This is a genomic window from Phreatobacter sp. (assembly GCF_051860605.1).
Lineage (GTDB): Bacteria > Pseudomonadota > Alphaproteobacteria > Rhizobiales > Phreatobacteraceae > Phreatobacter.
In genome coordinates this window covers 1-55,941 of record NZ_JBHYDR010000015.1, presented here as the reverse complement: position 1 = coordinate 55,941, position 55,941 = coordinate 1, and the positions used below count along the sequence as shown (strand labels likewise).

53 protein-coding genes (1 of these 53 only partly in view) are annotated in these 55,941 nt (G+C 66.6%); 29 read left to right on the top strand and 24 right to left on the bottom strand.

What is annotated here, in order from left to right; all coding sequences use genetic code 11:
• The 4 genes from ACTIFS_RS20575 to ACTIFS_RS20560 all read left to right on the top strand — a co-directional run.
• On the top strand, positions 1–186 hold the 3' portion of the coding sequence (locus ACTIFS_RS20575; RefSeq protein ID WP_439575997.1) for an ABC transporter ATP-binding protein. The gene continues 648 nt to the left of window position 1, outside the view; only the last 186 of its 834 coding nucleotides appear in the window; its start codon lies off the left edge, out of view; it ends in the stop codon at positions 184–186.
• Positions 187–191: 5 nt separating this feature from the next.
• A complete protein-coding gene (locus tag ACTIFS_RS20570; RefSeq protein ID WP_439576012.1) occupies positions 192–905 on the top strand; it encodes an ABC transporter ATP-binding protein in 714 nt (237 codons plus the stop codon).
• On the top strand, positions 905–1,282 hold the full coding sequence (locus ACTIFS_RS20565) for a DUF6867 family protein (RefSeq protein WP_439575996.1): 378 nt from the start codon (positions 905–907) through the stop codon (positions 1,280–1,282). Before ACTIFS_RS20570 ends, ACTIFS_RS20565 begins: the two co-directional genes overlap by 1 nt.
• Positions 1,283–1,415: 133 nt before the next feature.
• Positions 1,416–2,546 (top strand): branched-chain amino acid ABC transporter substrate-binding protein, encoded by a 1,131-nt coding sequence (locus ACTIFS_RS20560; RefSeq protein ID WP_439575995.1) that lies wholly within the window; start codon positions 1,416–1,418, stop codon positions 2,544–2,546.
• Positions 2,547–2,639: 93 nt separating this feature from the next.
• On the opposite strand, the gene ACTIFS_RS20555 is transcribed toward ACTIFS_RS20560, so the two are convergent.
• A complete protein-coding gene (locus ACTIFS_RS20555; protein WP_439575994.1) occupies positions 2,640–3,371 on the bottom strand; it encodes a cytochrome c biogenesis CcdA family protein in 732 nt (243 codons plus the stop codon).
• Positions 3,372–3,891: 520 nt separating this feature from the next.
• Between ACTIFS_RS20555 and ACTIFS_RS20550 the strand changes: the two genes are divergently transcribed.
• The gene (locus tag ACTIFS_RS20550) at positions 3,892–4,149 is read left to right on the top strand and encodes a hypothetical protein (protein ID WP_439575993.1); all 258 of its coding nucleotides are present in this window, start codon (positions 3,892–3,894) and stop codon (positions 4,147–4,149) included.
• Between the two features lie 13 nt (positions 4,150–4,162).
• On the opposite strand, the gene ACTIFS_RS20545 is transcribed toward ACTIFS_RS20550, so the two are convergent.
• Complete coding sequence (locus ACTIFS_RS20545) at positions 4,163–5,410, bottom strand: NAD(P)/FAD-dependent oxidoreductase (protein WP_439575992.1); 1,248 nt, start codon at positions 5,408–5,410, stop codon at positions 4,163–4,165.
• A 240-nt stretch (positions 5,411–5,650) separates the two neighbouring features.
• Between ACTIFS_RS20545 and rpe the strand changes: the two genes are divergently transcribed.
• Positions 5,651–6,334, top strand: coding sequence for a ribulose-phosphate 3-epimerase (gene rpe / locus ACTIFS_RS20540; RefSeq protein ID WP_439575991.1), 684 nt, complete (start codon positions 5,651–5,653; stop codon positions 6,332–6,334).
• Between the two features lie 105 nt (positions 6,335–6,439).
• Here the strand turns inward: rpe and ACTIFS_RS20535 are convergent, their stop codons facing one another.
• A complete protein-coding gene (locus tag ACTIFS_RS20535; RefSeq protein ID WP_439575990.1) occupies positions 6,440–7,117 on the bottom strand; it encodes an N-acetylmuramoyl-L-alanine amidase in 678 nt (225 codons plus the stop codon).
• Positions 7,118–7,264: 147 nt separating this feature from the next.
• Between ACTIFS_RS20535 and ACTIFS_RS20530 the strand changes: the two genes are divergently transcribed.
• The 5 genes from ACTIFS_RS20530 (at position 7,265) to ACTIFS_RS20510 (ending at position 10,519) form a co-directional block, all read left to right on the top strand.
• The gene (locus tag ACTIFS_RS20530) at positions 7,265–7,867 is read left to right on the top strand and encodes a hypothetical protein (protein ID WP_439575989.1); all 603 of its coding nucleotides are present in this window, start codon (positions 7,265–7,267) and stop codon (positions 7,865–7,867) included.
• A gap of 70 nt (positions 7,868–7,937) precedes the next feature.
• Positions 7,938–9,245, top strand: a complete 1,308-nt coding sequence (purB, locus tag ACTIFS_RS20525) for an adenylosuccinate lyase (protein WP_439575988.1) — start codon at positions 7,938–7,940, stop codon at positions 9,243–9,245.
• Between the two features lie 51 nt (positions 9,246–9,296).
• Entirely contained in the window at positions 9,297–9,554 is a 258-nt protein-coding gene (locus ACTIFS_RS20520) for a type II toxin-antitoxin system Phd/YefM family antitoxin (protein WP_439575987.1), read from the top strand.
• Entirely contained in the window at positions 9,551–9,961 is a 411-nt protein-coding gene (locus ACTIFS_RS20515; RefSeq protein ID WP_439575986.1) for a type II toxin-antitoxin system VapC family toxin, read from the top strand. The genes ACTIFS_RS20520 and ACTIFS_RS20515 overlap by 4 nt, the downstream gene beginning before the upstream one ends.
• A gap of 3 nt (positions 9,962–9,964) precedes the next feature.
• Complete coding sequence (locus ACTIFS_RS20510; RefSeq protein ID WP_439575985.1) at positions 9,965–10,519, top strand: RBBP9/YdeN family alpha/beta hydrolase; 555 nt, start codon at positions 9,965–9,967, stop codon at positions 10,517–10,519.
• Between the two features lie 115 nt (positions 10,520–10,634).
• Here ACTIFS_RS20510 and ACTIFS_RS20505 read toward each other — a convergent pair whose 3' ends face one another.
• Positions 10,635–11,414 (bottom strand): HpcH/HpaI aldolase family protein, encoded by a 780-nt coding sequence (locus tag ACTIFS_RS20505; RefSeq protein ID WP_439575984.1) that lies wholly within the window; start codon positions 11,412–11,414, stop codon positions 10,635–10,637.
• Positions 11,415–11,687: 273 nt separating this feature from the next.
• Here ACTIFS_RS20505 and murI point away from each other — a divergent pair, with 273 nt between their 5' ends.
• Entirely contained in the window at positions 11,688–12,530 is an 843-nt protein-coding gene (gene murI, locus ACTIFS_RS20500) for a glutamate racemase (protein WP_439576011.1), read from the top strand.
• A gap of 170 nt (positions 12,531–12,700) precedes the next feature.
• Positions 12,701–13,318: a 30S ribosomal protein S4 gene (gene rpsD, locus ACTIFS_RS20495; RefSeq protein WP_439575983.1), complete on the top strand. Its 618-nt coding sequence runs from the start codon at positions 12,701–12,703 to the stop codon at positions 13,316–13,318.
• A 98-nt stretch (positions 13,319–13,416) separates the two neighbouring features.
• Here rpsD and ACTIFS_RS20490 read toward each other — a convergent pair whose 3' ends face one another.
• Positions 13,417–14,625, bottom strand: coding sequence for a vWA domain-containing protein (locus tag ACTIFS_RS20490; protein WP_439575982.1), 1,209 nt, complete (start codon positions 14,623–14,625; stop codon positions 13,417–13,419).
• Between the two features lie 184 nt (positions 14,626–14,809).
• On the opposite strand from ACTIFS_RS20490, the gene purL reads away from it, so the two are divergent.
• The 5 genes from purL to ACTIFS_RS20465 all read left to right on the top strand — a co-directional run bounded on the left by purL (position 14,810) and on the right by ACTIFS_RS20465 (position 19,744).
• Complete coding sequence (gene purL, locus ACTIFS_RS20485; RefSeq protein WP_439575981.1) at positions 14,810–17,020, top strand: phosphoribosylformylglycinamidine synthase subunit PurL; 2,211 nt, start codon at positions 14,810–14,812, stop codon at positions 17,018–17,020.
• Between the two features lie 17 nt (positions 17,021–17,037).
• On the top strand, positions 17,038–17,271 hold the full coding sequence (locus tag ACTIFS_RS20480; protein WP_439575980.1) for a BolA family protein: 234 nt from the start codon (positions 17,038–17,040) through the stop codon (positions 17,269–17,271).
• 39 nt (positions 17,272–17,310) lie between these two features.
• Positions 17,311–17,652: a Grx4 family monothiol glutaredoxin gene (gene grxD / locus ACTIFS_RS20475; RefSeq protein ID WP_439575979.1), complete on the top strand. Its 342-nt coding sequence runs from the start codon at positions 17,311–17,313 to the stop codon at positions 17,650–17,652.
• Between the two features lie 210 nt (positions 17,653–17,862).
• Entirely contained in the window at positions 17,863–19,032 is a 1,170-nt protein-coding gene (locus tag ACTIFS_RS20470) for a hypothetical protein (RefSeq protein WP_439575978.1), read from the top strand.
• 97 nt (positions 19,033–19,129) lie between these two features.
• Positions 19,130–19,744 (top strand): glutathione S-transferase, encoded by a 615-nt coding sequence (locus ACTIFS_RS20465; RefSeq protein WP_439575977.1) that lies wholly within the window; start codon positions 19,130–19,132, stop codon positions 19,742–19,744.
• A gap of 155 nt (positions 19,745–19,899) precedes the next feature.
• Here the strand turns inward: ACTIFS_RS20465 and purQ are convergent, their stop codons facing one another.
• The 5 genes from purQ to purC form a co-directional block, all read right to left on the bottom strand.
• Complete coding sequence (purQ, locus tag ACTIFS_RS20460; RefSeq protein WP_439575976.1) at positions 19,900–20,598, bottom strand: phosphoribosylformylglycinamidine synthase subunit PurQ; 699 nt, start codon at positions 20,596–20,598, stop codon at positions 19,900–19,902.
• 16 nt (positions 20,599–20,614) lie between these two features.
• Positions 20,615–20,854 (bottom strand): phosphoribosylformylglycinamidine synthase subunit PurS, encoded by a 240-nt coding sequence (purS, locus tag ACTIFS_RS20455; protein WP_439575975.1) that lies wholly within the window; start codon positions 20,852–20,854, stop codon positions 20,615–20,617.
• A gap of 108 nt (positions 20,855–20,962) precedes the next feature.
• Positions 20,963–21,502, bottom strand: a complete 540-nt coding sequence (locus ACTIFS_RS20450; RefSeq protein ID WP_439575974.1) for a hypothetical protein — start codon at positions 21,500–21,502, stop codon at positions 20,963–20,965.
• Positions 21,503–21,583: 81 nt separating this feature from the next.
• Positions 21,584–22,207, bottom strand: a complete 624-nt coding sequence (locus ACTIFS_RS20445) for a hypothetical protein (RefSeq protein ID WP_439575973.1) — start codon at positions 22,205–22,207, stop codon at positions 21,584–21,586.
• Positions 22,208–22,263: 56 nt separating this feature from the next.
• The gene (purC, locus tag ACTIFS_RS20440; protein WP_439575972.1) at positions 22,264–23,052 is read right to left on the bottom strand and encodes a phosphoribosylaminoimidazolesuccinocarboxamide synthase; all 789 of its coding nucleotides are present in this window, start codon (positions 23,050–23,052) and stop codon (positions 22,264–22,266) included.
• A 309-nt stretch (positions 23,053–23,361) separates the two neighbouring features.
• On the opposite strand from purC, the gene ACTIFS_RS20435 reads away from it, so the two are divergent.
• Entirely contained in the window at positions 23,362–23,682 is a 321-nt protein-coding gene (locus ACTIFS_RS20435) for a DUF1476 domain-containing protein (protein ID WP_439575971.1), read from the top strand.
• 64 nt (positions 23,683–23,746) lie between these two features.
• Here the strand turns inward: ACTIFS_RS20435 and ACTIFS_RS20430 are convergent, their stop codons facing one another.
• The gene (locus tag ACTIFS_RS20430; RefSeq protein WP_439575970.1) at positions 23,747–24,820 is read right to left on the bottom strand and encodes a citrate synthase; all 1,074 of its coding nucleotides are present in this window, start codon (positions 24,818–24,820) and stop codon (positions 23,747–23,749) included.
• Between the two features lie 93 nt (positions 24,821–24,913).
• Here ACTIFS_RS20430 and ACTIFS_RS20425 point away from each other — a divergent pair, with 93 nt between their 5' ends.
• A complete protein-coding gene (locus ACTIFS_RS20425; protein ID WP_439575969.1) occupies positions 24,914–26,104 on the top strand; it encodes a citrate/2-methylcitrate synthase in 1,191 nt (396 codons plus the stop codon).
• On the opposite strand, the gene ACTIFS_RS20420 is transcribed toward ACTIFS_RS20425, so the two are convergent.
• A complete protein-coding gene (locus ACTIFS_RS20420; RefSeq protein WP_439575968.1) occupies positions 26,095–27,621 on the bottom strand; it encodes a flavin-containing monooxygenase in 1,527 nt (508 codons plus the stop codon). The genes ACTIFS_RS20425 and ACTIFS_RS20420 overlap by 10 nt on opposite strands.
• Before the next feature lie 209 nt (positions 27,622–27,830).
• On the opposite strand from ACTIFS_RS20420, the gene ACTIFS_RS20415 reads away from it, so the two are divergent.
• Positions 27,831–28,751 (top strand): DMT family transporter, encoded by a 921-nt coding sequence (locus ACTIFS_RS20415; RefSeq protein WP_439575967.1) that lies wholly within the window; start codon positions 27,831–27,833, stop codon positions 28,749–28,751.
• A 25-nt stretch (positions 28,752–28,776) separates the two neighbouring features.
• On the opposite strand, the gene ACTIFS_RS20410 is transcribed toward ACTIFS_RS20415, so the two are convergent.
• Together ACTIFS_RS20410 and ACTIFS_RS20405 are read right to left on the bottom strand one after the other, a co-directional pair.
• Positions 28,777–30,078, bottom strand: a complete 1,302-nt coding sequence (locus ACTIFS_RS20410) for a TadE/TadG family type IV pilus assembly protein (RefSeq protein ID WP_439575966.1) — start codon at positions 30,076–30,078, stop codon at positions 28,777–28,779.
• A 155-nt stretch (positions 30,079–30,233) separates the two neighbouring features.
• Positions 30,234–31,424: a TrmH family RNA methyltransferase gene (locus ACTIFS_RS20405; protein WP_439575965.1), complete on the bottom strand. Its 1,191-nt coding sequence runs from the start codon at positions 31,422–31,424 to the stop codon at positions 30,234–30,236.
• 128 nt (positions 31,425–31,552) lie between these two features.
• Between ACTIFS_RS20405 and ACTIFS_RS20400 the strand changes: the two genes are divergently transcribed.
• Positions 31,553–32,833: an MFS transporter gene (locus ACTIFS_RS20400; RefSeq protein WP_439575964.1), complete on the top strand. Its 1,281-nt coding sequence runs from the start codon at positions 31,553–31,555 to the stop codon at positions 32,831–32,833.
• Here ACTIFS_RS20400 and ACTIFS_RS20395 read toward each other — a convergent pair.
• Positions 32,830–34,035: an MFS transporter gene (locus tag ACTIFS_RS20395; RefSeq protein WP_439575963.1), complete on the bottom strand. Its 1,206-nt coding sequence runs from the start codon at positions 34,033–34,035 to the stop codon at positions 32,830–32,832. The two genes, ACTIFS_RS20400 and ACTIFS_RS20395, sit on opposite strands and share 4 nt — an antisense overlap.
• A gap of 263 nt (positions 34,036–34,298) precedes the next feature.
• Here ACTIFS_RS20395 and ACTIFS_RS20390 point away from each other — a divergent pair, with 263 nt between their 5' ends.
• Complete coding sequence (locus ACTIFS_RS20390; protein ID WP_439575962.1) at positions 34,299–35,519, top strand: NADP-dependent isocitrate dehydrogenase; 1,221 nt, start codon at positions 34,299–34,301, stop codon at positions 35,517–35,519.
• 106 nt (positions 35,520–35,625) lie between these two features.
• Positions 35,626–36,192: a DUF1697 domain-containing protein gene (locus ACTIFS_RS20385; protein WP_439575961.1), complete on the top strand. Its 567-nt coding sequence runs from the start codon at positions 35,626–35,628 to the stop codon at positions 36,190–36,192.
• Positions 36,193–36,252: 60 nt separating this feature from the next.
• On the opposite strand, the gene ACTIFS_RS20380 is transcribed toward ACTIFS_RS20385, so the two are convergent.
• Complete coding sequence (locus tag ACTIFS_RS20380; RefSeq protein WP_439575960.1) at positions 36,253–36,603, bottom strand: hypothetical protein; 351 nt, start codon at positions 36,601–36,603, stop codon at positions 36,253–36,255.
• Positions 36,604–36,757: 154 nt separating this feature from the next.
• Here ACTIFS_RS20380 and ACTIFS_RS20375 point away from each other — a divergent pair, with 154 nt between their 5' ends.
• Positions 36,758–37,201, top strand: coding sequence for a GNAT family N-acetyltransferase (locus ACTIFS_RS20375; protein WP_439575959.1), 444 nt, complete (start codon positions 36,758–36,760; stop codon positions 37,199–37,201).
• Between the two features lie 4 nt (positions 37,202–37,205).
• Here the strand turns inward: ACTIFS_RS20375 and ACTIFS_RS20370 are convergent, their stop codons facing one another.
• From ACTIFS_RS20370 to ACTIFS_RS20345, 6 genes are all read right to left on the bottom strand, one after another.
• Complete coding sequence (locus ACTIFS_RS20370; RefSeq protein ID WP_439575958.1) at positions 37,206–38,384, bottom strand: cyclic nucleotide-gated ion channel; 1,179 nt, start codon at positions 38,382–38,384, stop codon at positions 37,206–37,208.
• 103 nt (positions 38,385–38,487) lie between these two features.
• Positions 38,488–41,145: an alanine--tRNA ligase gene (gene alaS, locus ACTIFS_RS20365; RefSeq protein ID WP_439575957.1), complete on the bottom strand. Its 2,658-nt coding sequence runs from the start codon at positions 41,143–41,145 to the stop codon at positions 38,488–38,490.
• A gap of 202 nt (positions 41,146–41,347) precedes the next feature.
• On the bottom strand, positions 41,348–42,427 hold the full coding sequence (gene recA / locus ACTIFS_RS20360) for a recombinase RecA (RefSeq protein ID WP_439575956.1): 1,080 nt from the start codon (positions 42,425–42,427) through the stop codon (positions 41,348–41,350).
• A gap of 334 nt (positions 42,428–42,761) precedes the next feature.
• The gene (locus ACTIFS_RS20355; protein WP_439575955.1) at positions 42,762–47,372 is read right to left on the bottom strand and encodes a hypothetical protein; all 4,611 of its coding nucleotides are present in this window, start codon (positions 47,370–47,372) and stop codon (positions 42,762–42,764) included.
• Positions 47,373–47,584: 212 nt separating this feature from the next.
• Positions 47,585–48,721, bottom strand: a complete 1,137-nt coding sequence (cas1, locus tag ACTIFS_RS20350; RefSeq protein ID WP_439575954.1) for a CRISPR-associated endonuclease Cas1 — start codon at positions 48,719–48,721, stop codon at positions 47,585–47,587.
• Positions 48,678–49,592, bottom strand: a complete 915-nt coding sequence (locus tag ACTIFS_RS20345; RefSeq protein ID WP_439575953.1) for a hypothetical protein — start codon at positions 49,590–49,592, stop codon at positions 48,678–48,680. The genes cas1 and ACTIFS_RS20345 overlap by 44 nt, the downstream gene beginning before the upstream one ends.
• 184 nt (positions 49,593–49,776) lie before the next feature.
• Between ACTIFS_RS20345 and ACTIFS_RS20340 the strand changes: the two genes are divergently transcribed.
• Genes ACTIFS_RS20340 through ACTIFS_RS20330 form a run of 3 tightly spaced genes read left to right on the top strand, consistent with a single transcriptional unit; the run spans position 49,777 to position 53,806 of the window.
• Positions 49,777–50,250 (top strand): hypothetical protein, encoded by a 474-nt coding sequence (locus tag ACTIFS_RS20340; RefSeq protein ID WP_439575952.1) that lies wholly within the window; start codon positions 49,777–49,779, stop codon positions 50,248–50,250.
• Positions 50,251–50,261: 11 nt separating this feature from the next.
• Positions 50,262–50,630 carry an HNH endonuclease signature motif containing protein gene (locus tag ACTIFS_RS20335; protein WP_439575951.1) on the top strand — a complete coding sequence of 123 codons (369 nt, stop codon included), beginning with the start codon at positions 50,262–50,264 and terminating at the stop codon, positions 50,628–50,630.
• Positions 50,627–53,806, top strand: coding sequence for a hypothetical protein (locus tag ACTIFS_RS20330; RefSeq protein ID WP_439575950.1), 3,180 nt, complete (start codon positions 50,627–50,629; stop codon positions 53,804–53,806). The genes ACTIFS_RS20335 and ACTIFS_RS20330 overlap by 4 nt, the downstream gene beginning before the upstream one ends.
• Here ACTIFS_RS20330 and ACTIFS_RS20325 read toward each other — a convergent pair.
• Complete coding sequence (locus ACTIFS_RS20325; RefSeq protein WP_439575949.1) at positions 53,803–54,066, bottom strand: helix-turn-helix domain-containing protein; 264 nt, start codon at positions 54,064–54,066, stop codon at positions 53,803–53,805. The two genes, ACTIFS_RS20330 and ACTIFS_RS20325, sit on opposite strands and share 4 nt — an antisense overlap.
• 449 nt (positions 54,067–54,515) lie before the next feature.
• Here ACTIFS_RS20325 and ACTIFS_RS20320 point away from each other — a divergent pair, with 449 nt between their 5' ends.
• Positions 54,516–54,944: a hypothetical protein gene (locus ACTIFS_RS20320; protein WP_439575948.1), complete on the top strand. Its 429-nt coding sequence runs from the start codon at positions 54,516–54,518 to the stop codon at positions 54,942–54,944.
• A gap of 231 nt (positions 54,945–55,175) precedes the next feature.
• Here the strand turns inward: ACTIFS_RS20320 and ACTIFS_RS20315 are convergent.
• Positions 55,176–55,941: acyltransferase family protein (locus tag ACTIFS_RS20315; RefSeq protein WP_439575947.1), on the bottom strand; the 766-nt coding region annotated here is incomplete at its 5' end.

Genomic DNA, 55,941 nt, shown 5'->3' with positions numbered 1-55,941 from the left:
CTGCTGATCGAGCACGACATGAGCGTGGTCATGGAGATTTCCGACCACATCGTCGTGCTCGACTACGGCATCAAGATCGCCGACGGCACGCCGGCCGAGATCCGCGAGGACCCGAAGGTGATCGCCGCCTATCTCGGTGTCGACGACAGCGAGGTGGAGAAGGTCGAGGCGGAGGTGGGCCTGTGACCGCCCTGCTCGCTGTCCGAGGCGTCGAGACCTTCTATGGCGCCATCCAGGCGCTGAAGGGCATCGACGTCGATGTCCATGCCGGCGAGATCGTCACGCTGATCGGCGCCAATGGCGCGGGCAAGTCGACGCTGATCATGACCATCTGCGGCAGCCCCCAGGCGCGCCGCGGCACCATCGTCTATGACGGCACCGACATCACCCGCATGCCCACCCACCAGATCATGCGGCGCGGCATCGCCCAGTCGCCCGAGGGGCGGCGCATCTTCCCGCGCATGACCGTGTTCGAGAACCTGCAGATGGGCGCCTCCCTCACCGACCCGGCGCATTTCGAGCAGGATCTGGAGAAGGTCTTCTCGCTGTTCCCCCGGCTGAAGGAGCGGCGCGACCAGCGCGGCGGCACGCTGTCCGGCGGCGAGCAGCAGATGCTGGCCATCGCCCGCGCGCTGATGAGCCGACCCAAGCTCCTGATGCTGGACGAGCCCTCGCTCGGCCTCGCCCCGCTCATCGTCTCCGGCATCTTCAACGCCATCCGCGCGCTGAACCGGGAGGAAGGCCTGACCGTCTTCCTGGTCGAGCAGAACGCCTATCACGCGCTGAAGCTCGCCCACCGCGGCTATGTTCTGGTCAACGGCGCCGTCACCATGTCCGGCACCGGCTCCGAACTGCTCGCCCGCGAGGAGGTCCGCGCGGCCTATCTGGAAGGGGGACGCCACTGATGCAGGGCATCCTCTACGAAGAACCGTCGGTCTGGCTGTTCCTGCTGGTCACGATCGTGCTGGGCGGCGGGCTGGCCTATCTGACCGGCAAGGCCTGCGCGGAGACCTGGCGCGGCGTTCCCGTCACCCTGTTCTACCTGTTCCTCGTCGGCCTGGCGGTGCGCTTTGCCCATTTCGCGCTGTTCGAGGGCACGCTGCTGTCGCTGCGCTTCTTCGTCGTCGACACCGTGGTGGTCGTCGCCATCGGCCTCGGAGCCTGGCGCCTGACGCGCGCCGGCCAGATGGCGACGCAGTACTGGTGGCTTTACGAGCGCACCGGCCCTTTCACCTGGGCCGAGCGGCGCGAACCTTTGTCGGTCCCTCCGGGCTATTCCTGATGCTGCATCGGGACGGTGCGGAACGGGCTGACAAGTCGCCCGAAAGGGTGTTCGATCCCCTCCAAGGACGGCTGCGGCCGTCCCCACAGGGGCGTTCAGCCACTCGTGTCCCCTCAACCGGGAAGGATGAGAGATGAAGACGAAACTGCTCGCCGGGCTTGCGCTCGGCATGGGTCTGGCAATGGCGGGTCCCGCCGACGCCCAGATCCGCATCGGCGTGGGTGGACCGATCACCGGCCCCAACGCCTCCTTCGGCGCCCAGCTCCGTCACGGTGTCGAACAGGCGGTGGAGGACATCAACGCGGCCGGCGGCATTCTCGGCCAGCGCCTCGTCCTGTCCGTCGGTGACGACGTCTCCGATCCGCGTCAGGGCGTCAGCGTCGCCAACAAGTTCGTCGGCGACGGCGTCAAGTTCGTCATCGGCCACTTCAATTCGGGCGTGTCGATCCCCGCCTCCGAGGTCTATGCCGAGAACGGCGTGCTCGCCATCTCGCCGGCCTCGACCAATCCGCGCCTCACCGAGCGCGGCCTGTGGAACGTGTTCCGCACCTGCGGCCGCGACGACCAGCAGGGCGCGGTGGCCGGCGCCTATCTTGCCCGCCAGTTCGCCGGCAAGCGCGTGGCGATCGTCCATGACAAGACCACCTACGGCAAGGGCCTGGCCGACGAGACCCAGCGCGTCATGAACGCGGCCGGCCTCAAGGAAGTGCTCTACGAAGCCGTCAACACCGGCGAGAAGGACTTCTCGGCGCTGATCTCCAAGCTGAAGGCGGCCAATATCGACGTCGTCTACTGGGGCGGCCTGCACACCGAGGGCGGCCTGATCGTCCGGCAGATGCGCGACCAGGGCCTCAACGCCCCGATGATGTCGGGCGACGGCATTGCCGACAACGAGTTCGCGGCCATTGCCGGCCCGGGCGCCGTCGGCACGCTGATGACCTTCCCGCCCGATCCGCGCAACCGCCCGGAAGCGCGCCAGATCGTCGACAAGTTCCGCACCGCCCGCCGGTTCGACCCGCAGGCCTACACGCTCTACAGCTATGCGGCGGTCCAGATCCTGCAGCAGGCGGCGGTTGCCGCCAACTCGCTCGATCCGAAGAAGATCGCCGATTTCATGCGCACCGGCCACGTCTTCAAGACGGTCATCGGCGACATCTCCTACGACAAGAAGGGTGACATCACCCGCGCCGACTACGTGACCTACACCTGGCGTCCGGGGCCGGATGGCCGCGTGACCTATCTCGAGAACACCGGCACGAACTGAGCCCCGCGCTCATTCTGCCCGTCGAGACGACCTGCGAACCCGCCCGGAGCGATCCGGGCGGGTTTGTCGTTCAGGTCTGCGTCAGATCGCGGCTCAGCCGAACGTCGCCAGAACCGGGAAGGTTTCCAGAATCCAGAACGCCATCGAGGTCATCTTGCCGGTGAGAAAGGCGATGCCGGTGACCACCAGCAAAAGGCCCATGGCCATCTCGATCAGCCGCAGCCGGTGGCGCACCGAGGCGGCAAAGCGCAGGAACGGCTTGATCGCCACCGCCGCCAGCACGAAGGGAATGCCGAGGCCTGCCGAATAGACCGCCAGCAGCCCGGCGCCCTTGTGGACCGTCATCTCGGAAGCCGCGACCGCCAGGATCGCCGCCAGCACCGGCCCGATGCACGGCGTCCAGCCGAAGGCGAAGGCAAGGCCCATGACATAGGCGCCGACCGGACCGGCCTTCGGCATCACCTCGACCTTCGCCTGCCGGTAGAGCAGCGGAATGCGGAACAGGCCGAGGAAATGCAGGCCCATGATGATGATCAGGACACCCGCCACCATGGCGAGATTGGCCGAATGGACCCGCACCAGATGGCCGATCACCGAGGCCGAGGCGCCGAGTGCGACGAAAACCGTCGAGAATCCGGCAACGAAGACCAGCGCCAGCAGCACCGCGCGGCGCACCAGCGCCGGGTCGGTCTCCGCCTCGGCGAGGTCGTCCAGCGTTGCCCCGGTCAGGTAGACGAGATAGGGCGGCACCAGCGGCAGGACGCAGGGTGACAGGAAACTCACGAGCCCCGCGAGCAGGGCCGCTGTGATGGTCACGTCGGGCATTCTTGGGTCCGCCTGGGAACGCCGGGCGGGCCAGCGGGCCGCCTTCGCTTCCCCTCTAGCTGGCCCGATGCCGGCGCGGAAGCACTGATATCCGTCAATCGCACAGGCGTGAACGGCCGTGATGGCGGGCTTCGGCTGCCGCAACGCAATCCGGACGGGCCTGCGCACCGCCTTCCCGGTCGCGCCCCGCTGCCTTGCTGCATCCGGGTCTTGCGTCCTTCGAGGCTCGCTCCGCTCGCACCTCAGGATGAGGAAGGTGGTGGACTGCATCGGCCCTGAGGCAGGCGTGGCGCGAGCGCTTTCGCGGCCGATATGCAACCCACATCCCTCCTCATCCTGAGGTGCGAGGGCCGTGGCCCGAGCCTCCAAGGACGCAGAACGGCCATGCCACCTGCCCGACTACGAAACCGCCCGCCGTTCACACACCGTTAGCCATGCCGGCCGCTGCCCTGCCCGCTGGCGGAACATTCCGGCTAACCTCGGCATTGGGACGGGAGGCATCGCAACCAACGGTCACGCCATGATCGCAATGGTCAACGGCTATCCCTGTGCCACCCCCACCGAGGTCTCGCGCGCCCGACACGGGCTCGACCCCGAAAACCCGACCGGCGATCAGGCGAAGGCCGACCAGATCGCGACCCGCGCCGGCCGTGCGGTCATGCCGGCCGCGGTCTTCGACGGCGTCCTGGCGCCTCAGGAGGAGGACCGCATCCGGTCGTCAGCCAAGGCGGGTCCTGTCGCCCCCCCGGCCTGGCGGCTGGTCGACATCACGGCATGAGCGCGCGCCGCCCTCACCCCCACCGGTCGATCTTGTAGGGCGACAGGTCGAGCGGCATCGGCTCGCCGAGCATGGCGGCGGCCAGCGCCCGGCCGGTCGCGGGTCCCAGCGTGAAGCCCCAGTGGCCATGGCCGAAGGCGAACCACAGCCCCTCGTGCCGCGGCGCCGGCCCGAGGATCGGCCGCGAATCCGGCGTTGCCGGCCGCCGCCCCATCCACGGCACGGCCTCCACCGGCTCGCCGAGATCGAACAGGTCGCCGGCGGCCTTGAACGCCCGGTCCACCTGCACCGGCGTCTTCGGGGCGTCGCGCTCGGCGATTTCAACGCCCGTGGTCAGCCGGATGCCCTGGTCCATCGGGCAGAGCACATAGCCGACATCCTCGTCGCAGACCTGCCGGTTCAGGAAGCCGTTGCCCTTCGGCTGGTAGTGGCGGTGGTAGCCGCGCTTGACGCCGAGCGGGGCGCGATAGCCGAACCGGCCGATCAGGTCGCTCGCCCAGGGGCCGAGCGCGATCACTGCCTGCCGGGCCATGATCCGGCCCTCGCCTGTCTCCACCGCATAGCCGCCCTCGACGGAGGTCAGCGTCAGCGCATCGCCGATGACGAACCGGCCGCCGCCCGCCACGAACGCCGCCGCATAGGCCTTGGTCACGCCGCCCGGACTGGAGACGGTCTCGGCCTGCCGGCACCAGATCGAACCGGCAAAGGCCGGCTTCAGGTGCGGCTCCAGTTCCAGCGTCTCCTCGCGGGACAGCTTCACATTGTCGATGCCGAACTCGCGCGACAGGGCAAGGCGCGGCTCCTGCGCGGCAAGGCTCTCCGGCCGGCGGTAGAGCTCCAGCCATCCGGTCTGGCGGAAATAGCGCTCCGCGCCGGAAAGGGCTGCAAGCTCGCGATGCGTCTCCACCGCCTGGGCGAAGAACGGCCGCATCACGCGCGCGGTCTCCTCCAGCTTCGCCGGGGCCGACCAGCGCCAGTAGTCGAGCATCCAGGAGGCGACCTTGGGCAGGGCCGAGACGTGATAGTGCGAGGCGGTCTGGCCGTTCAGCGCGTGCTGGAACAGGGTCGGCAGGTCGCGCGGCATGGCCACGGGATAGAGATTGCCGCCGTCGATGACCCCCGAATTGCCGTAGCTCGTCTCCTCGCCCGGCTCGCGCCGGTCGAGCAGCACGACGTCGAGGCCGCGCCGGCGCGCGTGCAGCGCCGTGGAGACGCCGACCATGCCGGCGCCGAGAACGAGAACGTCGTGGATGGTGGACATGTCCGGCCCTTGATTGCGCGGCCGCACATTGCAGAGGTGCCCCCCGGCCCGCAAGCGATGGCGGCCATGCAGCGACCGCGGCGCCTGCGGATGATACGCAACGCAGACGCCCCCCTCTCCGCGCGACAGCGCGGGGAGGGTAAGGGTGGGGACCTTCCCCCGACTGCCGACGTAGCCGGCACCCTCCCGAATTGCCGCATCCACCCCGGCCGTGCTACCGCCGCGCGGCGGAGACACCCCATGACCCAGCCCATCCTGATCGCCCCGTCCATCCTCGCCAGCGACTTCTCGCGTCTCGCCGACGAGGTGAAGGCGGTGGATGCAGCCGGCGCCGACTGGATCCATCTCGACGTCATGGACGGCCATTTCGTGCCGAACATCACCTTCGGCCCGGACGTGGTGAAGGCGTTGCGCCCGCATACGGCGAAAGTCTTCGACGTCCACCTGATGATCGCCCCGGCCGACCCCTATCTCGAGGCCTTCGCGACCGCCGGCGCCGACATCATCACCGTCCATGTCGAGGCGGGGCCGCACCTGCACCGCTCGCTGCAGGCGATCCGCGGGCTCGGCAAAAAGGCCGGCGTCGCGCTCAATCCCGGCACGCCCGAGACCGCCATCGAGCACGTCCTCGACCTCGTCGATCTCGTCCTCGTCATGACCGTCAATCCCGGCTTCGGCGGCCAGGCCTTCATCGCCAGCCAGGTCGACAAGATCGGCCGCATCGCCCGCATGACGGCGGGCTCCGGCATCGTCATCGAGGTCGATGGCGGCGTGACGCCCGAGACCGCCCCGCTGGTCGCGGCCGCAGGCGCCTCGGTGCTCGTGGCCGGCTCGGCCGTGTTCAAGGGGGGCGCTCAGGGCTATGGCAGCCGCATCGCCGCCATCCGCGGGGCCGCCGGGGCCGCCCGCGGCACCATGGTCTGAGGCGAGCACAACCAGCCCGGCCGTCAGCATGGCGGCCAGAACCGCCCCGGCAACACGCCACCCGACCCCTTCACGTTTGCGTGAGAACCAACCGGTCATGGCGACTTATCCCCGTCCCAGGATGCGGTCGGCCACGCTCGCCAGCGGGAAGGCCGGGCCCGGATCGACTTTGCGGCCGGGCGAGACATCCTCGTGGCCGAGCACATCGCGGAAGCCGTAGGCGCGGTGCAGCGCCGCGCCGATCGCGGTGACGGCGCCGATCTGCGCGGCCGAATAGGTGTGCCAGCCGGCAGCCTCGCGCTCGTTCGGATGGCGGGCGACCAGCACCTGCTCGTTCGCGATCGCCTCGCCCGACCAGCTCTTCCAGCCGCCGCCCGATCGCACCAGCCGGCCGGCATTGACGATCTCGATGCCGATGGACCGGCTGTTCAGGCCGTCCACCCCCTTCCACTGGCTCTTTCCGGCGTGCCAGCAGGTGCGGTCGAAGGCCATGAGCTGGGTCGCGGCGCCGTCGCGCGCCACCACCAGATGCGCCGAGGCTTTCGACCGCGCATCGAGGAACCATGAAATCGCCGAGCCGGCGGTGAGGCCTGCCGTGTAGTGGATCAGGAGCAGCGACGGCTTCATCCGCGCGCCGCCATGCGGCGTCTGGCGGAAGGGAACCGGCACGCCGTCGCGGGCCAGGCGATGGCCGATGACGCTGTAGCCCTCTGCCGGCCGGGCGGGCTGGCCGGCAATTCCGGCGGCGGTCGAAGCGGTCGTGGCCGGCATGGTCATGGTCATGGTGCATCCCCGTGCTCTGGCCCCGGCGGGGCTCTGGTGCAGCAAGGATCGCCTGGTGCGGCCGACCGGGGAGAAGTCATCGGTCCCGGGACCTGGCCGCCACCCGGATTCAGCAGCCGTCAACCGGCGCCGGCCTAGTCTCGCTGCATGGCGGCACGGGCGACGGCAGAGCGGGCTGATTCGGCATCGGAGGAACGGGGCAAGCGGCGCACCGCTGCCACCGGCAAGCGGCCGGCTGCCCGGCGCAAGCCGGCCGGACAGGCCCGGCCGGCCCCGGCGGGCGGCGGCTGGCTCTCCGGCTGGCGCACGGCCGTGCTGGCGACGCTGCTGGCCGCCGCCGCGGCCCTTGCCACCGTCCATCTGGCCGGCCATGCCCCGTCCTGGCGCTCGCTCGCCGTCGTCAGCCTCCAGGCCGTGCCGCTTCTGCCTGGCATCGCGCTGCTGTGGTGGGCGCTGGACGCCGGCCGGCGCCGCTTGCCCGGCCTGCCGCTCGCCCTCTGGCTTGCTTTCGCGCTGGTCGGCACCGCCGCGGTGATGCTGGTCTTTCCCGGCATCGCCTTCGCCATCCACTCCCGTTCCGCTGCCATTGCCGACCATGCGGACACCGAGATCCAGCTGATCCACCACGCCTATGGCGTCGCCGCGGCTTTCTACCTCTATGTCACCACGGCGTTCCGGCTCTGGTGGCCGTGGGGAGCGGTCGTGCCGGCCTTCGTCGCCATCCGCTTCTGGCTCGCCCAGCGGCGCTGAGGCCCGGTTTGCCGGGCCGCGCCGTTCCTGCTAAGCCGCGCCCGTCCCACACCCGCCGAGGCTTTCCGCGATGATCCCGCGCTATTCCCGCGCCGAAATGACCGCCATCTGGGACCCGCAGACCAAGTTCCGCATCTGGTTCGAGATCGAGGCCCATGCCTGCGATGCGCTCGCAGCGCTCGGCGTCATCCCGCAGGAATCGGCCGCCAACATATGGGCCAGGGCGAAGGACGTCACCTTCGACGTCGAGCGCATCGACGCCATCGAGCGCGAGGTGAAGCACGACGTCATCGCCTTCCTGACGCATCTGGGCGAGTTCATCGGCCCGGACTCGCGCTTCGTCCATCAGGGCATGACCTCGTCCGACGTGCTCGACACCTGCTTCAACGTGCAGCTGGTGCGGGCCAGCGACATCCTGATCGCCGACGTGAAGGCGCTGCTGGCCGCCCTGAAGCGCCGCGCCTTCGAGCACAGGCTCACCCCGACCATCGGCCGTTCCCACGGCATCCATGCCGAGCCGACCACCTTCGGGCTCAAGCTCGCCCAGGCCTATGCCGAGTTCGACCGCTGCCTCGCCCGCCTGGAGGCGGCCCGCGAGGAGGTGCGCACCTGTGCCATTTCCGGCGCGGTCGGCACCTTCGCGCAGATCGACCCGCGCGTTGAGGAGCATGTGGCAAAGGCCATGGGCCTGAAGGTCGAGCCGGTCTCCACCCAGGTCGTCCCGCGCGACCGCCACGCCATGTTCTTCGCGACCCTCGGCGTGGTGGCGTCCTGCATCGAGCGCCTTGCCACCGAGATCCGCCACCTGCAGCGCACCGAGGTGCTGGAAGCCGAGGAATATTTCTCCGAGGGCCAGAAGGGCTCCTCGGCCATGCCGCACAAGCGCAATCCGGTGCTGACGGAGAACCTCACCGGCCTTGCCCGCCTTGTCCGCGGCATGGCGATGCCTGCCATGGAGAACGTGGCGCTCTGGCACGAGCGCGACATCTCGCACTCCTCGGTCGAGCGCATGATCGGCCCGGATGCGACCGTCACCCTCGACTTCGCGCTGGCGCGCCTCACCGGCGTCATCGACAAGCTGCTGGTCTATCCGGCGATGATGCAGAAGAACCTCGACCGGCTGGGCGGCCTCGTCCATTCGCAGCGCGTGCTGCTGGCCCTCACCCAGAAGGGCGTCTCCCGCGAGGACGCCTATCGGCTGGTCCAGCGCAATGCCATGCCGGTCTGGCGCGGCGAGGGCGAGTTCCTGACCCTGCTGAAGGCCGATCCGGAGGTGCGCTCCGCGCTGTCGGAAGCCGAGCTCGAGGAGAAGTTCGACCTCGGCTACCACCTCAAGCACGTCGACACGATCTTCCGCCGGGTTTTCGGGGAAGCGTGACGGGCGAGCGCTGGCATGATACTATCCAGACCAACTGGATAGGATGCGCCCGTGACCACCGTCGGCATCTTCGAGGCCAAGCAGAGACTGTCCGAACTCGTGGAGCGCGTGGAGCGCGGCGAGGAAGTTCGCATCACGCGGAACGGCAAGCATGTCGTCAGGCTGGTGCCCGACCGTGACGAGACGGCCAATCCCGGCATCGGCGCGCTGGAGCGCATTCGCGCCCGCCTTTCCGAGCCCGGCGTGCTCAAGGGCGGCGACGTCACGGTCGATGAGGTTCTGTCCTGGCGCGACGACGGCAGGCGATGACGCCGGTCGTCCTCGACGCATCCTGCATGCTGGCGGCCTTCCTGCCCGACGAGATGATCGGCGGCGCCGCAGATCTCGTGGCCACCGCACTGACAGCCGGGGCCGTGGTGCCTGCCATCTGGCGGCTGGAGGTGGTCAATGGCGCCCTTCAGGCCCATCGACGGGGGCGGTTCGACGGCGACGTGCTCGTCGCGCTTCTGGCTGATTTCGCCAAGGTCGCCGTGCTGGTCGATCATGACGGGGCATCATCGCCCTGGGGTGCCGTGGCAGACCTTGCGCGCAAACACCATCTATCGGCCTACGACGGCTGCTATCTCGAACTGGCCCGGCGACGCGGGCTTCCCCTCGCCACCCTCGATGCGAAGTTGCGCCGGGCCGCCGGCCACGAATCCGTGGAAGTTGTCTGACCCATGCGCACCGCCGACGCCGACATCCTCATCGTTCCCGGCTATACGAATTCCGCCGAGGACCACTGGCAGTCGCGCTGGGAGGCAAAGCTGCCGACCGCCCGGCGCGTCGCGCTTGGCGACTGGCACAGGCCGGAACGGGACCGCTGGGTCGACAATCTCGCCACCGCCGTGGCCTCCTGCACCAGGCCGGTCATTCTCGTCGCCCATTCGCTCGGCGTGGTCACGGTCGCCCATGCCGCGCCGCTGTTCCCGCCGCATGTGGTGCGTGGCGCCTTCCTCGTCGGCCTGCCGGACATCGAGGACAACGCCACCGTTCCCGAGGTCGAGCGCCCCTTCGCGCCGATCCCGCGCGATCCCCTGCCCTTCCCCTCGGTGCTGGTGGCCAGCCGCACCGATCCGCATTGCGATTTCCGGCGCGCGGAGGATTTTGGCTATGCCTGGGGCTCTGCCGTGTCGGATGCCGGCGATGCCGGCCATATCAACGCGGCATCCGGCCACGGCCCCTGGCCGGAGGGTCTGATGCGCTTCGCCGGCTTCCTGAAGGCGCTCGGCTGAGGGCTGCCGGGCGGCGCAGGCGCCGCCGCTTGTCGTCCGGGCGGCGCAGGCGCCGCCCCGTGTCGTCATGGCCATGCCAGAGATGACCCTGGGATGAGGCCGATCGGCGTGGGCGTCAGCCGCGCACGACCTTAAGGGCCGCCTGCGCGCCGGCCCGCACCATCTGCGTGTCGTTCACGAGGGTGATGAAGCCCCAGCCCTCGGCGGCCAGTTCCTTGGCCCGCTCGTAGCTCGGCGCGTAGCAGCCGGTCAGCTTCCCGGCCTTCTTGGCGGCCGTCATGATCCGCGCGAAGGCGTCCTTGACGATCTGGTGGTGCGGATCGAGCTTCTCGCCCTTCAGCAGCGTGATGGAGAGGTCCGACGGGCCGGCGAACACGCCGTCAATGCCCGGCACGGCGAGGATGTCGTCCACCGCGTCCAGTGCGGCGGTGGTCTCGATCATGGCGAGCGACACGGTCATGCTGTTGGCCTCGCGCAGATAGTCCTGCACGTTCATGCCGGTGAGCTGCTGGAAGCGGTTGCCGCCCCAGGAGCGGTCGCCGAGCGGGGGATATTTCACGGCCGAGGCGAAGCGCCTGGCATCCGCTACCGAATTGATCATCGGCGCGATGACGATCTCCGCGCCCACGTCCAGCAGGCGGGCGGCATCGCCGAAGGCGTCGAGCGCCACGCGCACGCCGGCCGGCTTGCCGGCATGGTTGACCGCCGAGATGCCGCGCATGGTGGCATTCAGGTCGATGGAGGAATGCTGCATGTCGAAGGTGACCGCGTCGAAGCCCTCGCGCGCGGCCATGTCGGCCAGCAGCGGCTCGGGAATGCCCATCCAGGCGGTGAACAGGCTCTCGCCCGCGCGCAGGCGCTTGGCAAGTTCGTAGGGCTTCGGCGGCTGATGCATGGATCCCTCCCCGGCGACGGTCTTGTCGGGTGTCGCAGGGGGCCTTGGTGGCCGCTCCCGGGCCTGCCGTCAATCATTCCCGGCGCGGGTCTGCTTGGCGGCTGCCGCCACGGTGCGGCGCACAAGACCGGACGGCTGCCCGCGCCCGCACTTGCGAAGAGTTAACGCTTTGCCGCCAGACTGCATCGCAGTGTCAGAATTGCGCCACGAGCGGCGTGAAGGTTTGTCATGCGTATCGCCTTCGATCGTCCCGCATTCGATCCCCTGGCTGGCATGAAGCACATCGTCCCGCCGCCCCCCGACATCGGCGGGCGGTCCCCCGTCATCCTGGTGTTCGATTCCGGGCTGGGCGGGCTCACCGTCCACCGGGAGCTTGTTCGGGCAAGGCCCGACGCCCGCTTCGTCTATTGCGCCGACGATGCCGCCTTTCCCTATGGCGCGCTCACGGAGGAGCATCTGGTGGCGCGCGTCATCGCGGTGATGGAACGCCTCATCGCGGCCCACCGGCCGGACTGCGTGGTGATCGCCTGCAACACCGCCTCCACGCTGGTGCTGCCGCACCTGCGCGCCCGCTTCGCCCTGCCCTTCGTCGGCACCGTGCCCGCCATCAAGCCGGCCTGCGAGCGCTCGGTGAGCCGGATGGTCAGCGTGCTGGCGACGCCCGGCACCGTGGCTCGCGACTACACACGGGCGCTGGTCGCCGAATACGGCGGCGGCTGCGCGGTCACGCTGGTCGGCGCGCGCCATCTGGCCGGCCTTGCCGAGGCCAGCGTGCGTGGCGAGCCGGTCGACCGCGATGCCATCGCCGCGGAGATCGCTCCCTGCTTCGTAGAGACGGGCGGCCGGCGCACCGACGCGGTCGTGCTCGCCTGCACCCACTATCCCCTGCTCGTCGACATGTTCGGCAAGCTCGCCCCCTGGCCGGTGGACTGGATCGACCCCGCCCCCGCCATAGCCCGCAGGGTGACGCAGCTTGTCGGTGAGGCCCAGGCCGCCGCGCCTTCCGCCTCCGGCCTTGCGATCCTGACCGGCGGCAGTGCCCGCCCGGTTCTGGCGCCGGTGTTCCGCGCGTTCGGGCTTGCCGAAACGGGCGTGGAACCGCTGCCTCTTCATTGACTTCGCAGGCGTCCATCGCTAAGGACGCCGCTTCCGACGGATCGCCCCCGGGCGAGACGGCGGTTTTTTGCGCACCCGCGGTCGGCCCTTGAGGCGGACCTGTCGTATCCCGCGAGGGGTAAGAGGAGGGCGCGTCTCCTGTCGAAAGACAAACGAACAAGGGACACGCGATGTCGAAGCGTCACGCAGCCAAATACAAGATCGACCGCCGGATGGGCCAGAACATCTGGGGTCGTCCGAAGAGCCCGGTCAACCGCCGCGAATACGGCCCCGGCCAGCACGGCCAGCGCCGCAAGGGCAAGCTCTCGGACTTCGGCACCCAGCTGAAGGCCAAGCAGAAGCTCAAGGGCTATTACGGCAACATTTCCGAGAAGCAGTTCCGCGGCATCTATGCCGAGGCCTCGCGCGTGAAGGGCGATACCGGCGAAAACCTCGTCGGTCTGCTCGAGCGCCGCCTGGACGCGGTCATCTACCGCGCCAAGTTTGTGCCGACGGTGTTTGCCGCCCGCCAGTTTGTCAACCACGGCCACGTCAAGATCAATGGCCGCCGCGTCAACATCCCGTCCTACCGGGTGAAGATCGGCGACGTGATCGAGGTGAAGGAAGCCTCGCGCCAGCACATTTCGGTGCTGGAGGCGGTCCAGTCCGGCGAGCGTGACGTTCCCGACTATCTCGAGGTCGATCACGGCAAGCTGGTCGCCAAGCTGTCGCGCATCCCGACCCTCTCCGAAGTGCCCTATCCGACGCAGATGGAGCCCTCGCTGGTCGTCGAGTTCTATTCGCGCTGATCTCTCAGCGCCTGCCGGAATGCCGAAGGGCCGCCCACCGGGCGGCCCTTTTGCTTGTCAGGTCGTGTGATGAACCGGCGACCGGGTTGGCGCGGCGATCACACCGACAGGCGCATCCGCTTGATCATCGAGGTGATCGCCTTGAAGGCGTCGCCGATGCCGCCCGAGCTGGTCACGTTGAAATACATGGACGGGTTGGTCGCGCAGTTCCTGAGCAGCGTCTCGTTGCCCTCGATGACCCGCACCGTGAACAGCGTGATCCCCGCCGCCTTCACTGCATTGCAGCCGAGCGTCGTGCGGGCATCGATCTGGCCCGAATTGGAGGTGAAGCGGTTCTGCGTGTTGTCGCCATCGGTGAGCAGGATCATGTAGCGCAGCACGTCCGGCTGGGCGCCGGTCTCCTGGAACGGCACGCCGGAGGAGAGCACGGCATGGCCCATCTGCAGGCCGATGGTGATGTTGGTGTTGCCGGCCGGCTGCATGGCGTTGATCGTGTTTCGCACCAGCGTGAAGTTGGTGGTCAGCGGCTGCAGCGTGGTGATCGAGTTGGAGGCGCATTTCGCGCCGCGATAGAAGGCCGCGGTCGATGTCGGCGCGCTGTCGGTGGTGTCATGGGGCTGGTCGCGGTCGGTGAGGCAGCCGGCCCAGGCGGCCTGCGTGGTGACCAGCGAGGCGGCAAGCCCGGTCGCGTCGTAGCGCATCCAGGTGGCGTTGCGGAACGCGGTGGGAATGCGCACCTGCGTGTCGAACGGCACCACGGCCAGCTTCACCTGGTCGGTGGAGACGCGGGTGGATTCCAGTTCGTTGACCAGATCGAGGGCGGCCGCCTTCAGCGCCGCCATCTTGCCGCTCCAGCCCATCGAGCCGGTATTGTCGAGCACCAGCGCGATCTCGATGCGCGGCTCGTTCCAGGACGTCTGCGAGACGACCCGCAGCGGGATGCGGTCGAAGCCGACCGCGGCCGCGATGGAGGTCTGCACCGCGGCCTCCACGGTCAGGCGAATGGTGTTGCCGTCCTTGGTGACGGCAATCGGCCCCATCGTGGTGTCGGTGCGCGACTGGTAATTGCCGGCGAAGGCCTTGTCGGCCGTCTCCTGCATGGCAGCGGCCGACAGCCGGCGCGAATCCCTGGCCACCGTCAGCGAGGCGGCATCCAGCGCCGACTGGATGCGCGCCTGCTCCAGCGAGGCGCGGGTATAGTCGACAGCGGCTCCCACGGCGCCGAACACGGGCACCAGCGAGATCGCGAAGATCACCGCGACATTGCCTTGGCTGGCGGTGCGAAATCGGGACAGAATCTTCATCATCTGTGTCGCTCCGGGACGCTCACCCCCTCCGGCGGCGCCTCCGCTGCCAACAGTTCAAGCCGCGTGCCGGTCCCCCCTGTCCGCAGGCGGCACGACCCGGCCCGTCCAGGCGCCTTCGCCGTTGCGAAAGCGTGGCGCTGGCCTTAAGTGCTGCGCTTCGATCACGGTGCCGGGACGGACAGGGATGAGCGCGAACGAACCGAAGATCACGCCGGACCTCGTCGCCAGCCACGGCCTGAAGCCGGACGAGTACCAGCGCATCCTCGACCTGATCGGGCGCGAGCCGACCTTCACCGAGCTCGGCATCTTCTCGGCCATGTGGAACGAGCACTGCTCCTACAAGTCGAGCCGCCTGCACCTGAAGACGCTGCCGACCAAGGCCCCCTGGGTGATCCAGGGCCCCGGCGAGAATGCCGGCGTCATCGACATCGGCGACGGCTGGGCCTGCGTCTTCAAGATGGAGAGCCACAACCACCCCTCCTATATCGAGCCCTATCAGGGGGCGGCGACCGGGGTGGGCGGCATCCTGCGCGACGTCTTCACCATGGGCGCGCGCCCCATCGCGGCGCTCAACGCGCTGCGCTTCGGCGACCCGGAGCATCCGCGCACGCGCCACCTCGTCTCCGGCGTGGTGGCCGGCGTCGGCGGCTATGGCAATTCCTTCGGCGTGCCGACGGTGGGCGGCCTCGTCGGTTTCCACACCCGCTATGACGGCAACTGCCTGGTCAATGCCATGGCGGTCGGCCTCGCCCGCACCGACGGCATCTTCTACGCCAAGGCGACCGGGGTCGGCATGCCCATCGTCTATCTCGGCTCCAAGACCGGCCGCGACGGCATCCACGGCGCCACCATGGCCTCCGCCGAATTCGGCGAGGGCGCCGAGGAGAAGCGCCCGACCGTGCAGGTCGGCGACCCCTTCGCCGAGAAGCTGCTGCTGGAAGCCTGCCTCGAGATCATGGCCAAGGACTGCGTCATCGCCATCCAGGACATGGGCGCGGCCGGGCTCACCTGCTCGGCGGTCGAGATGGGCGCCAAGGGCGACCTCGGCATCGAGCTGAACCTGGAGGACGTGCCGACCCGCGAGGCCGGCATGACCGCCTACGAGATGATGCTCTCGGAGAGCCAGGAGCGCATGCTCATGGTGCTGAAGCCCGAGAAGGAAGACGAGGCAAAAGCCATCTTCCGCAAATGGGGGCTGGACTTCGCGGTGATCGGCCACACCACCGACACGCTGCGCTTCGTCATCAGGCTCAACGGCGAGGTCAAGGCCGACCTGCCGATCAAGGAACTGGGCGACGAGGCCCCGCTCTACGACCGGCCGCATGTGCCGAGCCCGCAACTGCCGGTGATCGAGGCCGGGACGGTCGTGCCGCCGATGTCGAGCCGCGAGGCCCTGCTGAAACTGGTCGCGACCCCGGACCTCTCCTCCAGGCGCTGGGTCTACGAGCAATATGACTCGTTCATCCTCGGCAACACGGTGCAGCGGCCGGGCGGCGATGCCGCGGTCGTGCGCATCGAGCGCGGTCCGAAGGGCCTCGCCATGACCTGCGACGTGACGCCCCGCTATTGCGAGGCCGACCCGGTGGAGGGCGGCAAACAGGCGGTGGCCGAGACCTACCGCAACCTCTGCGCGGTGGGGGCGACGCCGAAGGCGATCACCGACAACCTCAATTTCGGCAATCCGGAGCGCCCGGAGATCATGGGCCAGTTGGTCGGCTGCATCCGCGGCATCGGCGAGGCCTGCCGGGCGCTCGACTTCCCCGTCGTCTCCGGCAATGTCTCGCTCTACAACGAGACCCATGGCCGCGCGATCCTGCCGACCCCGACCATCGGCGGCGTCGGCGTCATCGACGACGTGGCGAAGACGGTCTCGATCGCCCCCCAGGCGGCCGGCGAGCAGGTCTTCGTGGTCGGCAATACCGACGGCTGGCTCGGCCAGTCGCTCTGGCTGCGCGACATCTGCGGCCGCGAGGCGGGCGCCCCGCCGCCGGTCGATCTCACGGCCGAGCGGCTGAACGGCGAGTTCGTCCGGGCCGCCATCACCGACGGCCTCGTCGCAGCCTGCCACGACGTCTCCGACGGGGGCCTGCTGGTGGCACTCGCCGACATGGCGGTCGCCGCGCGCCTCGGCATCACCGTCGAGGCCATGCCGCACGACATCCCGGCCCACGCGCTGTGGTTCGGCGAGGATCAGGCCCGCTATGTCATCACCGTGCCGGCGGATCGGGTCGAGGCGATCGCCACCCGCGCGGCCGGGGCCGGCGTCATGCTGACGCGCCTGGGAACCACCGGCGGCGATGCGTTGACCCTGCCCGGAGAGGAACCCATATTGGTGAAGGACTTGAGCGCAGCGTTCGAGTCGTGGCTGCCGGCCTATATGGCCCGGGCAGCCTGAAGCGGGGAGCCACTTCCATGCCGATGGCGGCTGCCGATATCGAGCAGATGATCAAGGAAGCGCTGCCGGATGCGCGCGTGGAGATCAAGGATCTGGCCGGCGACGGCGACCATTATGCCGCCACCGTCGTCTCGGAATCCTTCCGCGGCAAGTCGCGCGTGCAGCAGCACCAGCTTGTCTATGCCGCCCTGAAGGGCAAGATGGGCGGCACCCTGCATGCCCTGGCGCTGACAACCAGCGCGCCGGTCTGAACGCATCCGAAAGCGGGCGAGCCCCGCGAGAGAGGCCCCATGAGCACCACCGCCCACGACAAGATCGACGCCGAGGTGAAGGGCACCGATGTCGTGCTCTTCATGAAGGGCACGCCGCAGTTCCCGATGTGCGGTTTTTCCGGCCAGGTCGTGCAGATTCTCGACTATCTCGGCGTGCCCTACAAGGGCGTGAACGTGCTCGACGCCGACGACATCCGCCAGGGGATCAAGGACTATTCCAACTGGCCGACCATCCCCCAGCTCTACGTCAAGGGCGAGTTCGTCGGCGGCTGCGACATCACCCGCGAGATGTTCCAGTCGGGCGAACTGGCCGACCTCATGAAGACCAAGGGCATCGCGGTCCGCGAAGCCACCGGCTGAGCCTCCGTCCGGGCGCGCAGCTGCCGCGCCCGCCGGCACCTTCCCTTGCCCGGAAGTTGCCACACTCGCCTGCGACAGGGCGATGCCTCGGGGGCGCGTGATGCTCCCTGTCCGTCACGCGGTGCCACCCGGCACTGCGCCAACCGGCCGGAACCGGCCAGCCCAGGATCGCCGCAAGGCGGTCGCAAGCCCGGGATCGCATCACTCCGCATGGCCAGCCCGCTCAAACCGCGCTCCTGTGCCCTTGCCGTCCTGTTGCTGGCCTCGGCCGCGCCGGCCGCATGGGGCCAGCAGGGCTTCGGCTTTCAGGCCGGCACGATGGCGGGTCCCTCGTCCTCGTCCGGCGGTCCGCTCAACCTGCTCTCGCCCACCTTCGCCGCTCCCGCCCTGCCCGCGCGTCCCGGTCGCCCCACAGCCGCGGCGCCGGCGGTTCCCCCGGCCACCGGCATGCGCATGGTGACCGCCCCCCTGCCGCTGCCCCGCCCGCCGGAGGCGCCCGGCGCGGTTGCGGCCCAGACCCAGACCGCCCAGACCCAGGCGGCCCTGCAGCCGGCCCCGCAGGAGGCTGCCCCCGCGCCGCTGCGGCCTTCCCTCGATGACTGGCCGCACGAGGAGAGCCGCGACCGGGTGATCCTGCCCGGCGCGCCGTTCTTCCGGCCGGCCTCGACCGGCGCCGAGGCCATTGCTGCCGCCGCGCCCGTCCAGCCATCGTCCCAGCCGGTCGTTCCCGCTCAGGCGGTCGCCTTTGCCGCTCCCGTGCCGCCGCTCAGGCCCGATGCCGGCGGCATGACCATGGTTCCGGCCAACACCGCGGCCGCCATGACCGGCCCGCAGCTCGCCTCGGCGGGCTCCGTACCGGTGACGCTGACGCGCGGCACGGCGACCACCACCGTCATGCCCGGCCTTGCCGCCGGCAGCATGCCGGGCGCGCGGCAGGCGATCACCGTGATGCCGACGCCGGCCAGCGGCCCCCAGCTCGCCGCCCTGCCGCCGGCCGGCCATACGCGCGACTGGCCGCGCTACGTGCCCGGCGCGCGCGGCACGGACCGCAACCTCGGCATTGCCGGCGAGCGCGTCATGCCCGATCCCGGCGTTCCGCTCACCTGCCTGCCGACGCCGGTTCGCCGTGCGCTCAACGACGTGGCCCTGCGCTTCGGCCCGGTCATCGTGCGATCCACCCATCGCGGCAACGGCCGCTTCGTGCGCACCGACGCCTGGCGCGGGTCCTATCACCGCGACTGCCGCGCCGCCGACTTCCGCGTCGCGGGCAACCCGGCGGCGGTGCTCGCCTTCCTGCGCGCCCGTCACGAGCTCGGCGGCATCAAGCGCTACCGCAACGGCCTGTTCCACATCGACAACGGCCCGCGCCGCTCCTGGTAGCGGATCGATCAGCGGCCCTGATCGCAGATGTCATCAGCCTGAATTTGTCGGACGGCCTGTTCTCGATCACGCTGCGGCGTTTTTCGAGGAGGTGTGGATGTTGCTTGTCGGCATGCTCGACAGTCCCTATGTGCGCCGCGCAGCCATTGCCGGCACCGTGCTCGGGCTCGCTTTCGAACACCAGTCGGTCTCGGTGTTCCGGCACATGGACCGGTTCCGCGCCATCAATCCGCTGATCAAGGCGCCCTCCCTGGTGGCGGACGACGGCACGGTGCTGATGGAATCCCAGCTCATCATCCAGCACATGGAGGATGTGGCGGGACGGAGCCTGCGGCCCGCCGATCCGGCCGCCCGCCTCGCGGACCTGCGCGCAACCGGCCTTGCCATCGTCACCTGCGAGAAAGCGATCGGCATCGAATACGAGCGCAAGCGGCCCGAGGCGATCCGCTACCAGCCCTGGCTCGACCGCGTGGGCGACCAGTTGCAGGAGGCGCTCGCGGCCCTCGACATGATCGCCGGCGAGCGCTGGCGCCAGCTTCCCCCTCAATGGACGCATGGCGCCATCGGCGCGGCGGTGGCCTGGGGCTTCATCCGCTTCACCATTCCCGACGCGGTGGAGGCCAGCGCCTTCCCGGCGCTCGCCGCCCACGCGGCGCGCTGCGAGGCGACCGACCTGTTCCGGCACTGGCCGATCGACCGCGAAAGCCCGTGAGGAAGTTTATTGCAGGCGAATGCCCGCGGGTGCGCCAGGCACCACGGAGACGGGCAGGCGGATCGTCATGGCCCCCTCTCCGCCCGATAGCGCGGGGAGGGTAAGGGTGGGGTCTTTCAGGGTCGCAGACGTTCGGGGCAGGCCCGGCAGAGGCTTCAGGCCCTCTGAAGAGCCTCGGCAAGGCTCTCGAACAGCGCGCGCCCGTCGGTCGGCCCGACGGCGGGGTCCACATGGTTCTCCGGATGCGGCATCATGCCGAGCACCCGGCCGTTATCGGAGACGATGCCGGCAATGGCGTTGAGCGCGCCGTTGATGTTGGCGTCCGGCGACACCGTTCCGGCGGCGTCGCAATAGCGGAACACCACGCGGCCCTCGCCCTCGATCCGCTTTAGCGTCTCGGCGTCGGCAATGTAATTGCCCTCGCCATGGGCCACCGGCACCTCGATCACCGCGCCCGCATTGTAGCGGCGGGTGAAGGCCGTCTCCGAGGTCTCGACGCGCAGGTGAACGGTTCTGGCGATGAATTTCAGCTGCGAATTGCGCATCAGCACGCCCGGCAGAAGGCCGGCCTCGCAGAGGATCTGGAAGCCGTTACACACCCCGAGCACGAGGCCGCCGCGGGCCGCATGGGCCTTCACAGCCGCCATCACGGGCGCGCGCGCGGCAATGGCCCCGCAGCGCAGGTAGTCGCCATAGGAGAAGCCGCCGGGCAGGACCACGAGGTCGGTGCCGGCCGGCAGTTCGGTCTCGGCATGCCAGACCATGGCCGGCCGGGAGCCGGTGGTCAGCTCCAGCGCATAGGCGATGTCGTGCTCGCGGTTGGACCCGGGAAAGACGAGGACGGCGGCCTTCATCGCGTGACGCCCCCGCTCACAGGATCTCGATGCGGTAGTTCTCGACCACCGTATTGGCCAGCAGCTTCTCGCAGGCCGCCCTGATCGAGGCCTCGGCGGCGGCGCGGTCCTCGCCGTCCAGATCCAGGTCGAACACCTTGCCCTGCCGCACCGCGCCGATGCCGCCGATGCCGAGCCCCTTCAGCGCTCCCTCGATGGCCTTGCCCTGCGGGTCGAGGACGCCGGTCTTGAGGGTGACGGTCACGCGGGCCTTCATGGGCGCACTCCCCGGCGGATTCGGATGGCAACGGAACGTTGGGGCCCGTCTAGACCGGACCGCGCCGGCGATCAATCTTTGCGGTGCAAAATGACCCCGCCATCCCGCCTAGCGGCGCGGCTGCGAGCCGCCGAGCTGGGTCTGCATCATCACGACGGGGAGGAACATGCGCAGCCCCGTGCGCGCGTCCGCCTCGGTGCGCCCGGTGGAGACCATCGTGAAGCGGCGCGGCCCGTCGGTCACCAGACTGCTCGCCATGAACTGCCGATCGCCGGCGGCCTCTTCCACGGCCTTCACCGCGGTCAGAACCTGCGCTCCCGCCTCGCTGCTCTGGGCGACCTCGATCATCTCGACCCGCACGAAACGGCCGCCGCTCTGCTCGACCATGCGGCGGTTCAGCACCTCGTGATGGGTGCGGAAGTCCTCCAGCGTCAGGGCCCGGTCACCGGGCTGCATCCGGTAGCTCACCGCCGCTCCCACCGGGCAGGTCGCCGCGCGGCAGTGAAAATAGACGGTGCCGGTCTCGGCCACTTCCCGCTGCCAGCCATCGATGGAAACCGCAGCGCCCGCCGGACGGTCCTGCGCCCCCGGGGCGGCCGAAAGGGCCGTCAGGGCGGCAAGGGCGAGGGCAAGGGTGAGGATTCGCATGGCGGGAGGGCTCCGGCGGGGGCGGCCACCTTGGGCGCCGTGCGTTTCCGCTTTGCGACGTGGGAGCGATCCAGAAGGCGGCTAAAGGTTGGCGGCGGCAACCACCTTCACCGCATCGGCCACCGGCCCGGCCGCCGCGCCGACCGCGATCACCACCCTGATGGTCGTGCCGCGCTGACGGGCAAGCACCGCCGCATGGGCCGGCCGCTCGCCCCGTTCCGCCCGGCTCATGGCCAGCGTGAATCCGGCAAAGGTCCCGTGGCGCAGCCGGCGCGCCTGCGCGGCCACGCGGCGCGGCATGCGGCGCGCTGCAATGGCGCCCGGCACCGACCGGTTGGCGGCCGCCACCAGCGCGATGCGCCGGCGATTGCCGTCGAGCATGAGGCGGGCGAGGTCCTGCGGTTGGCGCAGGCTGCGGGCGAGCGTGCGCGCCTCGCGGCCGCGCACATCCACCACCGCCACCGCGATGCGCTGCGGGCAGCCGGGACGGTCGCACAGGCCGACCGAGACCGGCGTGACGGTATCGCGTGTGATCCACGCGCGCACGGGCACGAAGAGCCAGGGACTGTCGGAGGGTTCGCTGCCCGCGACCGGGCGCACGTCAACGCCGTCCACGGTCACCGGCAGCCAGGCACAGGAGGCGAGCAGCAGCATCGCCACCGCCGCCAGCGCCCCACGCAGGACCAGGGCGAGGCTCTCGCTCATCGCCGGCCCTGCCCCATAGCGCCGCGGTCAGCCCCGGTCCGGCCGGCGGGTGCGGGTCACTGCACCAGCACCGGGCCGGTCGGCCGCTCGTTCTCGCCCATCACGCCGAGCCGGCGGGCGACCTCGGTATAGGCCTCGATCAGGCCGCCCGTGTCCTTGGAGAACCGGTCGCGGTCCAGCTTGTCGCTCGACTTGATGTCCCAGAGCCGGCACGAATCGGGAGAGATCTCGTCGGCCACGACGATGCGCATGACGTCGTTTTCCCAGAGCCGGCCACACTCCATCCGGAAGTCGATGAGGCGGATGCCGGCGCCGAGGAACAGGCCCGACAGGAAGTCGTTGACCCGGATCGCCAGCGCGATGATGTCGTCGATCTCCTGCGGCGTCGCCCAGCCAAAGGCGGTGACGTGCTCCTCGGAGACCAGCGGATCGTTCAGCGCATCATTCTTGTAGTAGAACTCGATGATCGAGCGGGGCAGCTGCGTTCCCTCCTCGATGCCGAGGCGCTTCGACAGCGACCCCGCTGCCACGTTGCGCACCACCACCGACAGCGGAATGATCTCGACCTCGCGGATCAGTTGCTCGCGCATGTTCATCCGGCGGATGAAGTGCGTGGGCACGCCGATGTCGTTGAGCTTGGAGAAGATATATTCGGAGATCCGGTTGTTGAGCACGCCCTTGCCGTCGATCACCTCGTTCTTCTTGGCGTTGAAGGTGGTCGCGTCGTCCTTGAAGTGCTGGATCAGGGTTCCCGGTTCCGGGCCTTCGTAGAGGACCTTGGCCTTGCCTTCGTAGATGCGGCGGCGGCGGCTCATGGAGGTATACCGTGTCTTGAGGAAGTCCATCACACACCAGGGTTCCGGTCTGCCGGCTTCCCGCGGCGGGACGGGCGGATCATGCGTCGCACCGGACAGGTGAATCAGGCGCGCGCACGCCAGTGCCCGCCCCGACTTCCTATCTGATCGTTCGCGATTGCACAACGCGATCGGGGCCAATGCCGCCGGAACGGCCGCAGCGCCTTTGCTCTCGCCAAGATGGGCGGCCAGTGCCTATATGCAAGCCTGTCGGAGCCTGTCGCGAACCCTGGTTCGCACAGGCTCCCCCCGTGATCGCCGATCCGTCGACCAACGCCTGATGTGAGGAACCGAGCCGCCATGACCACCTTCGACAAGCGCCAGGAAGGCTTCGAGAAGAAGTTCGCCCATGACGAGGAACTGCGCTTCAAGGCGACTGCCCGGCGCAACAAGCTTCTCGGCATCTGGGCCGCCGAGAAGATGGGCAAGACCGCCGAGGAAACCGAAGCCTATGCCAAGGCCGTGGTTCTCTCCGATTTCGAGGCGCCCGGCGACGATGACGTGCTGCAGAAGGTGCTGAAGGACTTCGAGGCGGCCGGCGTCGCCCAGACCGAGCACCAGATCCGCCGCACCATGGACGAACTGATGGCGGTCGCCGTCGAGCAGGTGAAGACGGCCTGACCCGGCCGGACCGGGGCGTCAGGCACGAGACGGGCGGCTCCGCGCCGCCCGTCCGTGGATATCGTCATGCCGCCTGGCGCGGCATCGGTCCGACATAGCGCGACTGCGGCCGGATCAGCCGCCCCGTCTGCTCCTGTTCCAGGACATGGGCCGCCCACCCGGCCACCCGCCCGACCGCGAAGACCGGCGTGAAAGCTGCGCGCGGAAGGCCCAGCGCCTCCAGCACCAGCGCCGTGTAGAACTCGACATTGGTCTGAAGCGGCCGCGAGCGCTTGCGGGTCGCCAGCACGTCGAGCGCGGCCTGCTCCACCGCCTCGGCGAGGCGGATGCGGTTTGCCCCGCCCCGAAGGCCGGCGGCAACGGCCTTCAGCACATCGGCCCTTGGATCGCGCACCCGGTAGACGCGGTGGCCGAAGCCCATGAGCCGTTCGCCCCGATCGAGCGCAGCCGCGAGCCAGTCTGCGGCCCGGTCCGCCGAGCCGATGGCATCGAGCATGTCGAGCACAGGACCCGGCGCACCGCCATGCAGCGGACCTTTCAGCGCACAAAGCCCGGCCACCACCGACGAGACCATGCCGGCCGCCGTCGCCGCAACCACCCGCGCCGCAAAGGTGGAGGCATTCAGGCCATGGTCGACGACCGTGACCAGATAGGTGTCGAGCGCCGACACCTCGGCGGGCGTCGCCGGCCGGCCCCGGACCATGCGGAGGAAATCGGCGGCCTGCCCGAGCGCCGCATCGGGCGCGACCGGCCCCTGCCCCTGCGACCTGCGGATCGCCGCGGCCGCGAAGACCGGCATGGCGCCGGTCACCAGATGATGCCCCGGCACTGGAGAGGCGTCCGGCAGGGCGGCGAGCAGCAGCCGCAGCACCTCCACCGGCGTCAGGTCACCGGCCCCCTGCAGGACGGGCGCGACCAGCCCGAAGGCTGCAACCCGCGCCCGGCCGAGCGCGGCTGCCGTTCCCTCCCCGCTGTCCGGCGCAAAGCCGGTCCAGAGCAGCGCAGCCACCTGCTCGTAGCTCGCCCTGCCCGCCAGCGTCTCCAGATCATGCCCGCGGATGATCAGGCGCCCGGCCTCCCCATCCACATGGCTGAGGACCGTTTCGGCGGCAATGACATCGTCAAGACCCAGGCTCATGGCTGTTTCTCCTTTGCTGCCCACGATCTTGATGGCATGATTGACAACATCAATCTTGATTCAATGAATCAACCAGCGATCGGCAGGGTTGCCATGTCCCGTCCGGGGTTCCTCGATGCAAAGGCGGCGGCCGAGCGGCTCGGCGTCACCCGCGCGACGCTCTACGCCTATGTCAGCCGCGGCCTCGTGCGCGCGGCCCCGGATGACGGCGGCCCCCACCGCAGCCTCTACAGCGCCTCCGACATCGAGGCGCTGGCCGCGCGCAAGGCCCGCGGGCGCAAGCCGGAGACCATCGCGGGCGGTGCCCTCGACTTCGGCCTGCCGGTCCTGACAACCGCCATCACGTCGATCGAGGCCGGGCGGCTGGCCTATCGCGGCACGGATGCGGCGGCAATCGCCGCCTCTGCCTCGCTGGAAGAAGCCGCGCGGTTTCTCTGGGGCTGCGGCGATGCCGACCCGTTCGACCGCCCTGCCCCCAGTGTCGATCCGGCCTGGCCGGGACTGATGGAGGCGCTCGGCCACCTGTCCCTGTTCGAACGGGCGGCCGCGCTCCTGCCCCTCGTCAAGGGCTCGACGGCGCTGACCTGGCAACGCGACCCGAAACGGCTGTGGCCGGCCAGCGCCGATCTCCTGCGTGCTCTGTCAGCCATTGCCTGCGGCGCGGAGCCGACAGGCGAACCCGTCCACCGCCGGCTTGCCCGCCACTGGGGCCTTGACGAGACGGGTGCCGGTCTCGTCCGCGCGGCCCTGGTCCTGCTGGCGGACCACGAGCTCAATGCCTCTACCTTCGCGGTCCGGGTCGTCGCATCGACCGGCGCCTCGCTCGCCTCGGCCCTCTCAGCCGGGCTTGGCGCGCTGAGCGGCCCCCTGCATGGCGGCCAGACCAGTCTGGTGGAAGCCCTGTTCGAGGAGGCCGAGCGGACCGGCGACCCCGACGCCGTCGTCGAGCAGCGCCTGTGGCGCGGCGACCGCCTGCCCGGCTTCGGCCATCCGCTCTATCCGGATGGCGACCCGCGCGCGATGGCTCTGCTCGCCATGCTGCCGCCCGACCCGCGGCGCGCCGGCCTGCTCGCCGCCATGGACCGGCTCGGCAAGCTGCCCAACGTGGATTTCGCCACCGTCTCGCTGCGGCGCCACCTCGCTTTGCCGCGCGGATCGGCCCTGACGCTCTTCGCGGTCGGCAGATCGGCCGGCTGGATCGCCCATGCGCTGGAGCAGCAGGCCGACGGCCGGCTCATCCGCCCGCGCGCCCGCTACGCCGCGGGCGGACCCGATCAGCCATAGAGAAAGGCCGGATCGTCGAGGTCGATGGCCGGAAATTCCTTCCGGTCGAGCCAGTAGTCCTGGCTGTGCCGCCAGGCGGTCGTCTCGCCGGTCTTCGGCAGGCTGTCGAGGTCGCGCAGGAGATAGCCGGGGTTGAAGTTCTCCGGATCGGTCCAAGGGCCGAGCGCCATGCCCTCCCCGCCGGCCGGCAGGCGAGGCTCCACCCGTGTCACGCCCCTGGCCGCCATATGCGGCAGCAGCCGGCAGACGAAGTCGGCGACCAGATCGACCCGCAGCGTCCAGCTGGCGCGGAAATAGCCGAACACCCAGGCAAGGTTCGGCACGCCGGTGAACATCATGCCGCGATAGGTCACCGTTCTGGAGAAGTCGATCGGCACCCCGTCGCGGCTGAACGGGATGTCGCCGAGCACCGAAAGCCGGAATCCGGTGGCGGCGACCACCACATCGGCGGCGATCTCCTCGCCCGAGCCCAGCCGGATGCCGCCCGGCGTGAAGCGCTCGATGGTGTCGGTGACCACCGAGGCCTCGCCGCGCCGGATGGCATGGAACAGGTCGGCATCGGGCACGAAGGCGATGCGCTGGCGCCAGGGCCGGTAGCTCGGCGTGAAGTGCCGGTCGACGTCATAGTCGGGGCCGAGGATCGCGCGGATCGCGCCGATCAGTTCCGCCTTCGCCTTGTCCGGCTGCGCGAAGGTCATGCGCGTGAACACGTCCTGCTCGAACAGGATCTTCCGCCGCACGATCTCGTGGATCCAGGCCTCGTCGACATCGAGCTGGCGCAGCGTCTCGGCCAGCTCGATGGCGTTGCGCCCCGTTCGGAAATAGGTCGGCGAGCGCTGCAGCATGGTGACATGGGCGCAGCGCCCGGCAATGGCCGGCACCAGGGTTGCCGCCGTCGCGCCCGAACCGATCACCACCACCCGCTTGCCGTCCAGGTCGACATCGTCGGGCCAGGTCTGGGCATGGACGATGCGACCGCCGAAATCGGTCGTGCCCGGCCAGTCCGGCATGTAGCCTTCGTTGTGGCGGTAATAGCCCTGGCACATCCACAGGAAACCGGTGCGCACGGTCAGCACCTCGCCGGTCGCGAGGCGGCGAACCTGAACGGTCCACTGGCGCCGCTCCTCCGACCAGTCGGCCGATTCCACGCGATGGCCGAAGCGGATGTGGCGGTCGATGCCGGTCTCCGCGATGATCTCGGTCAGATAGGCGCCGATCTCGGCGGCCGTTGCGATCGGCGGGCCGGTCCAGGGCTTGAAGCTGTAGCCGAACGTGTGCAGGTCGCTGTCGGACCGGATGCCCGGATAGCGATGCGTGCGCCAGGTGCCGCCGAAGCCCTCCTGCGCCTCGACGATCAGGAAGGACAGGTCCGGCAACCGGTGGAGCAGGTGCCAGGCGCTGCCGATGCCGGACATGCCGGCCCCGACGATCAGCACGTCGACGACGATCTCGGCGGATTCGGTCGCCGGACCGGCGCCGCCGGTCCCGGTCTCGCTGCGGAAGGCGGCCGCGTTCATCGGCGTCATCTCCTGCGGATGGACGACCAGCATAGACCAGCCCGGCCGCAGCCCAACCCGGCGGAACGGGAGAGGCCGGCGGCGGCCCTCGCGCCGCGCATGGCCGGCATGGCCGGCTGCCCTGCGGCAGCAAGGCTTGCCCGGCCACGACCGAGGCTGGCATATCCGCGCCCCCGACCGACCGCTGCCGCTGCCCGAAGGGGCCCGCCTTGAGCCTCGAAGCCGCACCGACGACCCCGCCCGCACCGGCCGCGACCCCTGTCCGCCCCTGGCTCGGCTTTGCTGCCGGCGCCGGGGCCGCCATCATCTGGGGCATCCAGTCGGTCGTCTCCCGCCAGTCGGCCGCCGACGGCCTGACCTCGGTCGATGTCACGGTGCTGCGCTTCCTCACCGCGGCCGTGGTGCTGCTGCCCTTCGCGCTGATGCGCCTGCGGCCGTTTCCCGTGGGCAGGATCGGCTGGCGCAAGGCAATGATCCTGACCCTGTTCGGCGGAGCGCCCTTCGCTGCGGTGCTGGTCGGTGGCTCGGCCTTCGCGCCGGCCCTGCACACCGCGGTGGTGGCGCCGGGCCTGATCCCGGTCATCACCGGCGCCCTGGCCTGGCTGATCCTTGGCGAGCGGACCCCGGCCGGCCGCATGGTCGGCCTCGGCCTGATCCTGGCGGGCATCGTCGTCTTTGCCGGACCCGGCCTGTTCGGCGCCGGCACCGAGGGCGCCTGGCGCGGCGACCTGTTCTTCGCCACGGCCGCGCTGATGTGGTCGATCTTCTCGATCCTCGCCAAGCGCTGGGAGGCCAATGCGCTGGACCTCACCATCACGCTGTCGATCCTCTCCCTCGTCCTCCTGCCGCTGATGTCGCTGGCGGTGCCGCTGCGGATCGGATCGGCGGCCTTTGGCCCGCTCGCCCTGCAGGCGCTCTACCAGGGCCTGCTGGTCGGCGTCGTCTCGGTGTTCTTCTATGCCAGCGCCAACCAGATCCTGGGCGCCGCGCGGGCCACCCTGTTCCTGCCGCTGGTGCCGGCGGTAGCTGCAATCTCCGGGGCGTTGCTGATCGGCGAATGGCCGTCCGTCCCGGAAATCGCCGGCATGCTGCTGGTCATGACCGGCATGACGGTGGCGCTCAGGAGCTGATGGCCGCAAGCCGGCCCGCGCGACCTCACTGCGTCAGGCGCGAGGAGGCCACGGCGCGGGCGAACAGCGCGTTCAGCGCCTGCGCGATGCCCTGCGTCGGGCTGACCTCGAAATAGAGGCCCGGCGAGGCGCAGGTCTGCATGTTGTTGCCGATTGTCGACTGGAACGGCGAGATCCAGGTGTTGTACCAGCTGTTGGTCGGCAGCGGCAGGTAGGTGGTGTAGAGCACGGCAATCTTGATGCCGCGGTTCTTCAGGGCCTGGCAATAGCTGGCGTTGAGCGGCTCCTGGCAGCGCCCGCCCGTGGTCTTGCGGGTGCAGCCGGTCGGGTTGTAGCTGTCCGTCACCCCGTCGGAGACGAAGAACATCACCTTCTGCGGCTGGGCAGCGGCCGAGCCGTCGCCGGGGGCCGGAATCGTCAGGTTCATGGCCGACAGGATGGCATTGTTGTCGGTGCACTGGTCGTTGTTGTAGTTCGGCTTGGGGATCGACATGAGGTCGATGGCATTGGAGGCCGACCGCACCTGGCCGTAATTGGACGTCAGCGTCTGGATGGTGGTGAAGGTCGACTGCGTGCAGGACGCGCCGAACGTATAGACGGCGAAGCGGAACTGGTTCTGCACCCGCTCGGCGGAATAGGCCTGGTCCATCAGGCCCTGCACGGCCTGGCGCACCACGTCGATGCGCGTGGTGACATTCAGCTTCTTGGCCAGCTTGTAGTAATTGTTGTTCGGATTGGACAGGTCGTGGCAGGCAAAGCCGCACTTGTCGGACGTGTTGGCCACCATCGTGGCAACGTCGGCCGGCGTGGCGCCGATCCCCATGGACGGCGTGTTGTCGAGCATCAGGTAGAAGTCAATATAGGCGGGCTTCGCCGAGGTGGCCGTGGCGGTGCCGGCAATGGCGATCGACTTCACGCCGAGCAGCCCCATGAACGAGGTCGGCACCGAGGCCGCGTAGCTGACGGTCGCCGCTCGGACGAGCGCGATGTCGCGCACCTCGACATTGACCCGGCCCATGCTGACATTGCGCATGGTGCCGGCATTGGCGTTGAAGCTGGAGGCGGCCGACAGCTTGGCGATCGCCTCCGTGGGCAGGACGCTTGAACTCTTCACGCCGGCCAGTGCGGCGAGGTCAGCTGCCGCGTCGAGCCGGGTCTTCACCTTGCTGGCGAACGTGTAGTCGATCGCGGCCCCGACGCAGGCGGCCGTCGGCACGAAGGCCATGGCGAAGAACACGGCGATGGTGCCGCGCCGGTCGTGGCGAAACCGCCCGGTCAGGCGGGCGAGCCGGGAGGCGAGCGACGAGAGGGTCAGGCGAGCGTCCAAAGCGGCATTCCATGCGGGTGTGGGTGTCACACTCGCGGGGCCGCCTGAACGGGACGTAAAGACCGGACCTCACCGGCGGGGATTCAGCCCCGGACGGTCTTTGGCTACCTGTCCATGGCCCGACATGGTCAATGCCGGCTTAGCAACGGCCGCCGTCAGCCCGCCGGCAGGCCCGCGGCGATGGTTGCAAGCGCAGCCTCCACGTCCTGCGCCACCACCCCCGCCTCCAGCCGCACGACCCGGTATCCGCGCTCCTCGAACCAGGCGAGACGCTCCGCGCGCAGGCCGGCGGCGGCCTCGTCCTCGCCCGGCGGGGCGAAGTCGACCACCACCCGCGTCGGGAACGACACCATGTCGGCGACATGCGGGCCGATCGGCACGGCACGCTTGAAGCCGAGGCCGGCAAAGCGCCGGTCGCGCACCAGCCGTTTCCACACGGTCATTTCCGCCTCGGTGGGGTTGCGGCGCAGCAGGCGGGCAAAGCCGCGCACCGGCGCCGTGCCGCCATCGACGGCCGTCGTCTCGGCCAGGAAGGCGCGCAGCACCTTGGCCCCTTCCGGCCCCATGGCGGCACTGCGGGACGGGCCGGCCGAGCCCTCGACGATGGCCACGATGGCGCCGTGCAGGGTGGCAAGGTCCTGCCGCGAGGGGTCCATGCGCTGGATGATGTTCCGCAGGTTGACGATCATGCTGTCGCGTTTTTCCGCCGGCCGGAAGAACTCGACCTTGTCGAGCTCGCGCTCCAGCATGGCGAAGAAGGCGGCCAGCTGCGCCCGGTTCGCCCGTGCCGAGCGCTCCATGGCCTGGAACGGCAGCGGCGCGCCATGGACCTGCGAGAACCATTCATAGCCGAGCACCAGCACGGCCTGGGCAAGGTTCAGCGAGGAGAAGTCCGGGTTCACCGGATAGGTCAGGATGGCGCTGGCAAGCGACACCTCCTCGGTCAGCAGCCCGTTGCGCTCGCGCCCGAAGATGACACCGACCGTCTCGCCGGCGGCCGTGCGCTCCGCCATGGCGGCCACCGCCTCCCGCGGCCCCGCCACCGGCTTGATCTGGTCATGCGCGCGGGCCGTTGCGGCATAGGTCAGCGTCAGGTCGGCGATCGCCTCCTCGAGCGTCGCGAAGAGCTGAGCCTCCTCCAGGATGCGGTTGGCGCCGGAGGCCGCCGGAAAGGCCTTCGGGTTCGGCCAGCCGTCGCGCGGGGCCACCAGCCTGAGGCCCGACAGGCCGAAATTGGCCATGGCGCGCGCGGTCGTGCCGATGTTCTCCGCCATCTGGGGCTGGACCAGGATGACGGCAGGGCTGCCATGCGCACGGGCGAGGCGGGTGATGTCGATACCGGGCATCGAGGCTCTGTCGGGGTTTGCGGGGCGGCACCTCTAGCGGCAAATGACCTTCGAGGGAATTGGCACCGCGCCGGGCCGCGCCCATGATGGCGCCCCGCCCCGCCAGAGGGCGGAGCGGAGGAATGCGCATGCGCCTGCCCGTCTTCTATGGCTGGGTCATCGTGGCGGTGACCTTCGTCACCATGGGCATCGGGGTGAATGCCCGCACCTCCTTCTCGCTGCTCTATGCGCCGATCATCGACGAGTTCGGCTGGGACCGCGGCGTCACGGCCGGCGCTTTCTCTTTCGGCTTCCTCGTCTCGGCGCTGTTCTCACCGCTGATCGGCCGGCTGATGGACCGCACCGGCCCCCGCGCGGTCATGGAGATCGGCGTCCTGCTGATGGGCGCGGGCCTGCTGATCGCCCCGCTCACCAGCCAGCCCTGGCACCTCTACCTGACCATCGGCGTGCTGGTCGGCTCAGGGTCCGTGTGCCTCGGCTATTCCGGCCAGTCGCTGTTCCTGCCCAACTGGTTCGTGCGCAACCGGGGCCTTGCCATCGGCATCGCCTTTTCCGGCGTCGGCCTCGGCTCGATCACCCTGCTGCCATGGGTCCAGCACCTGATCGACACGGCCGGCTGGCGGCAGGCGAGCTTCTCCATGGGCATCATCGTGCTGGTGGTGCTGGGGCCGCTCAACCTGCTGCTGCGCAAGCGTCCGGAGGACATGGGCCTCCTCCCCGACGGCGCGGCCGCGCCCGCCGTCAATGCCGCCCCGCCGCCGACCAATGTCGTCGATGCCGCCTGGGCCGCCACCGACTGGACGCTGGCGCGCGCGCTCGCCACGGCCCGGTTCTGGTGGCTGGCGCTGGGTTATTTCTGTGGCCTCTATGTCTGGTACGCCGTGCAAGTCCACCAGACCAAATATCTCGTCGAGATCGGCATCACGCCGATCGCCGCCGCCTGGGCGCTCGGCTTCGTCAGCCTGCTCGGCGTGCCCGGCGGCATCGTGCTCGGCGCGCTGTCCGACCGGATCGGCCGCGAATCGGTCTGGGCCGCGTCGGTCTCCGGCTTCGCCCTGTGCTTCGTCGCGCTGATCGCACTGAAGGCAAACCCAAGCCTCTGGCTGGTCTATGTCATGGTCGCCGTGCAGGGCTTCCTCGGCTACGGCCTCACCGCGATCATGGGCGCGGTGGTCTCGGAGATCTTCCAGGGCCGGCATTTCGGTACGATCTTCGGCACGCTCATGTTCGTGGCGCTGTCGGGCGGTGCGGCCGGGCCCTATGTCACCGGCCTGATCCACGACCTGACGGGCAGCTACACGCTCGCCTTCCAGATCGGCTTCGTCGTCGCCCTGGTCTCGGCAGCCGCCATCTGGATGGCCGCGCCCGGCAAGGTGCGGGCCGTGTCCGGGCGGATGAAGCCAGCCTAGCGACTGATGACCGGCCGCCGGGTCGGCTGCGGCGGGCTGAACAGATAGACCGCAAGGCTCGCGATCAGGCCGATCGCCAGCGCGCCGTGCATGCGGGCGAAGGTCGCCGCCGCATCGAGGCCCTCGGCACGGCCCTGGTCGATCAGCCAGCCGGACCCTGCCTGGATCGCCGCCGCCCCGGCGATGAAGATAAAGTTCATCAGCGTGATGCCCCGCCCGACCAGTTCGTCGGGAAAGAACGGCCGCAGATGCGCCATCAGGATCGTGTAGCTGAAACCGCAGAAGCCGATGGCGGTGAAGGCGAGCGCCGCCCACAGGGCCGGCTGCGTTCCAGTCAGCGCCAGCACCCCGAGAATGGTCGCAACCGCCAGGTTGCCCAGCAGGGTGAGCGTCTTGGCCAGGCCCCAGCGGCTCTCCACCCATCCGAACAGGAAGGCGCTGGCGGCCATGGCAAGCGCCATCGCCATGGCGACATGACCCTGTGCCGCCCGGTCGAGGCCGATGACCTGTTCCAGATAGGGCGCGACCCACAGGCCGCGCACCGTCACCGCCACCGCATAGCTGACGAAGACGACCGGAACGAACAGCCAGAAGACGCGCGTGCCGACGATCGTTCCAAGCCCCGCGAACAGGCTGCCCCCGCCGGGCTGGGCCAGCCGTGGCGGGTCGCGCAGGAACAGTGCGGCCATCGCCAGCGCCGCCAGATAGAGCCCGGCAATCGCCATCATCGCCGCCCGCCAGCCGAAATGGTCGGCCGCCAGCGCCAGCGGCGTGGTGCCGACAAGGTTGCCGATCGAGCCGAAGCCGATCAGCAGAGAGGCGAGGAAGCCGAAGCGGCGCGGGGGATGGCTGCGGGCGAACACATAGAGCGCGCCCATATACATCGGCGAGCAGCCGACCCCGATCAGCCCCATGGCGATGGCGCCGATCCGGGCATCCGGGGCAAACGGGAACAGGCAGGCGCCGATCCCGCCCACGACCATCAGCGGCAGCACCGTGCGCCGCGGCCCGTAGACGTCGAGCGCCCAGCCGACGGGGAACTGCATCAGCGCGAAGACGATGAACCAGGCCGAGCTCATCGCGGCAAGCTCGGTCGCGCCGATGCCCATGTCGGCCATCATCGGGCTCGCCAGCACGCTGAGGAACGAGCGGAAGAAGATCGAGATGATGTAGGCGAGCAGGAGGGCGAGGAAGGTCTGCATGGCAGGGGGCTGGCACCGGGACCGGGGGATTCGGCCGGGCACCGGGCATAGACCATCGCGGCGCCGGCGGGGAGCCGCGCCCGGCACGGGGCAGCTTCCCGTCCGCAATTCGGCGCGTCTTCGCCTTTCTTCGCCCTTACCCCCCGGCGCCTCCTCTGCTATGAGGCCCGCGCCAGCTGCGGTGGCACCGGGCGTCCAGGGGCGCGCGGCCGGACGCTCCGCAACCCGGTCCTCCACCGATCCAGCGCACCCAAGGCCGTTCCATGTCGAAGATCAAGGTCACGGGCACCGTCGTCGAACTCGACGGCGATGAGATGACCCGCATCATCTGGGATCTGATCAAGAAGAAGCTGATCCATCCCTATCTGGACGTGAACCTGGAATATTACGATCTCGGCGTGGAGCATCGCGACGCGACCGGTGACCAGGTCACCATCGATGCCGCCAATGCCATCAAGAAGCATGGCGTGGGCGTCAAATGCGCCACCATCACGCCGGACGAGCAGCGCGTCGAGGAGTTCAAGCTGAAGGAGATGTGGAAGTCGCCGAATGGCACGATCCGCAACATCCTCGGCGGCGTCATCTTCCGCGAGCCGATCATCTGCAAGAACGTGCCGCGCCTCGTCCCCGGCTGGACCCAGCCGATCGTCGTCGGCCGCCATGCCTTCGGCGACCAGTATCGCGCCACCGATTTCAAGTTCCCCACCGCCGGCACGCTGACCATCAAGTTCGTCGGCGACGACGGCAAGGTCATCGAGCGCGAGGTGTTCAAGGCCCCCGGCTCCGGCGTGGCTCTGGCCATGTACAATCTCGACGAGTCCATCAAGGACTTCGCGCGGGCCTCCCTGAATTACGGCCTCGCCCGCAATTTCCCGGTCTATCTGTCGACCAAGAACACGATCCTCAAGCAGTATGACGGCCGCTTCAAGGACATCTTCCAGTCGATCTTCGACGCCGAGTTCAAGGCCGAGTTCGACAAGCGCGGCCTGACCTATGAGCACCGCCTGATCGACGACATGGTCGCGGCGGCGCTGAAGTGGTCGGGCGGCTATGTCTGGGCCTGCAAGAACTATGACGGCGACGTGCAGTCCGACATCGTGGCCCAGGGCTTCGGCTCGCTGGGTCTCATGACCTCGGTCCTGCTCACCCCCGACGGCAAGACGGTGGAGGCCGAGGCCGCCCACGGCACGGTGACCCGCCACTACCGCGAGCACCAGAAGGGCAAGGAGACCTCGACCAACTCCATCGCCTCGATCTTTGCCTGGACGCGCGGTCTCGCCCACCGCGCCAAGCTCGACGACAACGCCCAGCTCAAGCGCTTCGCCGACGAACTCGAGAAGGTCTGCGTCGACACGGTGGAAGCCGGCGAGATGACCAAGGACCTCGCCCTGCTGGTCGGCGCCGACCAGAAGTGGCTGTCAACCACCGGCTTCCTCGACAAGGTCTCCGACAACCTGTCGGTCGCCATGGGCAAGTGGAACTGACGGTTCGGCCGGGCCGCGGGGTCCGCTGCTGACAGGCTTTCGGGCCGGCCGGCGTCATGCTGGCCGGCCCTTTTCCGTGCCCCCGCACGTTCCCCCTGAGCCCACCATGCCCGGCCAGCCGCCGCCCTCGCACGTCGCCCTGCTCTATTCGGTCGTGCTCGGCCACGGCCGCCGGGTGCTGATGGACGACCTGAAGGACATCGCTCGCGGGCTCGGCCTTGGCGCACCGCAGACGCTGGTGGCCAGCGGCAACCTCCTGTTCGAGGCGCCGGCGCAAACACCCGTCGCCATGCTGGAGCGGCAGCTGGAGGAGGCGGTGGCGACCCGCCTCGGCCGGCGCATCGACATCATCGTCAAGGCGGCGGCCACGTTCCGGGACGTGGCCGCGGCCAATCCCTTTCGTGCCGAGGCCGAGGCGGCGCCGGCAAGCGTCCATGTCCGGGTGATGCGCGAGCCGATGACGGCGGCGATGGTCGAGGCGCTGCGCCCCTGGCTGTCGCCGTCCGAGCGGATCGTGCTGGCGGACGGCCACCTGTGGATGCACCTGCCGGAGGGCGCCGGCATCTCGAAAGTGCCGGGCCGCCTCACCCCCCGGCACATGGGAGTGGGAACGGCGCGCAACTGGAACACGGTGCGTCGGCTCGAGGCGATGCTCACGCCCGAAGGCGCCTGAGCGGCAGGCGCAGAGATGTCATGGAGGGGCGCCCGTCAACGCGGGTCCCGAATGCGGGTTTCAGGCCAGCAGGTCGAACAGGGCGCCGAGGCCGCCGGCATCCTCGGCCAGCGCCGCCGTGGTGCGCTCGTCGGCCTTGGAGGGTGTCTCCTTCGCCCAGGCCGCACGCGCCATGGACACCGTCAGTGAGGATTCCAGCCCCTCGTTGGTGGCCGCGAACAGGCCGTCATGCGAGGAAGTATCGACACCGAAGATGGCCAGCGACGCATTGGTCGAGGCATCGACGCCCCAGAGCTGGTTGCTCATGTCGGAGGCCTGCGCCAGCGCCCGCGCATTGCCGTAGCCGCGCTGGGTCCGCATGGACTGCGACATGTCGAAGAAGCTCGGCGCCGATCCGATACTGGATACCATCCGGAAATCCTTTCCTTGAGCCGCATTCTGCCCCCGGGAGGCTTAACGGAAGGTTGCCGGCGCCGGGCCCATCAGCCGCGCTGATGGGCGCGATGAGCAATCCGCGCTTTGCACTGGCGGCCCCCGGCGCCAGACTGGCCGCGAGGAGCCTGCCATGACAGCCACGACCCGTCCGTTGACCCCCGCCGATCGCGCCCAGTGGGAGCCGCTCTGGCGCGGCTACCAGGCCTTCTACAAGACCGAGATTCCGGCAGCGACCAGCGAGGTCACCTGGGCGCGCTTCCATGATCCCGCCGAGCCCATGTGGGCCTTTGGTGCCTTCCAGGGCGACCGGATGGTCGGCATCGTCCACATAATCCTGCACCGCTCGTGCTGGACGGTCGGCGACTATTGCTACCTCCAGGACCTCTATGTGGACGAGACCCTGCGCGGAACCGGCGCCGGCCGGGCGCTGATCGAGCGGGTCTACGAGGAGGCAAAGGCCCGCGGTGCCAGCCGCGTCCACTGGCTGACGCACGAGTCCAACGACCACGCCATGCTGCTCTACGACCGGATCGCCGACCATTCCGGCTTCATCCAGTACCGCAAGCTGTTCTGACCCCTCAGGCGCCGGAGGCCTCGCCCGCCGCCGCCTGGTCGGCCTGCCACTGGCGCGCCGCCTCCTCGACCACGGCCGCAATCGCCGGGTTGCGGGTCATCAGGAGGTGCAGGTCCTCCGCGTCGAGGAGCAGCAGTTTCACACGCTCGCGCGCACGGACGGTGGCATTGCGCGGCTGCCTGTCCAAGAGCGCCTGGTCGCCGTACCAGCCCCCGGCACCGAGTGTCATGTGCCGGTCGGCAAACTCGACCGCCAGCTCCCCTTCCGCCACCACCACCATGGAATCGGCCGGCTCGCCCGCCCGGCAGATGACGGCGCCCGGCTCGTAGGTCTCGCTGCGCACCGCCTTCATCAGTTCGGCGACCGCGGACGGCTCGAGCCGCGCGAACAGCGGCACCGCGGCCATCATGCTCCAGGTGACGACGAAATCGCGTCGCTGGATATGCTGGGCGAAGGCGGTCGCGATGATGCCGACCGGCAGCGCCAGCATCACGATGCCGAGGATGGCCGCCATGCCGGCGAGCAGCTTGCCGAGCGGCGTGACGGGATAGACATCGCCATAGCCGACCGTGGTCAGCGTGATGACCGCCCACCACATGGCATCGGGGATGGTGGCGAACTTGTCGGGCTGGGCCTGCTGTTCCGCCAGATGCATGGCCGCGGCGACCATGACGAGCGCCCCGAGGAAGATGATCAACGAGGCCCCGAGCGCACGGCGCTCCGACCAGATCGCCTCGATCAGGCTGGAGAAGCCCGGCGAATAGCGCGCCAGCTTGAAGAAGCGGAACAGCCTCAGGATCACGACGAAACGCAGGTCGACGCTCAGCAGCAACCCGGCATAGAAGGGCAGTATCGTCAGCAGGTCGATGAGCATGCCCGGCGTCAGCGCGGTCTTCAGCCGCGCCCGCCAGGGCTTCAGGCCGGCCAGCGGCGGGTGCTCGACAGACGACCAGAGCCGTGCCGCATATTCGACCGTGAACACGGCCACCGACAGATATTCGAGCCAGCGGAACGGCGTCGCATAGGGCTCGCCGATCCAGGGCACGGATTCCAGGATCACCGCGATGACATTGGCCAGGATCAGCCCGACCACCACGCCATGCACGGCCGCGCCGGCCCCCGATCCCCCAAGGCCCTTGTCCAGCACCCGGTAGGTCTGCTGGCGCAGCGGCATGTCGGTCATTTCAGCATGTCAGTCATCGCGGCCCGGCCCTCACGCCTCTCCAAACCTACGGGAGACTGCCAAGGGCCGCACCGCCGGGTCAAATCGCCGGTTGCAGGGCCCGTCAGGCGGCGGCCAGCGCCGCCTCGATGGCCGCGAGTGCAGCATCCGCGCGCGCGCCGTCCGGCCCGCCGGCCTGGGCCATGTCGGGGCGTCCCCCGCCGCCCTTTCCGCCCAGCGCCTCGGACCCGAGACGGACGAGATCGACGGCGTTCAGCCGGTCGGTGAGGTCGGGCGTCACGCCCACCACGATGCCGGCCTTGCCATCCTCGGACACGCCGACAATGGCGACGACACCCGAGCCGACCTGCGCCTTGCCGGCATCGGCGAGGCCCTTGAGGTCGCGCATGTCGATGCCGGTGACCGAGCGGGCGAGCAGGCGCACCGAGCCGACGGTGCGCACCGGATCGGCGCCCGCAGGCCCAACCCCCATGGCGAGCTTCTTCTTCGCCTCGACGAGTTCGCGCTCCAGCCGGCGGCGGTCCTCGACGAGGGCCTCGACGCGCGCCTCGACATCGGCAACGGATGTCTTGACGAGGCCGGCGACCGCCTCCAGCCGGCGGGCCTGAGCCGCCAGGTGCCGGCGCGCGGCATCGCCGGTCATGGCCTCGAGGCGTCGAACGCCCGCCGCCACCGCGCCTTCACCGACGACGGTGACGAGACCGATATCGCCCGTGCGGGCAACATGCGTGCCGCCGCACAGTTCCACCGACCAGCCCGAGGCCGTCGAGCCCTCCGGCGCCGGCCCCATGGAAACGACACGCACCTCGTCGCCATATTTCTCGCCGAACAGCGCCCTCGCCCCCGATGCGATGGCATCGTCCTGCCCCATCAGGCGGGTGACCACCGGCGTATTGGCGAGCAGCACCCGGTTGGCAAGATCCTCGACCTCCGCCAGTTCGGCATCCGCGATCGGCTTGGGATGGGAGAAGTCGAAGCGCAGCCGGTCGGGCGCAACCAGCGACCCCTTCTGCGCCACGTGATCGCCGAGCACCTGGCGCAGCGCCTCGTGCAGCAGATGGGTCGCCGAATGGTTGGCGCGGATGGCCGCGCGGCGCACCGGGTCGACATCGAGTTGGACCGCCTGGCCAACGGCCAGCCGCCCCTCCCCGACCGTCACCGCATGGACCAGCAGGTCGCCGAGTTTCTTCTGCGTATCGGTGACGGCTGCCGTCACACCCTCGCCCGACAGGATGCCCCGGTCGCCCTGCTGGCCGCCGGATTCCCCGTAGAAGGGCGACTGGTTGACCACCACAAGGCCGCTCTCTCCGGCGCCGAGCGCGCCGACTTCGGCGCCGTCCTTCAGCAGGGCGAGCACCTGGGCCTCGGCCGTTCCGGTGTCGTAGCCGAGGAACTCGGTCGCGCCCGTCTTCTCGCGCACGGCGAACCAGACCGTGTCGGTCGCCGCCTCGCCGGACCCCGCCCAGGCCGCGCGCGCCTTCTCCTTCTGCCGCGCCATGGCGGCGTCGAAGGCACCGGTATCCACCGCGATCCCGCGCGGACGCAGCGCATCCTGGATCAGGTCGAGGGGAAAGCCGAATGTGTCGTAGAGCGTGAAGGCCGTCTCGCCGGAGAAGGTCGCGCCACCGGTCAGCGACCGCGATTCCTCGTCGAGAATGGCAAGGCCGCGCTCCAGGGTCTTGCGGAAGCGCGTCTCCTCGAGGCGGAACGTCTCGGTGATCATCGCCTCGGCCCGAACGAGTTCGGGATAGGCCTGGCCCATCTCGCGCACGAGCACCGGCACCAGCTTGTGCATCAGCGGCTCCTTGGCACCGATCAGCGAGGCATGGCGCATGGCGCGGCGCATGATGCGGCGCAGGACATAACCGCGACCCTCGTTGGAGGGCAGCACGCCGTCCGCAACCAGGAAGGAGGAGGCCCGCAGGTGATCGGCGATCACCCGATGGGAGACCTTGTGCGGGCCGTCGGGCTCGACGCCGGTCTCGACCGCGCTCGCCCCGATCAGCGCGCGCATCAGGTCGATCTCGTAATTGTCGTGGGTGCCCTGCAGGACCGCGGAGATGCGCTCCAGCCCCATCCCCGTGTCGATCGACGGCCGCGGCAGGTCGGTGCGGATGCCCCCGGCCTGTTCCTCGTACTGCATGAAGACGAGGTTCCAGATCTCGATGAACCGGTCGCCGTCGGCATCGGCGGATCCGGGCGGACCGCCGGGAATGCTCTCCCCGTGATCGTAGAAGATTTCCGAGCAGGGACCGCAGGGCCCGGTATCGCCCATGCGCCAGAAATTGTCGGAGGTCGGGATGCGGATGATCCGCGATTCCGGCAGTCCGGCGATCTTGCGCCACAGTGCGAAGGCCTCGTCGTCCTCGGAATAGACGGTGACGATCAGCCGCGAGACCGGCAGCTCGTATTCCTTCGTGATGAGGGTCCAGGCCAGTTCGATCGCGCGGTCCTTGAAATAGTCGCCGAACGAGAAATTGCCGAGCATCTCGAAGAAGGTGTGGTGACGCGCGGTATAGCCGACATTGTCGAGGTCATTGTGCTTGCCACCGGCACGAACGCATTTCTGAGCCGTGGTGGCACGCGAATAGGGCCGCTTCTCGATGCCGGTGAAGACGTTCTTGAACTGCACCATGCCCGAATTGGCGAACATCAGCGTCGGATCGTTGCGCGGCACGAGCGGCGAGGACTCGACCACGGCATGGTCGTTCCGGGCAAAGAAATCGAGAAAGGTCTTGCGGATCTGGTTGACGCCGGTCATGGCCCGAACTGAGGTTGCGGCGCAGGATCGGGTAACGGCCTGCGCCTGAGAGCTGGTCGGCGGTTGTTCTAGCCCATTTTTCGCCCGAGGAAACCGGATTCACCGGCAGTTCTGCCGATGCACGAACGGCCGGCCCCGGTCATGGAAAAGGGCCGGGCTTCTGACCCGGCCCCGATAGGGCGCCCGCCCGGCCAGTGCGGCCTCAGTCCGGGCTGTCCGCATCGCCGTCAGGCTCGACCTCGCCGAGAATCTTCTCGGCGATCAGGCCGGCATTCTGCCGGATGGCCGCCTCGATCTTGGCAGCCATGTCGGGGTTCTGCTTGAGGAAGGTCTTGGCGTTCTCGCGGCCCTGGCCGACACGCTGCGAGTCATAGGAGAACCAGGCCCCCGACTTCTCCACAACGCCGGCCTTGACGCCGAGGTCGATGAGTTCGCCCACCTTCGAGACGCCCTCGCCATACATGATGTCGAACTCCACCTGTTTGAACGGCGGGGCGAGCTTGTTCTTGACCACCTTCACGCGGGTCTGGTTGCCGACCACCTCGTCGCGGTCCTTGATCGCACCGATCCGGCGGATGTCGAGGCGCATGGACGCATAGAACTTCAGCGCATTGCCGCCCGTCGTCACCTCGGGCGAGCCATACATGACACCGATCTTCATGCGGATCTGGTTGATGAAGATCACCATCGTCTTCGACTTGGAGATCGAGGCGGTCAGCTTGCGCAGCGCCTGGCTCATCAGACGCGCCTGCATGCCGGGCTGGTTGTCGCCCATCTCGCCCTCGAGCTCGGCGCGCGGGGTCAATGCCGCCACCGAATCGACCACCACCACGTCGATGGCGCCCGACCGCACCAGCGTGTCGCAGATTTCCAGCGCCTGCTCGCCGGCATCGGGCTGCGAGATGAGCAGGTCGTCGAGATTGACCCCGAGCTTGCGCGCATAGACCGGATCGAGCGCGTGCTCGGCATCGATGAAGGCGCAGACCCCGCCGCCCTTCTGCGCCTCGGCGATGGTGTGCAGCGCCAGCGTCGTCTTGCCCGACGATTCCGGTCCGTAGATCTCCACGACCCGGCCGCGCGGCATGCCGCCGATGCCCAGCGCGATGTCGAGCCCCAGCGACCCCGTCGAGATGGCTTCGATCTCGATCAGCTTCTCGTTCTTGCCGAGCCGCATGATGGAGCCCTTGCCGAAGGCGCGCTCGATCTGGGAGAGAGCGGCGTCCAGCGCCTTGGTCTTGTCCATGGATGAACCTTCGACGAGTCGCAGTGCGGCCTGACTCATGGCTGAGCCTCCTCAAGGCTGGCAAGGGCTTCCGCCCCATTCGGGGGATAAATCGACTGTACATGGTTTGTTCTTTTTCGCAAGTTCTTTTTTTGTTCCGCCCGGGGTATTGCGACGGGAGGCCAGACGGGCCGCTTTTGACCAGTTAATCGTTTGGGCTTATGGAATGCCCGCTATCGGGCCCATTGTTGACGTCGACTACATCTGCAGGTGTTTGCCTGGGTAACTGATGGGCCTCTTTCGCCTATATCCGGACAAAATATCGGTTTAGATTGGCCTAGAAATTTACAACTAAAGCAGAGAGGTCGGTGCAGGTCGTCTCGCTATCTTGAGTTCACGACGATCCACGCATCTTTTCAAAACCAAAGAAGATGGGTTCAGGCACACCGCTCCCAAATAGCTTATCTTTGCGCTTGTGCTGCCATTTCTCAATCCGGCGCTGAATCCCGTTGCGGATTGTCAAACGGAAGGATGCAAACGTATCGGTGCCCGCTCCCAGTTTTGTCTCCCAAATATCGAAGCGGGCATCCACGACCTTCAGGAAAAGAACCGACGCTTGCCAGAAGTCCTGCGGTTCCGCTGCTGACCGCATCCGTTCAAACCAGAATCGTGCCCAGCCGTTGCGCTGATAGGCATTTTTGGCGGTCTTATGCGCCATGCCGATAAATCCCTTGGTTTCCTCATAACGAGCGATGATCGCTTCTGCATGATCGGTCGCGTCCGAGTAGCCGGACAACATCAGGGCTCGACAGATGTTGGCTGGTTGGTCGGTAGCGATAAGCTCGTCCGCCACTTCGGCAACCAGTTCATGCCTACCCGAAAAAAAAGCTGCGTTCACCTCCATAGCAATCTCGGCATCAGACCTTGCCGCCACAAGGCGGCGCTTGCAGATGGCGCGCAATGGCGCGCTGCCGGCTTCACGCCACAAGGCCAGAATGATGGAAGGAGATTTTGCCTTGCCCTGAACCCAATGCACGGTTGGATTGAGTGACAGAACGCGGTTCAACAAAGTATCAGCCCCAGGCATATCCAATGCCACCGCCGCAATCGCCAGCTCAGCTGCAAACTGATGAAGGTGTTGCAACTGGCGGTAAGGAGCCGAGGCCAGCATTCCCAGCCATCGTCGGGCGAGGCTCGGATTGACCTTAGTCAGAGACTTCATGCCCTCAAACGTGAGGTCGGACAGCACGAGCATCGCATCGGCTCTCGACAGCTCGTTCTTGAATTGCCGGAAGGCCTCGCTCATGCGTTCCTGTCGCGCATCAAATGCCGCCTCGGTCTCTTGCCAGCGATCAAGCTGCGCATGAATGCCCTGAGGGGGCATAGATTCGGCCAAGGAGACTAGCGGAGGGTGCCTGTCCAACGCCTCCGGAGTGTCCAGAGTGATCTCGGGAAGATCGGAAACGGCAGTATATCTCAACGACGCGGTTAGGGCTGCATCCACACTCGCCGCCACTATCGACGCACCGCGCTCTCCCAACAACGCCGCTGCGAAACCGTAGTGATCGGCGGCGATGCGATCCAATGTTTCGTCGACCTCAATCAAGCCTAGTTCAGCAGCCTTCAAAAGCGCAAATGAGCCATGCCAGGCCTCATAGCTATGTTTCTCTTCCCTCAGAGCACTAGCTCTCCAATCGCTTTTGACCACCGCCCGAAGGAGGTCGCCATTCCCAGTCCAAGCGGCAATTGCAAGCGCATAGGCACGCACAGAGCTGCGTCCTGAACTGAGAAAGCTTCTGATCAGCTCCAATGCTGCCTCGGACAATGGGGCACCAGACCAAAGAATGGTAGCCAGCACCGCCGTCACCGACGCCGTATCATCGTCCTTCGATACTCGCATCAGTGTTCTCTCGACAGCCCCCCGTGACGCTGGCAAAGCAGCCCGGGCCAAATCCAGTAAGACGTTCTCGCACCTGATGTTCGCAATCGCTTCCAATTGCTCATCTGGCGCTAGATGCGGCAGGGCAAGAAGAATGGAATACTGCGCGGAAATCCATTCATCGCGCTCAGATTTGTCCGCGTCTTTACCGGCAGTGCTTACCAAACCAGCCGCAAGCAGGCGGTCAGCTTGATCCTTGTTCAGGGCCGCGCTGTGATCCCGAAGCCGGAACATGGCGTACCGAAGTGAGTGTCCATTTCGCTCCAGGGCGTGACTAGCCAGCGCGCGATGCGCCGCAATGGCATCTTCAAGGTAAAAACGTGCCACACCCGCACAGGCCATTTTCATAAAATGGTCCTTGCTGGTCTGGCCGTTGTGATTGGCAATCGTCGCAGGATCGATGTCCCGGTAAGAGGACGCGGTCGCCTCCACGTTGTCGGGCTTAGGCGCGTCGGGATCGCATGGATCGGTCGCACAGTATTTTTCGATCAGGGACCATCCTGGGCGTCGGTCACGATCCCTCGTCAAACAGTCAACAAGCTCACTGGCGACAGCCGCGTCATCAATAGCACCAGTAGCCCTCAATACCTCAACCCTGGCCCAGTTGCCTACGATGGATGAGTTGCCATGGAAACCCTCAAGTTCCCGCAACAGCGCTGTTCTTGTATCGGCCCAGTCCAGTTGGTTGAACCGGATCAATTGCCGGAACTCTTTATCCGGAGCCTGTATTGCCGGATTGAGGGCGTCGCAGAACGCCCACCGCACCAACTCGGGTGCGAAACTGGTCAATGGCTTTCCCGCCAGTAGATAGAAGGTCGTCCGGTGCAGTGGATCGAAGTGCGGACGGGGGCTTTCGACGAGGTTTGTGTCGATATACACCCGTTCCACTGGTGTGAGGTCACCGAGTTTCCTTTTGATCTCCGCCTCGCGCTTCTCGCGCTCCTGCGCGATCTCCTCGGGTGTGCCCTGCCCACGAACGCGGAACATCCTTCGCTCAGGTGATACGGAATACCACGACAACCACCGCCGCGCCGAAGTCTCAATGGCTGGCCAGACGGCCTTGTCGTCGCGAGAGTTCAGCAATCCATTCAGGAGCCAACTGGCATTAGCGAAGTATCCTTCCGATGTATCCACATACTCAATAGCATCGAGAAACGCGGTCGGCGCTTTTCGAGCCAGATCAAAAAACACCAACTGGTCACCATCGGGCAGGTTCTGGAGCGAAATGAAGTGCACCAGCAACGCTGCCTGAACCTCTCGACTGACCTCCTCGTCCAGGCAAGCGATCTGTGTTGCCAGAAACGCAATCTGGGCTGTTTCATCGAGTGCGCTGACTGGCTCCAGAATCGCTCCAAGTCGCTCGGCAGGGTTTCTTCCGTTACGAAGCTCCCGCTCGAGAGCGTCCACCAGCCATAGGGCTAGACCCAACCTCAAGCCCGAAGCATTGATTCCGTAACGTGAGGGTTGGCGAGGAACAGCCTCGAAGAAGCGGCAGGTGGCCACAGCCTCCAAATCAGGCTCCACCCGCAGGTCGAAGAGATTCACATCATCGTTCTGTTGTTCCACTCTGCGATCGAGCACCTGTTTGGCCAGGCCTGAGAGCAACACGGCAAAGTCAGCCCCCGACAGCGGAGCAACGCCCATACTCTCCGCCCGTCGCATATGCTCGAACATGAGTCGATCAACCCTCAGATCGTTGACACGCTCAATTTCTCTGGCGCCCACCAGTTCAATCGCGAGACTCAGTATTCGCGGATTCCTGAGCGATGTCAGAACATCTAGGTGGACATTTGCTGGATCGATCCCGCTTTTGAGCAAAAGAGATGCCAACTGGGTCTCCGTCCAGATCGGAACCTCGATCTGCCTGACTCCTGAAACCAACGATCTGCGCAGCCGGCTCCAGTGATTGGACCTCGTGGTGACAACGATGCAGCCTCCGATGGCGCGCAAAGCGCCAGCAGCTGCGTCAAGCCACGCCCCCCAGTTCGCTCCGTGCACCTGATTGAGACCATCGATAACCAGCGTCACCCGCACGTTCTCCGGCTGGGGATCGGCACGCCACGCTCTGAGGCGTCTGGACCATCGTACCTCTGCGATTTTCGTCTCTTCCCCGCCAGTGCTCTGGATCAACTGGGTAATCAGAAATTTTTCGAAACTCGCTGGGTCCGAACGCACCGCCTTGTCGGCTGGGCAGACAATCAAAATCGATTGTGGGTCGCAGGACAGCCAGGCTGTCACAGGAAGCCATGACTTCCCTACGCCTTCTTCACCAATCACCGCGTACAGATCCCCGGAAGGGCGACCGGAAACCGCTCCTTTCAGGGTTTCCTCTTCTCTCCGCGATGCGGTTTCAAGACCGGACGTATCGAGCGGAGCCAAGGGCTGACCGAACGTGACACGGGCCCGCGACCGGCTTCTGAAAACTCCGTTCAGCCAAGTACGGTTCAGCTGTTTGGCTTGGCCAAGTCCTGAAACTTCCGCGGATAGCGCGTGTTGGAGCGTTTCAAGCCGACTCGGAAAGTCTTCATGTCGGCGAAAATGATCAATAGCCTCCAGAGCGTCATCGATAAGTCGGGCGTGATCTGTCCCCGCGAGCCTCTGTCGAATGAAGTTTTTGGATTCTTCGGGAGTAGCCGCAACACCTACAAGCAGAGCACCAAGGTCATTTGCCAACCAATCCAGGATCGCAACGCCGATACCCGCCCCCTCCGCCATCTTTCTGATGTCTGTCGCGAGTTGAGCTCCAACTTCGCACGTTGCGCCAAGAATCCAGAGATCAACCTTGCCCGCATCGTCATTCCAAAGGTCAAAGAACTTGCTCGCAATATCTGATTTGATAACCTCGTCCCTATAGCGTTTGGCTTCGAAGTATGTGGCGCCTCCATCGAAGGCGGAATCCCCATCGCGGCCCCGCTGCGCACCCGATGTGGCGAGGCGAAATGATTGGCCGGTCAGGCGGCCCAGGATGATGCCTAGAAGGCCCTCGAAACCGCCGGACCCTGAAGGTGGGAGTGCCAGGAGTGCAGCGCGTAAATTTTCGGCTTGGCTTCGGTCGGCTGCAACCATGTCCTTGACCGTTCCCTACATCTGATGTGCCGAGAGAATAATAAACATCGAAATCATACCTAGTAATCGTATTTATCGTAGTCAAAATGAAACTAACGAGCGCGAAATCGAAGGTGTGCCCGGGGCGCGGCGCCAGGGGGGTGGCCAGGGGTCGAAGCTGCATGTCCGCTATCGGGTGCCGTATAGATAGGCGCGAACAGGCATTGAGCTGCCTAAGTCAGGCCGTCGAAGCTCCCACGTCGGGCATCGATATCTGAGGACACAGCGCGATGGCCGGTTTGAGCGTGCATAGCCACGGCTCTTGCGAGTTGAGGATTCAACCGGCAAATGCCGTCCTCACGAACAATGAAATCCCCCGCATGCAGCGGCTCCCGCTTAAGGAGGCCGATGATCTCGCGATCGACCTCGGCCCGATATGGCTCCATCGCGTCGAATACGAACGGCGTGGCACCCGGCGACGCCTCATGCATAATCCCGCGTGTAGGGTCATAGCCTTCCCTTACCGCCTGGATGTGCACCTGGCTTTGCAGAACGGTGTAGGCGTAGTTGAGCAAGGCCTGCACCGGGTGCCCGGCATTTCGATTGCCGGCGATCCCGAACGGTGAGGTCCGCGCTCCAACGGTTCGCCAGCTCTCAGGGATCGGGCGATTGCCGGTCCCCTGCCATTTGAGCCGTATCGACCTCCAGGCTCGGAAATAGCGGGCGGCGCTGTTCGCCTCGATGGTACGAAGGGTTTGAATGTCCCTCGGCGGATCAAGCTCCAAGCGGGTGAGGTCGGCATAAGCGCGCCTCATCGCCAGTTCCCATGCCGGCGATTTCGGGATGACCTTCTCAAGGGTCTTGATGCAGCCTTCGATCTTCCTGGCGATCAAGGCATTGGACCACGCCATACGCTTGTCATTGTCAGCCCTCGTTTCGAGCTGCCACTGCACGCGATAGGGATTGGCCGCGTACCCGTTGCCGCCAATCGCACAGACGACGTTGCCGCGCCAATCGATGCGAACCAGCGGAATGCCCTGCCTTGATAGCCAGTCCAGCACGTCAAAGGTCAGCGCGCCCGACCCTTCGAGAAGCACGATGCGTTCGGGCAGATTCGGATCGCCCGGAAAGAGACGGTGCTCTTCGCGCTGCTGCGGATAGTGCGTGAAGCCGTTTCGGATTAGCAGGCAGCCTTGGTTGATCCGAAGCGAGACCCCATGTCCATTCAGCACCATGGGCTTAGGCTCAAGGCTCCGAACTTGCTTGCCCACTTTGAGCGCACACTTTTCGAGCCAGTAACCTGAGCGCTCTACCCATTCAACGTCGTCAGTTTTCGGTTGTTGATGTGCCTTCTTCGTCCTGCTCGTCATCCCGCAAAATCTCCGAAATCAGTTGAGGCGCTATCAGAATGCACGCTGCAAGGAACGGTGTGTGCCATTCGGGCCGGTAGAGTGTATTGAGAATTTTCTGCTCAAGCAGGCGTATCTTATCAGCCAGCACTGGGATGTGAATCCCCGCCAGGGCTCCGCAAATGCCAAAACAAGACTCGATAAGCTGAAAGCAAGTGCGCCCCTGCAAAAGCTGCTCTTCGGACAACGATAACAGGCGCTCCAGACCGCTGCCCTCATCTTCATCGTCCAAAGCCAACAGGCCAGCCGATCCTCCCACGACTTTTTCTAACCAGTCGCTCTGCGAGCTCGGACAAGCCTTGCTGCGTGTATGGGGTTCAAGGCTTCCGTTGATCACGAACGAGCCAGTGATGAGCAGCGCTTCCCGAGTGAACTGGATGCCGACTGACGCGATGTCCGGGTCGAGTTCTCCCAGCGACTGACGGTAATTCCGGATCGCCTGAATCGAGCTGTTTCGCGCCTCCCGGTGATCGAAGTTCCAGCGCGCCATCCGTCGGAAGAATTTGACGAAACGCTCAAACTCGCGTTGCAACGCGTCCATGATTTCGTGAATTGGAAAGTCATGACCTCGCGACCACAGCTGAAGCCGGAGTGAGTCAGTACGGTGCCGGCCGAAACGCCTAATCCTGATGATGGCGACCAGGCGGTCGGCTGCTGCATCGGGATAAACCCAATCGGGGCTTCTACCTCGCCCTCTCCCTCGGGCTTCGGCCCTCGGCAATAAACCTTCGTCTACCCAATCGCGGATCGTGCGTTCAGAAACAGGCGGCCCACCCGAATTCGAGACTTCTCGCCGCGCGATCTCGACGAGATCATTCCGCGTCAGACCCATGGGTTTATGTCTCCCGCCGGAAGTGTATGAAGAATCACGCGACAGCGGGAATCTATAGCCGCCAGCACCACGAGGGCTGGCGATGCCAAGGGATTTTAGAGCTGAATACCGCCGCCGCATCGAGCGTGCGCTATCCCGAGGCCTGACGCGGTCTCAGGCACGCGGCCACGCTAAGGCCGGCGAAGTGCCTCTCCGCAAGCCGCGCGACTCTGAGGACGCCCGCGATCGGCTTGAGGAAGCTCTTCGCATCTTACGCGCCAAGGGCAATGCCCAAAAGGCCGCTGCTGAAGCCAAAGTGTCCGCGGAGCGGTTTCGCCGGTTCCTTCGCGACGAGGCCATTGCCGCCCGCCAGGCGCGATCGTGGGTGATCTCAGACCAACGCCCACGAAACGTCCAGGCGCTCACCAGCAACGGCGTTGTGCAGCTGGAGGTTCGCGGTTTTGAAGCGGCCTCTCTCGTCTATCGCCACCGACAGGCCGTTAAGCAATTTCTCGAAACGAATGACGCCTCGTTGCTTGCCCCGTTTGCCGGCGCATCCGTCGGGGATGTGATGGGCAGAACCCACCTCCTCGAAACCCGCCCCAACGCGCTCTACCGCCTCGCGGCGATGGGGGGCGACGGCTTTGAGCACGTCTATCGCATTTCACATCAAACGTAAGGAGATTAGACATGAGCAGCGATAGCCATAACGCTGAACGGCGTCGCCAGAAGGCTTTGACGAGACTGGGGGACCGGAACCCGCGCTGCGTCGTCTGCGGCGAGGATTTTCCGAAATGCCTGGAGGCTCACCATATCGCCGGGCGTAAGCACGACGAAGCAACCGTCTTCGCATGCCACAACTGCCATCAGAAGCTCAGCGATGCGCAGCTCGATCAACCGCGTGTGCCGGATCGGGAAACTACGCGCGAAGAACGGATCGGCTATTTCCTCCTCGGGCTGGCCGACCTGTTTGAGCTGTTGATCAAGAAGCTCCAGGAATTCGGCCGCCATCTGTTGGCTCAGGGTCATTCCTCCAAGGCACAGGGGGATCGGTCATGAACAAACATGTCACCCGCCAAGCCCTCGGCAGCCAAGATCGCGATCGACTCGAAATCTCTATTCGTAGCTATGTGGCCAAGCCTTCTTCAGGGAAGAAGAAGGCGACGCGCAAGCCGCCTCCCCCGCCAAGCAAACCGTCCGAATGGACGCTAATCTTCGATACAGAGACCACCGTCGACCATCGGCAGCGCTTGCGGTTTGGCGCGTACCAGATTCGACATGGCGACCAGCTCGTGGAACGGGGCCGCTTCTTCGATCCCGACGCCATGACAGCCACCGAAATTGCGCTGCTGAAAAGAACGGCCGAGGGAACCGATATCCAAGTGATGCCTGTCCGGCAGTTTGTGACGAAGATACTGTTTGGGATCGCCTATGACCTCGATGCGACGGTGGTTGGGTTCAACCTGCCCTTCGATCTTTCGCGCCTAGCCATCCATGCCTCGCCGGCCCGGGGTACCATGAAGGGCGGCTTTTCGTTGAAGCTGACCGCCGATCCGCATTTGCCAAACCTGCGGATCAAGAGTTTGTCGTCGAAGGCCTCGTTGATCCAATGGACTGCAACAGGCGAGCGGCGCGATACCCGCAGCATGAGGCGCAAGAAGATCGCAGCGCCGGTCCGACGCGGCTATTTCGTCGACGTCAAAACGATCGCGGCCGCGCTTCTGAGCCGTTCATTCTCGCTGGCAGACCTCGCCGAGTTTCTCGGCACGGACGCCAGAAAAGGGAAGACCGACGAACACGGCGACAGGCTGACGGCAGACTACATCGCCTATGCCGATCAGGACGTTGAGACCACCTGGCAGGCCTACAAGGCGCTCCGAGACAAGTACCGCGGCTATCGGCTCAGCACCCCCCTTCACCGCATCCTCTCAGAGGCCAGCCTCGGCAAGGCCTATCTCAAGCAAATGAATATCCGGCCCTGGCGCAAGGTGCAGCCGGATTTCTCGCCCGACCTGATCGGCATCATCATGAGCACCTATTACGGCGGCCGAGCCGAAGTTCACTTGCGGCGGGACATCGCGCAGGTCCTCTATTGCGACTTCCTGTCGATGTACCCGACTGTTTGCACCCTGATGGGGCTCTGGCGCTATGTCATCGCAACCGGTGTTGACTGGAGCGACACGACCGAGCGGACGCAAGAGTGGCTCGACAGGGTGACGGAGGCCGACTTTCAAAGGCAGCCGACCTGGCGAAAGCTGACAACTTTGGTTCAGGTCTTGCCGGACGGTGAAATCTTCCCCGTTCGTGCCCAGTACAGCGACGACGCCCAGGCGACCATCGGCCTCAATCACCTTCACAGCCAGCAGCCGCTCTGGTTCACCCTCGCCGATTGCGTCGCTGCGAAATTTCTGAGCGGGAAGACGCCGCGGATCATTCAGGCCGTTACCTTCAAGCCGAAGGCTAAACAGACGGGCTTGGAACCTGTCGCGATCGGTGGTTCGCAGGATTTCGTGGTCGATCCCGCGCGAGGAGACTTCTACCGCTCAGCGATCGATCAGCGCAGTGCCGTCAAGGCCCGCATGAAGCAGGCGACCGGCGCAGAGGCGAACGGGCTGGAAGCTCAGCAGATGGCCATCAAGCTTCTCGCCAATTCGACGAGCTACGGCATCTTCATCGAACTCAACGTGCTGGACCTCGAAGAGCCGACTGAGGTCGAATGCTATTCGCCGTCCGCCGGCGTCTTTCAAGTCAAAACACAAGCCATCGAACAGGCCGGCTCCTACTTTCACCCGCTCCTAGCAACGCTGATCACGGGTGCAGCGCGCCTGATGCTGGCGCTTGCCGAGCGCCAAACGCTCAGCGCCGGCCTCGATTGGTGCTTCTGCGATACCGACAGCATGGCCCTGATCAGACCGAAGACCATGACAGAGGGGCAGTTTTACGAAACCGCAAAACGGGTCTGCGCGTGGTTCGAGCCGCTGAACCCTTACGCGGTCAAGGGACCGCTCTTCAAAATCGAGGATGCGAATTTCGATTTCCGCACCGGCGAACTGGCGCCGCTCATGTGCCTGGCGATTTCGTCGAAGCGCTACGTCCTCTTCAACGAAAATGCCTCCGGCTCCGCGATTATCCGAAAGGCCTCGCTGCATGGGCTCGGCCATTTGCTTCCACCCTATGAGCGGCGGGAATTCAGCGATCGCGACGATGCCGAAGATGCGCGCCACCGACCGGGCATATTGCCTTGGCAACACGATCTCTGGCTGGAAATCATCAACGCCGCAAAAGGCCCTCATCCAGAGCAAGTGCGGCTGAATTTCCATCAGAACATGAACTACCCCGCCGTCAGCCGTTACGCGGTGACGACCCCCTCGCTCCACAAAATGTTCGCAGAATTCAATCGCGGGAATAGCTACGCCGAGAGCGTCAAACCATTCAATTTCCTGCTGGCACTCCAGGCGGAAAATATTGTCTGGAAACCTGATCCACCGCCGTTTCCCGGCTCGAAGCGGAAAATCGGGACCGTGACATTGTCTCTGCGGCCAGTTGCTCCCTATTCCAGAAATCCGCAGGACGCCGCAAGAAACAGCTTCGACCGCGTCAATGGGCGGCCCATCGATCGGCAATATCTGAAGACCTATCGCAGCACATTGGCGCAATACCATTTGCGCCCGGAAATGAAATTCCAGAACGGCGATTATCTCGACCGCGGTTTAACCATACGCCGGAACGTCGAAGTCGCCGGAATTCGTCATATTGGCAAAGAGGCAAACCGGCTCGAAGAGCAATATTTTATGGGTTTGCAGCCGGACGCTCAGGTCAATTACGGTTTAGGTCGGCTTGGCCTCACCGAACTGCTCAGCGAAGTTCGCAATATGGTCCGAGCATTGGGTCAGCGCCGTGTTGCGGCGGACCTTGGAATTTCACGCGGCTGTGTCGGTAAACTGTGCAAGGGGGATTTCGAGGCCATTGCGCCGCAAGTGCTGAACGCCATTGAGCGGGGTATACCAAGACTGCGCACGGTGCTGCTGGAAAAAAACCAGCGCACTCGCTCCCTGCGGCAGATGGTCAAGTCGGCGATTGACGATGTCGGATTATCGGCTGCCGCGAAATGGCTCGGCAGCGACCCGTCGAACTTGCGCAAATTCGCGACCGGCCTGCGCGACATGAGTGAAGAACAAATGACACGGGTAGAATTCATATTCCGGGAACGCGTCCGGACGGAATATGGCGTCTAGTCTTCTTTGGGTTTCCGACCCCTGCGGAGCCCTTCGGGCGGCGTTCTGCCCGAGGGAGTCACGAACAATTGGCCAATCGGAACTTCCAGCACCAATGCCAATCGGTCGAGCACATCAATCGTGGGGTTTTCTACACCACGCTCAATACCGCTGACATAAGAGCGATCCATGCCGGAATCGTACGCGAGGCGCTCCTGCGAAACCCCCTTCGCCACGCGAATTCGGCGCAAATTCAAGCTGAGAATCGTGCGGCCATCCATGCCCCACGAGGTCGAATTTGGAGGCAATCAAACCACTGGCTAACGCCCACATATTTTGCTTGAATCCCATTGAGCCAAAGCGTCTCTTGGGGGCAGCGGAAGGCATGACCGTCAGGGCATTCGGGCAATTGCTGGCTGTCGTCGGGGGCCTCGGATCGGCTGCCTCTGTCACGTACTGGTACTGGTTCTACCTGAACGTCATCCGCTTTCTCGGGGAACGAGGAACGCCCCCATCCGAATACCTGTTCACGAGCAATGGCCCCTGCGGGTTTGTCGCGGGTGCAGCGTGAATGATGGGGCAGGTTCCTACGAGCCACTTTTTCTATGGGCAAGTATCACCCTGTTCGCGATCGGGCTCATAGTAATCAACCTCTCGCCCAGAGCAGAAACCAGCGAAGAGCACAGCGACAATCGCTGCGAGCCAACCTTCTGAGCGGCAAGAGGATGCCATGCGCGCAACGGTCATCGCTCTCATCGGCGTCATCGCATCAACACAGGTGGCCGGCGCGCAATATCTTGCCGATGCGGGTGCGCGTTTGCCGAATCCAGCCGAACAGCACATCTGGATGGAAGTGACGCGCCCCATGCTTGGATGCAGCGCAGCCCAGGACGATCCGGAGTTGATCCCTCGTCTCCATAACGCATTCGCCGATTGGATGGGAGGCCAGCAGCTACCCCCTGGCTGCTCGGCAATCCGCGTCGGGACGAAGCTGCTGCTGGACTACGTTCAACCAACCGGTGCGCTGCGGCTGATCGAGGTTTGTTCGGGCGGCTGCTCGCCGTTCATGTGGCCCGTCTACATGCCGCAGCATGGGTTCGTCGGCGCTTTTCTGAGGCCGACGCAACCGCCCGCCTATGCGCGCCGGCTCGGCCTTTGATGATAGCCTACATCATGCCGAGCCAACCTCGGGGCAGGCGCGTCAACCATCCTAGCGAACTCAAGGCTGGACAAAGGCGGGGGGACCGTACCTGAGCATTTGCCATAAACCCGTCCAAGGCTCGGCGAATAGCTCAATCGCCGCGGATTGCGCAACTGCAATGAAGTCACGTTCAAGTCTGAGCCACCCCGAGGCGTTGGAGGGCAATCTTGCTCGATCAGGACCAGCAATCTAGCGGCTCACCTGCGGGACGCTGCCGGCCCGCTCTCCACGCATTTCGACACTCCATTTCCATGAACGGCCATAGTTCGTCAGCTTCTCCTCCATGAAGCGGGTCATGGCCCAGCCTACGAAGACCGAAACGAACAGCGCGGTTACGGTGATCGCCCATTGTGCTGGCGAGCCAAGGCCCGGCTTCAGCCCAAGCATCAGTCCGTGCATCAAACCTAGGACTGCTAGATGGGTGAGATAGACGCAATAGGAGATATGACCGAAGAAGTAGAGGAACGGACTCTCAAACCGCCGACCCTCCGGTGCGCCGCGCGCGATGGCGAGCAGAAACGCGGCGCAGGCGACCGATACGAAGAGCGGACCGACGATGTTAAAGAGACGACGCTCGCCAGGATCGATCAGCCCGGTGATGGCGGTCGCGGCCAGAAGCACAATGGGCAACACCCTCAACGTCAGGTCGTAGCGGGCTAGGCTGGCACTGTGGTGCTTGAAGAGGATCGCTGCGATGACGCCTGCCACTAGCACGTCGCCGCGCGTCGGCAAGACGACGAGTCCCCAGTTGCTGTTGGCAAGGCCGGCGCCGAAGACTAGGACACGCGCCACCACTGCGGCCGCGGCGACCAGAAGGAAGGTAGCCAACCACAGCCGCCGCGGCAGCAGGAAGAAGACTAGCGGCAGCAGGATGTAGAGTTGCTCTTCCAGCGCGAGTGTCCAGGTTGGGGCGAGCCAGTAGGCGCCAACATCGTTGGTGGAGGCCATGAAGATG

Coding starts and splice junctions, on each gene's coding strand:
- ACTIFS_RS20565 (WP_439575996.1), top strand. CDS start 905: ATGCAGGGCATCCTCTACGAAGAACCGTCGGTCTGGCTGTTCCTGCTG.
- ACTIFS_RS20560 (WP_439575995.1), top strand. CDS start 1,416: ATGAAGACGAAACTGCTCGCCGGGCTTGCGCTCGGCATGGGTCTGGCA.
- ACTIFS_RS20555 (WP_439575994.1), bottom strand. CDS start 3,371: ATGCCCGACGTGACCATCACAGCGGCCCTGCTCGCGGGGCTCGTGAGT.
- ACTIFS_RS20550 (WP_439575993.1), top strand. CDS start 3,892: ATGATCGCAATGGTCAACGGCTATCCCTGTGCCACCCCCACCGAGGTC.
- ACTIFS_RS20545 (WP_439575992.1), bottom strand. CDS start 5,410: ATGTCCACCATCCACGACGTTCTCGTTCTCGGCGCCGGCATGGTCGGC.
- rpe (WP_439575991.1), top strand. CDS start 5,651: ATGACCCAGCCCATCCTGATCGCCCCGTCCATCCTCGCCAGCGACTTC.
- ACTIFS_RS20535 (WP_439575990.1), bottom strand. CDS start 7,117: ATGACCATGACCATGCCGGCCACGACCGCTTCGACCGCCGCCGGAATT.
- ACTIFS_RS20530 (WP_439575989.1), top strand. CDS start 7,265: ATGGCGGCACGGGCGACGGCAGAGCGGGCTGATTCGGCATCGGAGGAA.
- purB (WP_439575988.1), top strand. CDS start 7,938: ATGATCCCGCGCTATTCCCGCGCCGAAATGACCGCCATCTGGGACCCG.
- ACTIFS_RS20515 (WP_439575986.1), top strand. CDS start 9,551: ATGACGCCGGTCGTCCTCGACGCATCCTGCATGCTGGCGGCCTTCCTG.
- ACTIFS_RS20510 (WP_439575985.1), top strand. CDS start 9,965: ATGCGCACCGCCGACGCCGACATCCTCATCGTTCCCGGCTATACGAAT.
- ACTIFS_RS20505 (WP_439575984.1), bottom strand. CDS start 11,414: ATGCATCAGCCGCCGAAGCCCTACGAACTTGCCAAGCGCCTGCGCGCG.
- murI (WP_439576011.1), top strand. CDS start 11,688: ATGAAGCACATCGTCCCGCCGCCCCCCGACATCGGCGGGCGGTCCCCC.
- rpsD (WP_439575983.1), top strand. CDS start 12,701: ATGTCGAAGCGTCACGCAGCCAAATACAAGATCGACCGCCGGATGGGC.
- ACTIFS_RS20490 (WP_439575982.1), bottom strand. CDS start 14,625: ATGATGAAGATTCTGTCCCGATTTCGCACCGCCAGCCAAGGCAATGTC.
- purL (WP_439575981.1), top strand. CDS start 14,810: ATGAGCGCGAACGAACCGAAGATCACGCCGGACCTCGTCGCCAGCCAC.
- ACTIFS_RS20480 (WP_439575980.1), top strand. CDS start 17,038: ATGCCGATGGCGGCTGCCGATATCGAGCAGATGATCAAGGAAGCGCTG.
- grxD (WP_439575979.1), top strand. CDS start 17,311: ATGAGCACCACCGCCCACGACAAGATCGACGCCGAGGTGAAGGGCACC.
- ACTIFS_RS20470 (WP_439575978.1), top strand. CDS start 17,863: ATGGCCAGCCCGCTCAAACCGCGCTCCTGTGCCCTTGCCGTCCTGTTG.
- ACTIFS_RS20465 (WP_439575977.1), top strand. CDS start 19,130: ATGTTGCTTGTCGGCATGCTCGACAGTCCCTATGTGCGCCGCGCAGCC.
- purQ (WP_439575976.1), bottom strand. CDS start 20,598: ATGAAGGCCGCCGTCCTCGTCTTTCCCGGGTCCAACCGCGAGCACGAC.
- purS (WP_439575975.1), bottom strand. CDS start 20,854: ATGAAGGCCCGCGTGACCGTCACCCTCAAGACCGGCGTCCTCGACCCG.
- ACTIFS_RS20450 (WP_439575974.1), bottom strand. CDS start 21,502: ATGCGAATCCTCACCCTTGCCCTCGCCCTTGCCGCCCTGACGGCCCTT.
- ACTIFS_RS20445 (WP_439575973.1), bottom strand. CDS start 22,207: ATGAGCGAGAGCCTCGCCCTGGTCCTGCGTGGGGCGCTGGCGGCGGTG.
- purC (WP_439575972.1), bottom strand. CDS start 23,052: ATGGACTTCCTCAAGACACGGTATACCTCCATGAGCCGCCGCCGCCGC.
- ACTIFS_RS20435 (WP_439575971.1), top strand. CDS start 23,362: ATGACCACCTTCGACAAGCGCCAGGAAGGCTTCGAGAAGAAGTTCGCC.
- ACTIFS_RS20430 (WP_439575970.1), bottom strand. CDS start 24,820: ATGAGCCTGGGTCTTGACGATGTCATTGCCGCCGAAACGGTCCTCAGC.
- ACTIFS_RS20425 (WP_439575969.1), top strand. CDS start 24,914: ATGTCCCGTCCGGGGTTCCTCGATGCAAAGGCGGCGGCCGAGCGGCTC.
- ACTIFS_RS20420 (WP_439575968.1), bottom strand. CDS start 27,621: ATGAACGCGGCCGCCTTCCGCAGCGAGACCGGGACCGGCGGCGCCGGT.
- ACTIFS_RS20405 (WP_439575965.1), bottom strand. CDS start 31,424: ATGCCCGGTATCGACATCACCCGCCTCGCCCGTGCGCATGGCAGCCCT.
- ACTIFS_RS20400 (WP_439575964.1), top strand. CDS start 31,553: ATGCGCCTGCCCGTCTTCTATGGCTGGGTCATCGTGGCGGTGACCTTC.
- ACTIFS_RS20395 (WP_439575963.1), bottom strand. CDS start 34,035: ATGCAGACCTTCCTCGCCCTCCTGCTCGCCTACATCATCTCGATCTTC.
- ACTIFS_RS20390 (WP_439575962.1), top strand. CDS start 34,299: ATGTCGAAGATCAAGGTCACGGGCACCGTCGTCGAACTCGACGGCGAT.
- ACTIFS_RS20385 (WP_439575961.1), top strand. CDS start 35,626: ATGCCCGGCCAGCCGCCGCCCTCGCACGTCGCCCTGCTCTATTCGGTC.
- ACTIFS_RS20380 (WP_439575960.1), bottom strand. CDS start 36,603: ATGGTATCCAGTATCGGATCGGCGCCGAGCTTCTTCGACATGTCGCAG.
- ACTIFS_RS20375 (WP_439575959.1), top strand. CDS start 36,758: ATGACAGCCACGACCCGTCCGTTGACCCCCGCCGATCGCGCCCAGTGG.
- ACTIFS_RS20370 (WP_439575958.1), bottom strand. CDS start 38,384: ATGACCGACATGCCGCTGCGCCAGCAGACCTACCGGGTGCTGGACAAG.
- alaS (WP_439575957.1), bottom strand. CDS start 41,145: ATGACCGGCGTCAACCAGATCCGCAAGACCTTTCTCGATTTCTTTGCC.
- recA (WP_439575956.1), bottom strand. CDS start 42,427: ATGAGTCAGGCCGCACTGCGACTCGTCGAAGGTTCATCCATGGACAAG.
- ACTIFS_RS20355 (WP_439575955.1), bottom strand. CDS start 47,372: ATGGTTGCAGCCGACCGAAGCCAAGCCGAAAATTTACGCGCTGCACTC.
- cas1 (WP_439575954.1), bottom strand. CDS start 48,721: ATGACGAGCAGGACGAAGAAGGCACATCAACAACCGAAAACTGACGAC.
- ACTIFS_RS20345 (WP_439575953.1), bottom strand. CDS start 49,592: ATGGGTCTGACGCGGAATGATCTCGTCGAGATCGCGCGGCGAGAAGTC.
- ACTIFS_RS20335 (WP_439575951.1), top strand. CDS start 50,262: ATGAGCAGCGATAGCCATAACGCTGAACGGCGTCGCCAGAAGGCTTTG.
- ACTIFS_RS20330 (WP_439575950.1), top strand. CDS start 50,627: ATGAACAAACATGTCACCCGCCAAGCCCTCGGCAGCCAAGATCGCGAT.
- ACTIFS_RS20325 (WP_439575949.1), bottom strand. CDS start 54,066: ATGGATGGCCGCACGATTCTCAGCTTGAATTTGCGCCGAATTCGCGTG.
- ACTIFS_RS20320 (WP_439575948.1), top strand. CDS start 54,516: ATGCGCGCAACGGTCATCGCTCTCATCGGCGTCATCGCATCAACACAG.